Annotated in this window: 54 protein-coding genes and 1 tRNA gene (2 of these 55 only partly in view); 34 read left to right on the top strand and 21 right to left on the bottom strand. The window is 69.5% G+C overall.

Going from position 1 to position 54,920, the window contains the following annotated elements; translation table 11 throughout:
- Window positions 1–636, top strand: partial view of an alkaline phosphatase family protein gene (locus ASC91_RS03255; RefSeq protein ID WP_056192028.1) — the final stretch only. Its footprint begins 828 nt before the window's first position; the window shows 636 of its 1,464 coding nt (coding positions 829–1,464); the start codon falls outside the window, past its left edge; it ends in the stop codon at window positions 634–636.
- 24 nt (window positions 637–660) lie between these two features.
- Here the strand turns inward: ASC91_RS03255 and ASC91_RS03250 are convergent, their stop codons facing one another.
- Window positions 661–1,764 (bottom strand): DUF2332 domain-containing protein, encoded by a 1,104-nt coding sequence (locus ASC91_RS03250; protein ID WP_082532371.1) that lies wholly within the window; start codon window positions 1,762–1,764, stop codon window positions 661–663.
- A 56-nt stretch (window positions 1,765–1,820) separates the two neighbouring features.
- Between ASC91_RS03250 and ASC91_RS03245 the strand changes: the two genes are divergently transcribed.
- Together ASC91_RS03245 and ASC91_RS03240 are read left to right on the top strand one after the other, a co-directional pair.
- Entirely contained in the window at window positions 1,821–2,474 is a 654-nt protein-coding gene (locus ASC91_RS03245; RefSeq protein WP_056192022.1) for a Crp/Fnr family transcriptional regulator, read from the top strand.
- 132 nt (window positions 2,475–2,606) lie between these two features.
- The gene (locus tag ASC91_RS03240) at window positions 2,607–4,163 is read left to right on the top strand and encodes a tryptophan halogenase family protein (protein WP_056192019.1); all 1,557 of its coding nucleotides are present in this window, start codon (window positions 2,607–2,609) and stop codon (window positions 4,161–4,163) included.
- A gap of 6 nt (window positions 4,164–4,169) precedes the next feature.
- Here the strand turns inward: ASC91_RS03240 and ASC91_RS03235 are convergent, their stop codons facing one another.
- Complete coding sequence (locus tag ASC91_RS03235) at window positions 4,170–4,661, bottom strand: glutathione peroxidase (RefSeq protein WP_056192017.1); 492 nt, start codon at window positions 4,659–4,661, stop codon at window positions 4,170–4,172.
- 159 nt (window positions 4,662–4,820) lie between these two features.
- Here ASC91_RS03235 and ASC91_RS03230 point away from each other — a divergent pair, with 159 nt between their 5' ends.
- A complete protein-coding gene (locus ASC91_RS03230) occupies window positions 4,821–5,783 on the top strand; it encodes a hypothetical protein (protein WP_056192014.1) in 963 nt (320 codons plus the stop codon).
- Window positions 5,784–5,828: 45 nt separating this feature from the next.
- Here ASC91_RS03230 and lplT read toward each other — a convergent pair whose 3' ends face one another.
- Window positions 5,829–7,118 (bottom strand): lysophospholipid transporter LplT, encoded by a 1,290-nt coding sequence (gene lplT / locus ASC91_RS03225; RefSeq protein ID WP_056192011.1) that lies wholly within the window; start codon window positions 7,116–7,118, stop codon window positions 5,829–5,831.
- 121 nt (window positions 7,119–7,239) lie between these two features.
- On the opposite strand from lplT, the gene alr reads away from it, so the two are divergent.
- The gene (gene alr, locus ASC91_RS03220) at window positions 7,240–8,340 is read left to right on the top strand and encodes an alanine racemase (RefSeq protein ID WP_056192008.1); all 1,101 of its coding nucleotides are present in this window, start codon (window positions 7,240–7,242) and stop codon (window positions 8,338–8,340) included.
- Entirely contained in the window at window positions 8,333–8,740 is a 408-nt protein-coding gene (arfB, locus tag ASC91_RS03215; protein ID WP_056192004.1) for an alternative ribosome rescue aminoacyl-tRNA hydrolase ArfB, read from the top strand. The genes alr and arfB overlap by 8 nt, the downstream gene beginning before the upstream one ends.
- Here arfB and ASC91_RS03210 read toward each other — a convergent pair.
- Complete coding sequence (locus tag ASC91_RS03210) at window positions 8,734–10,905, bottom strand: prolyl oligopeptidase family protein (protein ID WP_082532369.1); 2,172 nt, start codon at window positions 10,903–10,905, stop codon at window positions 8,734–8,736. The genes arfB and ASC91_RS03210 overlap by 7 nt on opposite strands.
- Before the next feature lie 65 nt (window positions 10,906–10,970).
- Entirely contained in the window at window positions 10,971–12,176 is a 1,206-nt protein-coding gene (tet, locus tag ASC91_RS03205; RefSeq protein ID WP_056192001.1) for a Tet(A)/Tet(B)/Tet(C) family tetracycline efflux MFS transporter, read from the bottom strand.
- A 30-nt stretch (window positions 12,177–12,206) separates the two neighbouring features.
- On the opposite strand from tet, the gene tetR reads away from it, so the two are divergent.
- Window positions 12,207–12,845: a tetracycline resistance transcriptional repressor TetR gene (gene tetR / locus ASC91_RS03200; protein WP_056191998.1), complete on the top strand. Its 639-nt coding sequence runs from the start codon at window positions 12,207–12,209 to the stop codon at window positions 12,843–12,845.
- Here tetR and ASC91_RS03195 read toward each other — a convergent pair.
- Window positions 12,842–13,210, bottom strand: coding sequence for a helix-turn-helix domain-containing protein (locus tag ASC91_RS03195; RefSeq protein ID WP_056191996.1), 369 nt, complete (start codon window positions 13,208–13,210; stop codon window positions 12,842–12,844). The two genes, tetR and ASC91_RS03195, sit on opposite strands and share 4 nt — an antisense overlap.
- Before the next feature lie 91 nt (window positions 13,211–13,301).
- Between ASC91_RS03195 and ASC91_RS03190 the strand changes: the two genes are divergently transcribed.
- Both ASC91_RS03190 and ASC91_RS03185 read left to right on the top strand, forming a co-directional pair.
- The gene (locus ASC91_RS03190) at window positions 13,302–13,619 is read left to right on the top strand and encodes a multidrug efflux SMR transporter (protein ID WP_056191993.1); all 318 of its coding nucleotides are present in this window, start codon (window positions 13,302–13,304) and stop codon (window positions 13,617–13,619) included.
- Window positions 13,620–13,621: 2 nt separating this feature from the next.
- A complete protein-coding gene (locus tag ASC91_RS03185) occupies window positions 13,622–14,254 on the top strand; it encodes an FMN-dependent NADH-azoreductase (protein WP_056191991.1) in 633 nt (210 codons plus the stop codon).
- Here ASC91_RS03185 and ASC91_RS03180 read toward each other — a convergent pair.
- Complete coding sequence (locus tag ASC91_RS03180; protein WP_056191988.1) at window positions 14,251–15,153, bottom strand: DMT family transporter; 903 nt, start codon at window positions 15,151–15,153, stop codon at window positions 14,251–14,253. The genes ASC91_RS03185 and ASC91_RS03180 overlap by 4 nt on opposite strands.
- Window positions 15,153–15,782, bottom strand: coding sequence for a LysE family transporter (locus ASC91_RS03175; protein ID WP_056192635.1), 630 nt, complete (start codon window positions 15,780–15,782; stop codon window positions 15,153–15,155). Before ASC91_RS03175 ends, ASC91_RS03180 begins: the two co-directional genes overlap by 1 nt.
- A gap of 115 nt (window positions 15,783–15,897) precedes the next feature.
- Between ASC91_RS03175 and ASC91_RS03170 the strand changes: the two genes are divergently transcribed.
- The 8 genes from ASC91_RS03170 to ASC91_RS03135 all read left to right on the top strand — a co-directional run bounded on the left by ASC91_RS03170 (window position 15,898) and on the right by ASC91_RS03135 (window position 21,578).
- Window positions 15,898–17,067, top strand: a complete 1,170-nt coding sequence (locus ASC91_RS03170) for an MFS transporter (RefSeq protein ID WP_056191985.1) — start codon at window positions 15,898–15,900, stop codon at window positions 17,065–17,067.
- Between the two features lie 269 nt (window positions 17,068–17,336).
- Window positions 17,337–18,701, top strand: coding sequence for a DNA repair protein RadA (gene radA / locus ASC91_RS03165; protein WP_056191984.1), 1,365 nt, complete (start codon window positions 17,337–17,339; stop codon window positions 18,699–18,701).
- An 81-nt stretch (window positions 18,702–18,782) separates the two neighbouring features.
- The gene (locus tag ASC91_RS03160; RefSeq protein ID WP_056191980.1) at window positions 18,783–19,214 is read left to right on the top strand and encodes a hypothetical protein; all 432 of its coding nucleotides are present in this window, start codon (window positions 18,783–18,785) and stop codon (window positions 19,212–19,214) included.
- 7 nt (window positions 19,215–19,221) lie between these two features.
- The gene (locus tag ASC91_RS03155) at window positions 19,222–19,638 is read left to right on the top strand and encodes a VOC family protein (protein WP_056191978.1); all 417 of its coding nucleotides are present in this window, start codon (window positions 19,222–19,224) and stop codon (window positions 19,636–19,638) included.
- A gap of 21 nt (window positions 19,639–19,659) precedes the next feature.
- Window positions 19,660–20,007: an antibiotic biosynthesis monooxygenase gene (locus tag ASC91_RS03150; RefSeq protein ID WP_082532416.1), complete on the top strand. Its 348-nt coding sequence runs from the start codon at window positions 19,660–19,662 to the stop codon at window positions 20,005–20,007.
- A complete protein-coding gene (locus ASC91_RS03145) occupies window positions 20,004–20,381 on the top strand; it encodes a hypothetical protein (protein WP_056191972.1) in 378 nt (125 codons plus the stop codon). Before ASC91_RS03150 ends, ASC91_RS03145 begins: the two co-directional genes overlap by 4 nt.
- Before the next feature lie 37 nt (window positions 20,382–20,418).
- Entirely contained in the window at window positions 20,419–21,351 is a 933-nt protein-coding gene (locus ASC91_RS03140) for a branched-chain amino acid transaminase (protein WP_056191971.1), read from the top strand.
- Window positions 21,352–21,362: 11 nt separating this feature from the next.
- Window positions 21,363–21,578 carry a zinc-finger domain-containing protein gene (locus ASC91_RS03135; protein ID WP_056191969.1) on the top strand — a complete coding sequence of 72 codons (216 nt, stop codon included), beginning with the start codon at window positions 21,363–21,365 and terminating at the stop codon, window positions 21,576–21,578.
- On the opposite strand, the gene ASC91_RS03130 is transcribed toward ASC91_RS03135, so the two are convergent.
- Complete coding sequence (locus ASC91_RS03130) at window positions 21,575–23,530, bottom strand: hypothetical protein (RefSeq protein WP_056191965.1); 1,956 nt, start codon at window positions 23,528–23,530, stop codon at window positions 21,575–21,577. The two genes, ASC91_RS03135 and ASC91_RS03130, sit on opposite strands and share 4 nt — an antisense overlap.
- A gap of 67 nt (window positions 23,531–23,597) precedes the next feature.
- On the opposite strand from ASC91_RS03130, the gene ASC91_RS03125 reads away from it, so the two are divergent.
- Genes ASC91_RS03125 through ASC91_RS03115 form a run of 3 tightly spaced genes read left to right on the top strand, consistent with a single transcriptional unit; the run spans window position 23,598 to window position 25,629 of the window.
- Window positions 23,598–24,041 (top strand): nuclear transport factor 2 family protein, encoded by a 444-nt coding sequence (locus ASC91_RS03125; RefSeq protein WP_056191962.1) that lies wholly within the window; start codon window positions 23,598–23,600, stop codon window positions 24,039–24,041.
- Window positions 24,042–24,051: 10 nt separating this feature from the next.
- Window positions 24,052–25,101 carry a YheT family hydrolase gene (locus ASC91_RS03120; protein WP_157281059.1) on the top strand — a complete coding sequence of 350 codons (1,050 nt, stop codon included), beginning with the start codon at window positions 24,052–24,054 and terminating at the stop codon, window positions 25,099–25,101.
- Window positions 25,102–25,113: 12 nt separating this feature from the next.
- Complete coding sequence (locus ASC91_RS03115) at window positions 25,114–25,629, top strand: DUF2946 family protein (RefSeq protein ID WP_056191956.1); 516 nt, start codon at window positions 25,114–25,116, stop codon at window positions 25,627–25,629.
- Window positions 25,630–25,684: 55 nt separating this feature from the next.
- Here ASC91_RS03115 and ASC91_RS03110 read toward each other — a convergent pair whose 3' ends face one another.
- Window positions 25,685–26,224 (bottom strand): cytochrome c5 family protein, encoded by a 540-nt coding sequence (locus tag ASC91_RS03110; protein ID WP_056192630.1) that lies wholly within the window; start codon window positions 26,222–26,224, stop codon window positions 25,685–25,687.
- Window positions 26,225–26,364: 140 nt separating this feature from the next.
- On the opposite strand from ASC91_RS03110, the gene ASC91_RS03105 reads away from it, so the two are divergent.
- Window positions 26,365–26,440 (top strand) — tRNA-Arg (locus tag ASC91_RS03105).
- Between the two features lie 65 nt (window positions 26,441–26,505).
- On the opposite strand, the gene ASC91_RS03100 is transcribed toward ASC91_RS03105, so the two are convergent.
- Window positions 26,506–27,057, bottom strand: coding sequence for a pyridoxamine 5'-phosphate oxidase family protein (locus ASC91_RS03100; RefSeq protein WP_056191953.1), 552 nt, complete (start codon window positions 27,055–27,057; stop codon window positions 26,506–26,508).
- Between the two features lie 232 nt (window positions 27,058–27,289).
- Here ASC91_RS03100 and ASC91_RS03095 point away from each other — a divergent pair, with 232 nt between their 5' ends.
- Window positions 27,290–27,799 carry a DUF4142 domain-containing protein gene (locus ASC91_RS03095; protein ID WP_056191952.1) on the top strand — a complete coding sequence of 170 codons (510 nt, stop codon included), beginning with the start codon at window positions 27,290–27,292 and terminating at the stop codon, window positions 27,797–27,799.
- Window positions 27,800–28,075: 276 nt separating this feature from the next.
- Here ASC91_RS03095 and ASC91_RS03085 read toward each other — a convergent pair whose 3' ends face one another.
- A complete protein-coding gene (locus ASC91_RS03085) occupies window positions 28,076–28,966 on the bottom strand; it encodes a LysR family transcriptional regulator (protein ID WP_056191947.1) in 891 nt (296 codons plus the stop codon).
- A 91-nt stretch (window positions 28,967–29,057) separates the two neighbouring features.
- Here ASC91_RS03085 and ASC91_RS03080 point away from each other — a divergent pair, with 91 nt between their 5' ends.
- From ASC91_RS03080 to ASC91_RS03070, 3 genes are all read left to right on the top strand, one after another.
- The gene (locus ASC91_RS03080) at window positions 29,058–30,062 is read left to right on the top strand and encodes an NAD-dependent epimerase/dehydratase family protein (protein WP_056191945.1); all 1,005 of its coding nucleotides are present in this window, start codon (window positions 29,058–29,060) and stop codon (window positions 30,060–30,062) included.
- Window positions 30,063–30,095: 33 nt separating this feature from the next.
- A complete protein-coding gene (locus ASC91_RS03075) occupies window positions 30,096–30,833 on the top strand; it encodes a proteasome-type protease (RefSeq protein WP_056191944.1) in 738 nt (245 codons plus the stop codon).
- A gap of 193 nt (window positions 30,834–31,026) precedes the next feature.
- Window positions 31,027–32,121 (top strand): PEP-CTERM sorting domain-containing protein, encoded by a 1,095-nt coding sequence (locus tag ASC91_RS03070; protein WP_056191942.1) that lies wholly within the window; start codon window positions 31,027–31,029, stop codon window positions 32,119–32,121.
- Here the strand turns inward: ASC91_RS03070 and nadC are convergent.
- Window positions 32,118–32,993 (bottom strand): carboxylating nicotinate-nucleotide diphosphorylase, encoded by an 876-nt coding sequence (gene nadC, locus ASC91_RS03065; RefSeq protein WP_056191940.1) that lies wholly within the window; start codon window positions 32,991–32,993, stop codon window positions 32,118–32,120. The two genes, ASC91_RS03070 and nadC, sit on opposite strands and share 4 nt — an antisense overlap.
- Before the next feature lie 2 nt (window positions 32,994–32,995).
- Window positions 32,996–33,694, bottom strand: coding sequence for a fumarylacetoacetate hydrolase family protein (locus ASC91_RS03060; RefSeq protein ID WP_056191938.1), 699 nt, complete (start codon window positions 33,692–33,694; stop codon window positions 32,996–32,998).
- Between the two features lie 28 nt (window positions 33,695–33,722).
- On the opposite strand from ASC91_RS03060, the gene ASC91_RS03055 reads away from it, so the two are divergent.
- Complete coding sequence (locus tag ASC91_RS03055; protein WP_056191936.1) at window positions 33,723–34,598, top strand: septal ring lytic transglycosylase RlpA family protein; 876 nt, start codon at window positions 33,723–33,725, stop codon at window positions 34,596–34,598.
- Here the strand turns inward: ASC91_RS03055 and ASC91_RS03050 are convergent.
- Entirely contained in the window at window positions 34,595–35,335 is a 741-nt protein-coding gene (locus ASC91_RS03050) for an SDR family oxidoreductase (RefSeq protein WP_056191934.1), read from the bottom strand. The genes ASC91_RS03055 and ASC91_RS03050 overlap by 4 nt on opposite strands.
- Before the next feature lie 314 nt (window positions 35,336–35,649).
- Between ASC91_RS03050 and ASC91_RS03045 the strand changes: the two genes are divergently transcribed.
- From ASC91_RS03045 to ASC91_RS03025, 5 genes are all read left to right on the top strand, one after another.
- A complete protein-coding gene (locus ASC91_RS03045; RefSeq protein WP_056191933.1) occupies window positions 35,650–36,843 on the top strand; it encodes a GGDEF domain-containing protein in 1,194 nt (397 codons plus the stop codon).
- Window positions 36,840–38,000 (top strand): diguanylate cyclase, encoded by a 1,161-nt coding sequence (locus tag ASC91_RS03040; RefSeq protein WP_056191931.1) that lies wholly within the window; start codon window positions 36,840–36,842, stop codon window positions 37,998–38,000. The genes ASC91_RS03045 and ASC91_RS03040 overlap by 4 nt, the downstream gene beginning before the upstream one ends.
- Window positions 38,001–38,110: 110 nt before the next feature.
- Window positions 38,111–40,429, top strand: coding sequence for a TonB-dependent siderophore receptor (locus ASC91_RS03035; RefSeq protein WP_056191929.1), 2,319 nt, complete (start codon window positions 38,111–38,113; stop codon window positions 40,427–40,429).
- A gap of 8 nt (window positions 40,430–40,437) precedes the next feature.
- Window positions 40,438–41,001: a YfiR family protein gene (locus ASC91_RS03030; protein WP_056191926.1), complete on the top strand. Its 564-nt coding sequence runs from the start codon at window positions 40,438–40,440 to the stop codon at window positions 40,999–41,001.
- The gene (locus tag ASC91_RS03025) at window positions 40,998–43,727 is read left to right on the top strand and encodes a response regulator (RefSeq protein ID WP_056191924.1); all 2,730 of its coding nucleotides are present in this window, start codon (window positions 40,998–41,000) and stop codon (window positions 43,725–43,727) included. Before ASC91_RS03030 ends, ASC91_RS03025 begins: the two co-directional genes overlap by 4 nt.
- 20 nt (window positions 43,728–43,747) lie before the next feature.
- Here the strand turns inward: ASC91_RS03025 and ASC91_RS03020 are convergent, their stop codons facing one another.
- Window positions 43,748–44,770: an alpha/beta hydrolase-fold protein gene (locus tag ASC91_RS03020; protein WP_056191922.1), complete on the bottom strand. Its 1,023-nt coding sequence runs from the start codon at window positions 44,768–44,770 to the stop codon at window positions 43,748–43,750.
- Between the two features lie 91 nt (window positions 44,771–44,861).
- Here ASC91_RS03020 and ASC91_RS03015 point away from each other — a divergent pair, with 91 nt between their 5' ends.
- Complete coding sequence (locus tag ASC91_RS03015; protein WP_056191920.1) at window positions 44,862–45,464, top strand: DUF4337 domain-containing protein; 603 nt, start codon at window positions 44,862–44,864, stop codon at window positions 45,462–45,464.
- Window positions 45,465–45,683: 219 nt separating this feature from the next.
- On the opposite strand, the gene ASC91_RS03010 is transcribed toward ASC91_RS03015, so the two are convergent.
- The 3 genes from ASC91_RS03010 to ASC91_RS03000 all read right to left on the bottom strand — a co-directional run bounded on the left by ASC91_RS03010 (window position 45,684) and on the right by ASC91_RS03000 (window position 51,168).
- On the bottom strand, window positions 45,684–47,063 hold the full coding sequence (locus tag ASC91_RS03010; RefSeq protein WP_056191918.1) for a TAXI family TRAP transporter solute-binding subunit: 1,380 nt from the start codon (window positions 47,061–47,063) through the stop codon (window positions 45,684–45,686).
- Between the two features lie 296 nt (window positions 47,064–47,359).
- Window positions 47,360–48,934 carry an MFS transporter gene (locus ASC91_RS03005; RefSeq protein ID WP_056191916.1) on the bottom strand — a complete coding sequence of 525 codons (1,575 nt, stop codon included), beginning with the start codon at window positions 48,932–48,934 and terminating at the stop codon, window positions 47,360–47,362.
- Window positions 48,935–49,110: 176 nt separating this feature from the next.
- Window positions 49,111–51,168 (bottom strand): M13 family metallopeptidase, encoded by a 2,058-nt coding sequence (locus ASC91_RS03000; protein ID WP_056191914.1) that lies wholly within the window; start codon window positions 51,166–51,168, stop codon window positions 49,111–49,113.
- A 162-nt stretch (window positions 51,169–51,330) separates the two neighbouring features.
- Here ASC91_RS03000 and ASC91_RS02995 point away from each other — a divergent pair, with 162 nt between their 5' ends.
- Entirely contained in the window at window positions 51,331–52,263 is a 933-nt protein-coding gene (locus ASC91_RS02995; RefSeq protein ID WP_056191912.1) for an NAD(P)-dependent oxidoreductase, read from the top strand.
- Window position 52,264: 1 nt separating this feature from the next.
- On the opposite strand, the gene ASC91_RS02990 is transcribed toward ASC91_RS02995, so the two are convergent.
- The gene (locus ASC91_RS02990) at window positions 52,265–52,525 is read right to left on the bottom strand and encodes a hypothetical protein (RefSeq protein ID WP_157281053.1); all 261 of its coding nucleotides are present in this window, start codon (window positions 52,523–52,525) and stop codon (window positions 52,265–52,267) included.
- A 253-nt stretch (window positions 52,526–52,778) separates the two neighbouring features.
- Here ASC91_RS02990 and ASC91_RS02985 point away from each other — a divergent pair, with 253 nt between their 5' ends.
- Complete coding sequence (locus tag ASC91_RS02985) at window positions 52,779–54,299, top strand: TonB C-terminal domain-containing protein (protein WP_056191907.1); 1,521 nt, start codon at window positions 52,779–52,781, stop codon at window positions 54,297–54,299.
- Between the two features lie 34 nt (window positions 54,300–54,333).
- On the opposite strand, the gene ASC91_RS02980 is transcribed toward ASC91_RS02985, so the two are convergent.
- A protein-coding gene (locus tag ASC91_RS02980; protein ID WP_157281051.1) for a hypothetical protein crosses the window boundary here: on the bottom strand, window positions 54,334–54,920 show its 3' portion. 610 nt of this gene lie beyond the right edge of the window; only the last 587 of its 1,197 coding nucleotides appear in the window; its start codon lies off the right edge, out of view; the stop codon is at window positions 54,334–54,336.

The raw sequence follows: 54,920 nt of genomic DNA, 5'->3' as shown, positions 1-54,920 counted from the left end.
CCGCCGCCGGGCGCCACCCCGCCGGGCGCCACCCCGCCGGGCGCCACCCCGCCGGGCGACGCGCCGCTGAACCGGCCGACGCCCGACGTGGGCTTCGCCTTTGACCGCCTGGGCGTGCGCGTGCCCGCCCTGCTCGTCTCGCCGTGGGTGGCGCGCGGCAGCCTGGGCAGCCAGGTTTTCCCCGGCCAGTCCTTCGACCACAGCTCGGTGGTCAGATCGGTGTTCGACACCTTCGGCCTCGGCCCGGCGCTGACAGCCCGTGACGCGGCAGCACCGAGCTGGACCACCGGCCTGTTGCCCGCGGCCCGCCAGGGCGCCGATGCGGGGCCGCTGACGCTGGCGGACCCGGTGCGCGATGCCGCGCCGGCCGCCGCGCCGCCTCACCGCGATGAGGTGGACGGCTTCCTCGCCGGCCGCGCGCTGATCGCGCACGAGCTCGACCGCACGATGACGGCCGCATCGGGCGACCGGCCCGTCGGCAATCTGAAGCCGCTGACGCCGGCCCAGTTCCGCGCCAAGCGCAAGGCTGCGCTGAACGACCCGGAATTCCCCTCGCACGTCGCCCAGTATGTGCAAGAGGTGGGCGCTCGCGCGCAGGCCCACCGCGACCGCGTGAAGCGCAAGGCCAAGCGGTGACGACGGACCGCGGCTGAACCGGGCTCAGCGCCAGGCCACCCAACGCCCGTGCGGGTGGCTCCAGCCCAGCGCCCGCTCAGCGACCCGGCCGGCTTCGAGATGACGCAAGGTCCACAAGGTCATCGACGACGCGGCCTCGTCGGCAGGCAGGACCGGTTGGGGAGGCACCGCCTCCTGCGCACTCAACGCTGGCAGGTCGCCGCAGATCCAGGCCAGACCGTGGCTCAGCGCCAGCCGGTCGGCCGTCGCGCGCAGCCGGTCGAGGTCAGCGTCATTCAGGTAGTACAGCACCCAGCTCGTCAGCAGCACCGGTTGAACGCCCGCGGGCAGACCGGTCATCCACGGCTCGATCGCGGCGATGCAGTCGTCGGCCTGGCGCACCGTGTGCGGCAGAGACTGCATCTGATGCGCGGCGCGGGCCAGGCGTTTGCGGCGGGTGGCGTCGTGCGGCCACAAACAGGCCTGCAACCAGCGCAGGCGCTCCGGGTCGCCCGGATCGACGGGGGCGGGATCGAGGCCGTAGCGCAGCGTCAGTCGCCAGTCGGCGGCCGCGGGCGGCGGCGCAGCGCCCAGCCAGCGCGATTCGATCTCGGCGCGCCGGCCATCGCGGGCCGGACCGCGCTCATGCCAGCGACCATCGTCAGTGCGATAGCGCAGCGCGTATTGGTCGACACCGAGGTTGAGGCCGGCACTGCAACCCAGGTCCAACAGCGCGAGGTGGCGGGCGCCGGTGGCACGCGCCGCATCGCCTAAAGCCGGCCAAAGGGCCGCGCCGCGGGCGATCTCGTTGGTCTGCGTCGCGCCATGACGCAGGTGATGCAGCAGCGCCGGCCATTCGCGCTCGAGGCAGGCCGACAGCGCGGTGGCCAAGGCCGCGTCCGGCTCACGGCTGCCGCCGGCGCTGGGATAGTAGGCGGCCAGTTCGGGCGCCGCACCGGCCAGCACGCGTTCATGCAAGGCCGCCAGCAGCAGATTGGCCTTGCGCTGCTCGGGGGGCGCCTCGGCCAGCAGGGCCAGCGCCCGGTCGTCGTGGGCGGCCACGCCGCACAGCGCAACGTAGAGCGGTTCCTGGCTGCATTCCTCGCGCCCGAAACGGGCCAGCAGCATCGACAGGTCAGGTCTTTCCATGCGCCCAGCATAGGCAGGCCGCGCGTCGCCTTGTGTCGGCCAGCCGACAATGCGCCATGCCCCTCGACTCGGCCCTGCAGCGCGTCTTCGACGCCCATTTCCCGGGCGTCGCGCTGCCCGCCGATATCGCCGCGGGCATTGCCGGGCGCCGCCTGGCCAATGGGCGCAGCCTCTTCGTGCAGGGCCAGAAGACGGCGGCCTTCTACGCGGTCGCGGCCGGCGAGATCGAGACCCGTTTCACGGCCGCGGACGGCACGGTGTCGGTCATCGAGAACGTCGGCCCGCCGCGACTCTTCGGCCTCGCCGCCTTCGCCGCCGGCCAGCCTTCGGAATACGAGGCGATCGCGCGCGGCGCCACCGAGGTGCTGGTCTTCGGCCGCGAGGCCTATACGCGCCTGATGGACGAGGTGCCGGGCTTCGCGCGCGCCCTGCTGGCCGAGTTCGCCCGCCGCTATGACGGCACGCTGCGCCTGCTGCAGGCGGCGCGTCACCAGGGTGCAGCCGAACGCTTCGCATTGGCGCTGGCGCAGCTGGCCCGCGAGCGTGGCCGTGCGGCTGACGAGGGTTGGGTCGAAGTGCAGGCCACGCAGGCCGAGCTGGCGCGCCTGGCCCATCTGTCGCGGCAGACGGCCAACGAGCTGCTGGGCGAGGCGGAGGCCGCCGGCCAGGTCAGGCGGGGCCGAGGCCGCTGGCTGTGGCGGGCTCGGTAACGGCCGGAACGGGCGTGCAGGACGGCACGCTCGCTCGCCGCGTTACATGTCGGCGCGCCGGGCTTCGGCCGTAATGTGGCAACCACCGGCCCGGGCTTCCCGACCCGCCGGCGTTTTTCCGGAGCTACTGCCTTGTCCGACATCCAATCCATCGTCATCGTGGGCGGCGGCAGCGCCGGCTGGCTGGCGGCCTGCTTCCTGCAGCGCGCCCTCGGCGCGGTGCGCCAGACACCCCTGCCCATCACGCTGATCGAGTCACCGCGCATTGCCGGCATCGGCGTGGGCGAGGCCACGCTGCCGACGCTGCGCGGCATGATGCAGGCGCTGGGCCTGCCCGAGGCCGCCCTGTTCGGTGCGGCCGATGCGACGCTGAACAATGGCGTGCGCTTTCACGGCTGGCGCAGCGGCGGCAGCGCGGCCGACGACAGTTACGACCACCCCTTCGACGCGCCTCCACCCTTCGGCGGCTTCGCGACGACGGCCCACTGGCTGAACCTGATGCAGCGCGGCCTGACCCAGCAGCCCATGGCCCAGGCCTGCACGGTGCAGACGACGCTGTTCGACGGCCACCAGTCACCGAAGCTGATGGACTCGCCCGACTACCAGGCGCCGGTCAGCTATGGCTACCACCTGGACGCCGCCAAGCTGGCCATGCTGCTGCAGCAGACCGCGCTGCGGCGCGGCGTGCGCCATGTGCAGGGCGAGGTGGCTCAGGTGCAGCGCGGCGCAGCCGGCATCGAGGCGGTCGAACTGGCCGACGGCCGGCGCTTTGCCGCCAGCTTCTTCGTCGACTGCAGCGGGGCAGATTCACTGCTGCTGCAGCGGGCCCTGGGCGTGCCCTGGGTGTCCTATGCCGACTGGCTGCCCTGCGACCGCAGCATCGCCGTGCCGGTGGCCTATGCGCGGGACGACACCGCGCTGCGCAGCCACACCGCCATCACGGCCCAGGACGCCGGCTGGAGCTGGGAGATCGACCTGCAAAGCCGCCGCGGCACGGGCTATGTCTATGCGTCGCGCTTTTGCAGCGACGACGAGGCCCTGCAGCGGCTGCAACAGCTCAATGCCGGGCACCGCGCGCTGGCCGCGCCTCATTTCACGACGCTGCGGGCCGGCCATGCCGCGCGGATCTGGGAGCAGAACTGCCTGGCCCTGGGTGCGGCGGGCGGCTTCGTCGAGCCGCTGGAGTCCACCAGCCTCTACCTGGTCGAATGGGCGCTGCAGATGTTCGTCGACCATGTCGCGCCCTCGGGCAACAGCGCGGTTTGCCGCGACCGGCTGAACCGCCTGGCGGGCGACTTCCACCAGGAGCTGCGCGACTTCATCGTCGCCCACTACACACTCTCGCAACGGCGTGACACGCCGTTCTGGCGTACCTGCACCGACGCAGCGGCCCTGCCGCCGCGCCTCGTCGAGTTGCTGGCCCTGTGGGATGCCAAGGTGCCGACGGCCACTGATCTGGACAGCCGCCTGTCGCCCTTCGGCCCGTCCAACTGGTCCTATGTGCTGGCCGGCCTGCATCGCCTGCCCAGCCAGGGCATCGGCCTGGCCGCCCACATCTCCGCAGAGGTCAGCCAGCAGGCCCTGGCCCATGTGCGTGACGTCCGCCGCGCGGCATCGGAGCAGTCACCGACGATGCGGGACTATCTGCGCAGCCAGCAGGGGATGGCCCCGCAGGTAACAGCTCACTGAAGCGAGTCAGGTCGCGGCGAGTGCCGCTTCAATGTCGCCCCGCATCTTTTCAGGCGGGTCATTTGGCGCATAGCGCTTGATGACCTGGCCGTCGCGGCCGATCAGGAACTTGGTGAAGTTCCACTTGATGGCCTCGGTGCCCAGGAAGCCCGGCTTCTCGCTCTTCAGGAACTTCCACAGCGGGTGGGCCTCGCCGCCATTGACCTTGGTCTTGGTCATCATCGGGAAGCTGACGCCGTAGTTCAGCTCGCAAAAAGACGCGATCTGGTCATTGCTGCCTGGGTCCTGGCCGCCGAACTCGTTGCTCGGGAAGCCGATGACGACCAGCCCCCTGGGGCCGTAATCCTCCCAAAGCTGCTCCAGGCCCTTGAACTGCGGCGTGAAACCGCATTCGCTGGCCGTGTTGACGATGAGCAGGACCTTGCCGCGCTGCGAGGCCAGGTCGGCCGGCTCGCCGCGAATGGAAACGGCCTGGAAGTCGAAGACGCTCTCGCTCATGGGCTTCCTCCCTAGAAAGGCTGCCCATGCTACCCCCAGGCAGGCCCGAGGGTTTGTAGCATGGCGCCGCCCGCGCGGCTGGCCGTCCAATCGCGCGAACTTGGGCGCCCCGTCCTCCGGGACAGGCTCACGTCAGCAACTTCGGAAACCAACCCATTCATGGATCACCTGGCTTGCTACACCCCGGCCGACCTGGCCGGACGCACCCCGCCCGACTTCAGCACCTTCCGCTGGAAGCTGCTGGCCCAGGGAGACTCGTGGTTTTCGAATGCGCGCGCCAAGCTCAACGCCCACGCCAACCTGCTGCAGGAGCTGGTCTTCAAGTCCAACACGGCCGCGGTCAATTGCGCCGGCACCGGCAATGCGCTGTCGCACATGGTGGACCTCGAGTCCAGCCCGGACTTCGTGCGCCTGCTGACCGGCCCCGACGCGCCGACCTGGGACGGCATCCTGCTGTCCGTCGGTGGCAATGACCTGATCGCCGCGGCACGCACGCCGGCCCAGAACTGGAATGGCGAGCCCATCCCGCTGGAGCTGCGCCTGCTGCGCCACCAGACCGAATGGGGGCCGCCCTCGGCCGGCGTCGCGCGCTATTTCTCCGAGCCCGGCTGGGCGACTTATGCCGACTACCTGCGGGCCAACGTCAAGCATCTGCTGTCCTTGCGCGACCAGGGCCCGTCCACGGGCAAGCCGGTCTTCATGCATTGCTACGCCGTGCCCATGCCGCGCCCGGCGGCCGCCGAGGGCGGCGATGACCTGGGCGCGGGCGGCCCCTGGCTTTACCCGGCGCTGAAGGCCTATGGCGTGCCCGCCGCCGATTGGGCTGCCGTCAGCCGGCTGATGGTCTTCCATCTGGCCCAGCTGCTGAAGAGCATGGCCGCAGACAAGGAAGCCTTCCGCGGCCTCTTCATCTTTGATTCGACCGCCGTGCCGCTGGCACTGGCCGCGCCGGGCTCCACCGGCATCAGCGGCGACTGGCACAACGAGATCCACCTCAACCACAGCGGCTGCTTCAAGATCGCACGCGCCTGGAGCGAGCACATCGAGATGGTGCTGGAAGGCAAGCACCTGATCCCGGTGCCCACCGGCCGCAAGGGCCGCGGCAGCAGCGCCAGCAGCTGAACGTCCCGTCTTTCTGGCAGGTCTGCCAGGTCTGCCGGGGCCGGATTACCGGTCCTGCGGCAGGTGATCCGTGCGGGCCAAGTCGAGCAGATGCTCGACCTCTTCCTTGTGCACGACCAGGTTGCGCTGGTGCCAGCGCCGGATCCACCACATGGCACCGGCCACGACGACGCCGAAGATCGTGATCGCGCCGAAGGCCGACAGGCCGAAGCGGGTCATCGCCGTGTAGAAGGCCCCCAGGCCCAGGATGCAGGCTTGCTCGTTGAAGTTCTGCACCGCGATGCTGCGGCCGGCCCCCATCAGGTTGTGGCCGCGGTGCTGCAGCAGCGCGTTCATCGGCACGACGAGGTAGCCGCCGATGCCGCCCAGCAGGATCAGGAAGGGGGCGGCCACCCACACGTTGTGGATGAGGTTCATGAAGATGACCAGCAGCCCCATCGCGATGCCCAGCGGGATGACGGAGGTGGCGCGGTCCAGCCGGCAATACAGCGATGCGACGACGGCACCAACCGCCGTGCCAATGGCGACGACGCCCACCAGCGAGGACGCCTGCGTCGTGCCGTAGCCCAGGGCGGCCGCGGCCCAGGCCAGCACGATGTAGCGCAGATTGCCGCTGACACCCCAGAACAGCGTCGTCGTCGCCAGCGAGATCTGCCCGAGCTTGTCCTGCCAGAGCCTGCTGTTGCAGGACGAGAAGTCGCGCACCAGGCCCAGGAAGCTGTGCGCATAGGGCTGCAGCGGCGCCGAGGTGCGCGGGATGCGCAGATTGAACAGTGCCGCCAGCACATACAGGCCCACCAGGCTGGCGATTGCCGCCTCGGGTGGGGAGTCGATGCCGGTCTCCATCATCGGCATGTCGATCAGCAGCAGCAGGTGCGAGACGCGGTCACCGATCAACTGACCACCGAGCAGCACGCCCAGGATGATGGACGTGATGGTCAGGCCCTCGATCCAGCCATTGGCCTTGACGAGCTGGGACGGTGGCAGCAGTTCGGTCAGGATGCCGTACTTGGCCGGCGAATAGGCGGCCGCGCCCAGGCCGACGATGGCATACGCCGCCAGTGGGTGGGCGCCGAACAGCATCATCAGGCAGCCCACCACCTTGATGCTGTTCGAGAAGAACATCACCTTGCCCTTGGGCACGGCGTCGGCAAAGGCTCCGACGAAGGGCGCCAGCACGACGTAGAACAGGGCGAACATCGGCACCAGCGCGGCGCGCTGCCACTCGGCGGCGCCGGAGGAACGCAACAGCTCGACGGCCGCGACGAACAGTGCGTTATCAGCCAGCGAGCTGAAGAACTGCGCCGACATGATGGTGTAAAAGCCGCGTTTCATCGGTCGGAGCGCAATCCTGAACTGTCTTCTGCTTGTAGGCCGGTAAAACGGGAGCGGCGCGGGTTTATAGCACGCCCCTAGTTCGGCAGCGGCGCCCCAAACCCGGGCGCAAAATCCGGCCATGCCCCGCCCGATTGAAGCCCTGATTCATACCGAAGCGCTCGCTCACAACCTGGGTCGCGCGCGCGCTCAAGCCCCCAATGCCCGAGTCTGGGCCGTCGTCAAGGCCAATGCCTATGGTCACGGCATCGAGCGCGCTTATCCAGGCCTGCGTGCCGCAGACGGCTTCGCGCTGCTCGACCTGGCCGAGGCCGAGCGGCTGCGCGCGCTGGACTGGCGCGGCCCCATCCTGCTGCTGGAAGGCGTGTTCGAGCCGCGCGACCTGGAGCTGTGCTCGCGCCTGAAGCTGTGGCATGCCGTGCACTGCGAGCAGCAGATTGACTGGCTGGCCATGCACAAGACGCACGAGCCACACCGCGTCTTCCTCAAATTGAACTCCGGCATGAACCGTCTGGGCTTCACGCCAGCCGCGTTTCGCGCCGCCTACGCGCGGCTGGAGGCCCTGCCCCAGGTCGACGAGATCGGGTTGATGACTCATTTCTCGGATGCCGACGCCCTGCGCCAAGGCGTTGACGGCATCGCCCACCAGTTGGCCGCCTTCGACGCAGTCACCGAGGGCCTGGCCGGCGAGCGCACCGTTGCCAACAGCGCGGCCACGCTGCGCCACCCCGAGCGCACGGCCAATGACTGGGTGCGCGCCGGCATCATGAGCTATGGCGGCGTGCCCGATTTCCCCGAGCACGACGCCGCCCACTGGGACCTGCGGCCGGCGATGACGCTGCGCTCAAAGATCATCGGCGTGCAGCAGCTGCAGCCCGGCGACACCATCGGCTACGGCAGCGCCTTCACGGCCGAGCAGGTCACGCGCGCAGGCATCGTCGCCTGCGGCTATGCCGACGGCTATCCGCGCCACGCGCCCACCGGCACACCGGTGCTGGTGGATGGCAAGCGCACGCGCACGCTGGGCCGGGTGTCGATGGACATGCTGGCGGTGGACCTCAGCGATTTGCCGGCCAGCGGCTTTGGCAGCGAGGTGACGCTGTGGGGCGAAGGCCCGCATGGATCACGCCTGCCCATCGACGAGGTGGCTCAGGCGGCCGGCACCATCGGCTACGAGCTGATGTGCGCCGTCGCGCCGCGCGTGCCAATTCGAAATGCCTGACATCCACTGGACCCCGCGCCCGGACGAACTCGAGTTCGACGCCATCCGCGCCAGCGGCCCCGGCGGCCAGAACGTCAACAAGGTCAGCAACGCCGTCCATCTGCGCTTTGACATCCACACCTCCAGCCTGCCCGAGGCCGTCAAGGCGCGGCTGCTGAACTGGGCCGACCAGCGCATCACCTCGGAGGGCGTCGTCGTCATCAAGGCCCAGGACTCGCGCAGCCTGGAACGCAACCGGGCGGACGCCGTCGCGCGGTTGATCGAGCTGGTGCAGGCCGCCGCCCACGTGCCCAAGGCGCGCCGCGCGACCAAGCCGACCTATGGCTCCAAGCAGCGCCGGCTGGAAGGCAAGTCCAAGCGCAGCGACATCAAGGCCGGGCGGCGCAGCAAGGATTACTGAAGCGGGGACGTCATACCCAGCTGGTCGAACAGGAAGGCGTAGATGTCCGCCATCTGGTTCACGCGGATGGACAGCGAGCTGCCCATGCCATGGCCGGCGTGGGCGTTGATGCTCAGCAGCACCGGCCGGCCGGAGCCGGTTGCCGCCTGCAGGCGCGCAACCATCTTGCGCGAGTGCATCGGGTTGACGCGCCCGTCCGTCTCGCCGGTGGCCATGAAGATGGCCGGGTACTTCGCACCGCCATTCACGTGGTGATAGGGCGAGTAGGCGTACAGCGCCTGGAATTGCTCAGGGTTCTTCACCGTGCCGAATTCGGTGACGTTGAATGCGCCGTTCGGGTCCAACTCCACGCGCAGCATGTCGTAGATGCCCACCGTCGAGACGACGGCGCGGAACAGCTCCGGGTGCTGGGTGAAGACCGCCCCCATCAGCAGCCCGCCGTTGCTGCCGCCTATCGCCGCCATGCGTTCCTTTGAGGTGTAGCCCTTGTCGACCAGGTATTGGGCCGAGGCGGCGAAGTCGTCAAAAACGTTCTGCTTGTTCGTCAACGCGCCCTGGGTATGCCAGGTCTCGCCGAACTCACCGCCGCCGCGCAGGTTGGCGATGACGTAGACGCCGCCGGCGTCCAGCCACAGCCTTGTCGCCGCACCCAGGAAGCGCGGCACCAGGCTGACGTTGTAGCCACCATAGCCGTTGAGCAGCAGCGGCGCGCTGCCATCCAGCTTCAGCCCCTTCCTGCGCACGATGTTGAGGGGGATGCGGGTGCCGTCCTTGCTTGTCGCGAACTCACGCACGACCTCCACGTCGCCGAAGGACACCGGGCTGGTCTGGCGCAGCGCCGTGGGCTTGCTCCTGCCGCTGTCGGCGTCGACGCGCATGAACTGCGGCGGCTCGAGATAGGTCTTCACCGCGACGAGCAGGCTGCCGTCGTCCATCACGGTCATCTCGTCCACGGTCGCCACCTCGGGCAGCTGCAGCTGCCCGCGAGGCTTGCCGTCCAGGCCGTAGATGGCCACGCGCGACGGCCCGCCGACGATCTCACGCAGGTAGATGGCGTTCCTGGTGAGGGTGATGTTGCCCGCGCCGAACTCGCCGCCGGGCTCCAGCGCGGCATCGGACTCGGGCACGATGGTCTGCGCCTTGGCTAACGTCAGGTCGTCCAGCGCCAGCTTGAGCAGCTTGCCGCGCGGCGCGTCCTGGCGGGAGATGAGATAGAGCCCGTCCGGTCCTAGGGCTGCGGCGACGACCTTGTCCTCGAAGCGTGTGACCTGGCGGATGCCTCCATCCCTGGCGATCAGGTAGTGGGCGAACTCGCCGCCATCGCCATTGGCGACCGAGGCGATGACGCCAGGCGCGCCGGGCCGGGCGTCCAGTGCGATTTCGGCGACGCGCGGGAAGTCCTTGCCCAGCACATAGACGTCCTTGGCCGGATCGTCGCCGACGCGGTGGTAGTAGATCTGCTGGTAGAAGTGCTGGCGCTCGGCCGGTTCCTTGGCGCCGGGGTAGCGCGTGTACCAGAAGCCGGAGCCATCCTCGCGCCAGGCCAGGCTGCCGCCGCCGGTGGGGTACTGGACGTTGGGAATGACCTTGTCGACATCCTTGCCCGTGGCCACGTCGACGATGTGCAGCGAGCCGTCCTCGCTGCCGTTCTCCGACATCGACACCGCCACCAGCTTGCCCGTGGGCGACGGCACATACCAGTCGATGGCCGTCGTGCCTTTGGGGTTGAGCGTGTTCGGGTCCAGCACCACGCGGGCCTTGGCGGGGTCGGCGTCCTGGCCCAGCACGGCCAGCATGGGCTGCTGCCTGGGCGGCTGGTTGTATAGCGCGAACAGCTGGCCCGGCGTGGCGTGCAGGTCGTAATAGGCGCTGGAGCTGGCCGTGGCCTGCTTCATCAGCCAGTCGAACATCGGCTGGCGCGCCGGCAGCTTGCCGAAATAGGCGCGCGTGCGCTTGTCTTGCGCAGCGCTCCACTGCTTCACCTTGGGGTCGCTGGCTTTCTCCAGCCAGCGGTAGGGGTCCCTGACGCTGACGTCGCCGTAGCGGTCGGTGACCGGCGTCACCGGCGTCGGCGGCGCGCCCGGGTCGGCGGCATGGGCCAGCAGCGCGGCACCCGCGAGGGCAAAAGCGCCGCACAGGCGCGTCAGAGCGAATTGCCAGGCCATCTGTTCTCCCCGTGAAGAGCGCGCCAGCGTAACGCCCTTGCCGAGTGGTGGGGAACGGCTGGTTGTTACGCGGTGCGAGCGCGGCGACTGAACAGCATGGGCAGCGCGATCAGATACAGCACCGCGGCGATCACCCAGACGCAGCCCGGCCAGGCGCCCTGCGTCGCCGCAAAGCCGGCCGTGACCACCAGCGGCCCGCCGATGCCGATCAGGCTGGTCAGGCTGGCCAGCGTGCCCTGCAACCCGCCCTGGCGCTGCTCGTCCACCTGCCGCGCCAGCATGGCCTGCAGCGCCGGCAGGGCCAGCCCGCCGATGGCGAACAGCGGCAGCAGCGCAAACGGCATCCAGCCCGCCACCGCCACACCCATGCCGACAAAACCCAGGCCGTCCGCCGCCATGCCGGCCAGCAGCGCGCGCTTCTCGCCGAGCCTGGCCACCATCGGCCCGGTGACAAAGGCCTGCGAGATGGCATGCAGGCCGCCATAGCAGGCCAACGACAGGCCCGCCACCCAGGCAGTCCAGCCGTAGCGGTCCTGGCCGTACAGGATCCACAGCGCCGCCGGCACCTGCGACACCAGCGCGACGACGGCAAAGACCCCCACCAGCGGCAGCAAGGGCCGCTTGCCCTCCAGGCGATGCAGTGCCGAGAAGGCGTTGAACTTGCTGGCGTCCAGCCGGGCCGTGCGGTTCTGGTTGGATTCGGGCAGGGCGAACCAGGCCATCCCCAGGTTCAAGGCATTCATGACGGCCGCGGCGACGAAGGGCGCTCGCAGCGACCACTCGCCTAAAGCACCACCGATCAGCGGCCCGACGACAAAGCCCAGGCCCATGGCCGCGCCCATCTGGCCGTAGCGCCTGGCGCGGTCGGCCTCGGGCGTCACATCGGTGATGTAGGCCGTGCCCACGGCCATGCTGGCGCCGGTGATGCCGGACAGCACCCGCCCGACATAGAGCCAGGCCAGGTTGGGCGCCAACGCCATCAGCACATAGTCCGCCGCGGCGCCGCCCAGCGAGGCCAGCAACACCGGCCGGCGACCGAAACGGTCGCTCAGCGCACCCAGCACCGGGGAAAACAGGAACTGCATCGCCGCGTAGACGGCCAGCAGGGCGCCGTAGTGGTGGGTCGTGGCCTCGGCGCCGGCCAGCTCGCGCAGCAGGCCGGGCAGGATGGGGAACACCAGGCTCATGCCCACGGCGTCCAGCAGCAGCGTCATCAGGATGACGGTCAGGGCTCGATTCACGAATGCCTCTCTATCGTCGATAGAGAACATTTTGCACGAACTTCTCTATCATTGATAGGGATGAATGCCACCGAACGCTCCAGCCGACTGAATCGCGACGACGTGCTGCGCGCCGCGCTCGCGCTGCTCAACGAAGTCGGCATCGACGCCTTGAGCACCCGCAAGCTGGCCGAACGCCTGGGCGTGCAGTCGCCGACGCTGTACTGGCACTTCAAGAGCAAGGCGGCGCTGCTGGACGCAATGTCCGAGGCCGTCGTGCTGGAGAACCACCCCCAGGCCGAGCCAACGCTCGGCCAGCACTGGCAGGACTGGCTGATGGCCAACGGCCACAGCTTTCGCCGCGCGCTGCTGGCCTACCGCGACGGCGCGCGCCTGCATGCCGGCACACGGCCGAGCCCCTTGCACTTCGATTCCATCGAGGCCCGCCTGCGCCTGCTGTGCGATGCCGGCTTCGAGCCGGGGCAGGCCACCCGGCTGATGATGTCGGTGGGGCGCTTCGTCGTCGGCTGGGTGCTGGAGGAGCAGTCCGCGCAAGCGCCCGATGCGCCGCCCTCGTCGATGCTGAGCGGGCCCGACGCGGTGCAATACCCGCTGCTGGCCGCCGGCTGGGCGCAGACGCTGGGCGGCGACCCCGACAGCCTGTTCGACCGCGCCTTGCGCCTGCTGATCGACGGCGCACAGGCGCAGCTGAAGGGCTAGCGCCGGCGGTCGAACGCCATGCGCGCCGATGCTACGGCGGGGTAGTGCCGTTCGGCCCAGCGGTCCACCACCACCAGCGCCTCGCTCAGCGACCGGCCCAGTTCGGTCAACTGGTAGTCGACGTGCGGCGGCACGGTCTGATGGTCGGTGCGCTGCACCAGGCCGTGGCGCTCCAGTTCGCGCAACGTCTGCGTCATCATCTTCTGCGAGATGCCGCCCACCTGGCGCAGCAGCTCGTTGTTGCGCAGCGGCTGCCGGGCCAGCAGCGGCACGATCAGCAGCGCCCATTTGCTGCCCACCACCTCAAGTGCGGCACGCGAGGGGCAGTTGGCGCTGAGCACATTGCCGGTTGATGTGTCGGCCATCGTCTGGATTTCCCTGGTTACCAAAAGGTGCGTACTTCCGATTCTGTGCCTGGCCTCCCACAGTGAGCCCATTGCAACTTGGAGAGACCCCATGGCTTGGTTTCTGTTGGTGAGTGCCGGTCTGGTCGAGATCGCCATGGCCGCGGCGTTGAAGGCGTCCGACGGCTGGCGCCGGCCGCTGCCAGGCGCGGCCGGCGTGCTCGCCGCGCTGCTGTCCATCGTGCTGCTGACGCAGTCGCTCAAAAGCCTGCCGACCGGCACGGCCTATGCGGTCTGGACCGGCATCGGCGCCGTTGGCGTGGCGCTGCTGGGCGTCTGGGTGCACGGCGACAGCGCCTCGCCCGCACGGCTGGGCTGCATGGCCCTCATCGTGGCCGGCATCGCCGGCCTGCGCTGGCTGGAGGGCTGAAGATGAGCCGGCTGCTGCACATCCAGGGCTCGCCGAATCCGGCCTCCACATCGCGCGAGATCGCCGAGGCCTTCGTCGCCCGCTACCGCGCCGTCCGTGCCGACGCCCAGGTCGAGGTTGCCGACGTCTGGCAGCTCGCGCTGCCCGAATTCGACGCCGACATGATCGCGGCCAAGTTCGCCGTGCTGCGCAGCCAGCAGGCGACCCACGACCAGCGCCGCCACTGGGCGCGCGCCGTCGCGCTGGCCGAAGCCTTCAACCGGGCCGACCACTACGTCATCAACCTGCCGATGTGGAACCTGGGCCTGCCCTACCGCCTCAAGCACTACATCGACGTGGTCACGCTGCCGGGCCAGAACTGGGCCTGGCAGCGTGACACCGGCTACCGGCCGTTGCTGTCGGGCAAGCGCGCCGTGCTGGTCTACAGCAGCGCGAGCGACTATGGCAGCGAGGGCCACTCGGCCCAGGGTCACCTGGACACGCAAAAGGCCGCGATGCGCGCCTGGCTCGGCTTCCTGGGCATCAAGGTGGCGCAGGAGATCGTCATCGCACCCACGCTGACCGACCCCACCTCGCTGGCCGCGCTGAAGCAGGCACGGCGCGCCCAGGCCGAAGCGGCGGCCGAGCGCATTTAGCGCTGCGGCCGCGTCGCGACGAACAGGCTGGCCAGGCACAGCACCATGCCGCCCACCGCCAGCGGCGTCGCCTGCCAGCCCTCCAGCACGGCCGACACGATCAGCGCGATGACGGGCACCAGCACGCCGATGAGCGCCGCCTGCGCCGGGCCGCGGCGCTCGGCGAGCTTGTAGTACAGCGTGAAGGCGATGACCGAGCCAAAGGCGGCCAGGTAGACGAGGCTGCCGACATAGGTCCAGGCGCCGTCGAAGGGCAGGCCGTGGCCCAGCGCCAGCGACATCCCCAGCAGGAAGGCCGCGCCATAGCCCATGCTCCAGGCCAGCACCGGCACCAGCGGCAGGCCGCGGCGCGTCAACACCAAGGTGAAGAAGCCACCGATGACCGCCACCACGACGGCGAAGAAGCTCAGGCCCAGCCCCAGGGCCGCATTCGGCCGCGCGCCGGTAGACGCGAGTTCGGGCCAGAAGATCAGCGCCACGCCCAGCACGGCGCCGCTGGATGCAATGAGGAAGCGTCGGCTCACCGGCTGGCGCCACAGCAGCCAGGCCACCAGCGCGTTCATGAACACCATCAGGCAGAAAAGCACGGCGACGAGGCCGCTGGGCACCAGGCGCTCAGCTTCGTAGACCGCCCAATAGTTGCCGGCGTACTGGATGACGCCGGTGCCCAGCATGTAGCCGTGGGCATAGCGCGGCAGCTTCAGCGACACGCCCTGCCAGCGCGCCAGCCCGGCGAGCATCAGCGCCGACAGCGCGAAGCGCCAGCCCACCGACGTCAGCGCCGGCACTGTCGACGCGAGCTGGTACAGGATGACGTGCCAGGTGCTGGCCCAGATCGCGACCGGGGCCAGGAAGAGGAACCAGGTGGGCAGGCGGCCGGGCTTGTCTCCCGCCGCCATCAGGCCGCGCGCTTGAAGGTCGCCAGCAACGCACCGGCCGCGACGAACAGCGAGCCGAAGACGCGGTTCAGCACCTTGATGTGGTGCTCGCTCTTCAGCGCCGCCAGCACCCGCGCGGCCAGCACGGTGTAGCCGGCCATGACGACCAGGTCGGTGAAGGCCAGCGTGCAGCCGATGACGAGGTATTGCGGCGCCAACGCGGCATGCAGGTCGAGGAACTGCGGCACGACGGCCAGCAGGAAGACCGTGCCCTTGGGGTTGACGGCATTGATGCCCCAGCCGCGCAGCACCAGCTGGCGGCGCGTGGCCAGCACGGCGCCGTCATCCGCCGCCACCATGGGCTTGGCCGGTGCACGCCATTGCTGCACACCCAGCCAGACCAGGTAGGCCACGCCAGCCCATTTGACGAGGGCAAAACCCAGCGACGAGGCCGCGATCAGCGCGCCCAGGCCGGCGCCGACGAGGACGACCTGGGTCAGGATGCCCAGGATGAGGCCGAAGGTCATGAAATAGCCGCGCCTGAAGCCATGGCTCAGGCCCGCGCTCATCGCCGCGACAGCACCTGCGCCGGGGGACAGGCTGATCGCCCAGGATGCGGCAAAAAAGGCCAACCAGACCGAAAACTCCATGACCGGCTCCATCGAGAAACTGCAAGGCGCCGAGTGTCCCACGCCCCTGCTCAGTGGATGCCAGAGCTACTCGCTGCGCTCGGGCGGTCTGGCACCCAGGACATAACATGCCCCGATGCTCAGGGCCCTTTTCTCGCTGCCGCGCAGCGTCTGGCTGCTCGGCCTGATCAGCCTCGTCAACGACAGCGCCAGCGAGCTGATCTACCCCCTCGTGCCCTTGTATCTGAGCGGCGTGCTGATGGCCGGCCCGCGGGTGCTGGGCCTCATCGAGGGCCTGGCCGAGGCTCTGGCCAGCCTGCTCAAGCTCTGGGCCGGCGTCATGGTGGACCGCAGCGGGCGCAGCAAACCCTGGGTCATCGCCGGCTACGGCCTGGCCGGCATCGCACGGCCGCTGATCGCCTTCGTGACCGGCTGGCCCATGCTGCTGGCCCTGCGCCTGACCGACCGTATCGCCAAGGCCGTGCGTGCCGCGCCGCGTGACGCGCTGCTGGCTGCCAACATCGGGCCGGGCCAGCGCGGCCTGGCCTTCGGCCTGCACCGCGCCATGGACAACGCCGGCGCCGTCATCGGGCCGCTGCTGGCCTGGGCGCTGCTGGGTGCGGGCGTGCCGCTGGGCCAGGTTTTCCTGTGGGCCATCATTCCCGGCCTGCTCTGCCTGGGGCTGACGCTGGCGGTGCGGGAAGCCCCGCCACCGGCCACCGCGCCACCGCGCTTCAGCTGGACGCTGGCTGGCCTGCCCCAGCCGCTGCGGCGCTACCTCGTCGTCGTTGCGCTGTTCACGCTGGGCAACTCCAGCAACATGTTCCTGCTGCTGCGCGCCAAGGAGCTCGGCGTCGCCGAGGCGCAGGTGCCGTTGCTGTGGGCCGCGGTGTCGGGCGTCGCGGCGCTGTTCGCGGTGCCGCTGGGCGGGTTGTCGGACCGCGTCGGCCGCGTTCACCTGCTGGTGGCCGGCTATGTCGCCTATGCCGCCTTCTACATCGGCATGGCGGCGTGGGCCGCGCCGGGCTGGCGGCTGTACCTGCTGTTCGGCCTCTACGGCATCTTCATGGCCGCGACGGAGGGCGTCGAGCGCGCGTTGCTGGCCGACCTGGCGCCGGCCGAACAGCGCGGCACCGCCTTCGGCTGGCTCAACCTCGTCATGGGCGCCATGCTGCTGCCGGCCTCGCTGCTGTTCGGCTGGCTGTGGGAGGGCCTGTCGGCGACCGTCGCCTTCGGCTTCTCGGCTGGCTGCGCGCTGGCCGCCGCACTGCTGCTGACAGCCTGGGTGCGCCCCAGGGTCTGCTGACACGGCGGCAATGGGCCGCGAAGGCCGGCAGCCAGGGGCCAATCAAGGCGCAACGAGCCGCCCGCACTCATGTGCGGGCAAGCGGTGCAACGCCGAGTGGCCCCTGGCTGCCGGTCTTCCCGAAGGGTTGTGACCAGAAAGGCCGCGCGCGGCGTTGCAAATGCTCGCCGGGTGCCCAACCCGGCTCCGCTTTGCGCCTTGCTCGCGACCCTTCTGGTCACAACGCGGCCCATTGCCACCGTGTCAGCAGACCCTAAGACAATGCGCTGATGGCGACAAGCAAGAGCATCTACACCTGCACCGAATGCGGCGGCACCAACGCCAAATGGCTGGGCAAATGCCCGCACTGCGGCGCCTGGAACACGCTGACCGAGGGCATCGCCGAGCCCACCGGCGGCGTCAAGAACCGCTACCAGTCGCTGGCCAAGAGCCAGCCGGTGGCCACGCTCTCCGAGATCGAGGCCAGCGACTTCGAGCGCACGCCCACGGGCCAGGAAGAGCTGGACCGGGTGCTGGGCGGAGGCATCGTCGCCGGCGGCGTCGTGCTGATCGGCGGCGATCCGGGCATCGGCAAGTCGACGCTGCTGCTGCAGGCGGTTGAGTCGTTGTCGCAAACCGTGAAAGTCCTGTACGTGACCGGCGAGGAAAGCGGCGCCCAGGTCGCGATGCGCTCGCGGCGCCTGGGCCTGTCGGGCGCCAAGGTGCGCGTGCTGGCCGAGATCAGCCTGGAGCGCATCCTCGCCACCATCGACGTCGAGGAGCCCGACTTCTGCGTCATCGACTCCATCCAGACGCTGTACTCCGAGCAGCTCTCTTCAGCGCCCGGCTCCGTCGCCCAGGTGCGCGAATGCGCGGCCCAGCTCACACGCACGGCCAAGGCGCGCGGCTGTGCCATCGTGCTGGTGGGTCATGTGACCAAGGAAGGTGCGCTGGCCGGCCCGCGTGTGCTGGAGCACATCGTCGACACGGTGCTGTATTTCGAGGGCGACACGCACAGCAGCTTCCGCCTGGTGCGCGCCATCAAGAACCGCTTCGGCGCGGTCAACGAGATCGGCGTGTTCGCGATGACGGAGAAGGGGCTCAAGGGCGTCACCAACCCGAGCGCCATCTTCCTGTCCACCCACGCCGAGCCCGTGCCGGGCAGCTGCGTGCTGGTGACGCTGGAAGGCACGCGGCCGCTGCTGGTCGAGCTGCAGGCACTGGTGGACAGCGGCGGTGTCAGCCCGCGGCGGTTGTCGGTGGGCCTGGACCGTGACCGCCTCGCGATGCTGCTGGCCGTGCTGCACCGGCATGCGGGCGTGGCCACCGGCGACCAGGACGTGTTCGTCAACGCCGTCGGCGGCGTGCGCATCAGCGAGCCGGCGGCCGACCTGGCCGTGCTGCTGGCCATCCAGAGTTCGCTGCGCGGCAAGGCCCTGCCGCGTGGCTTCATCGCCTTTGGCGAGGTCGGCCTGGCCGGCGAGGTTCGCCCCGCGCCGCGCGGCCAGGAGCGCCTCAAGGAGGCCGCCAAGCTGGGCTTCAGCGTCGCCGTCGTGCCCAAGGCGAATGCGCCCAAGAAGGCCATCGAGGGGCTGACCATCCATGCCGTCGAGCGGGTGGAGCAAGCCATCGAGGTCTTGCGCGGGCTCATTTGAAACTGAGACAACAGGTTTCCATGGTGCACGCCACGCCAAAGTCTGCTTAGGATCGGGGCCTCGCACCGGAGGACCCCGTTCATGTCAGATCCCGCCAATCTCAGGCAGCACGCCCGCACCGATTTCCTGGCCGCCCAGCACGATGCCGACTCCCTGCCCGGTTGGGTCTTCAAGCCGGTGCAGTTCAGCCAGGGGCCGGCCGGCCTGGTGCTGAACATGAGCGACGGCGGCCTGCAGGTGCTGACCAGCGCGGCCGAGCCGCTGACCGAGGACAAATACGAGGTCGTGCTGCTGCTGGGCCGCGCCGACGTGGACAGCGACGATGAGCAGGTGTCCTGGTTCAACGGCGTCGTCGAGCGCAAATGGTCGCGGCCCGTGCCACGCATGGGCATCCTGCACGGCATGTGCTTCACCGCGCGCAACTCGACGGCCGAACAGTTCCTGAACGGCCACAAGGACGCGCTCGAATCGGGGCAATGGGTGCGCTGCGTGCTGCTCAAAGTAACCAAGTAGGACGGATATGGAGCACTGCGGCCGCCTGCTCGACCACGTGCATCTGCGCGTGAGCGACCTGGCGGCCAGCCGGCGCTTCTACCGTGCGGCGCTGGACGCCATCGGGCGGCTCGAGGCCTTCGGCGAAGCAGAGGGCTGCTTCTACGCCGACGAGTTCTACGTCGACAAGGCCGATGGCCGCGTGTCACATGTGCATCTGGCCTTCCAGGCCCACAGCGAGGATGAGGTCCGGCGCTTCCATGCGATGACGCTGTCCGCCGGCGGCCGCGATCACGGCACCCCGGGGCCGCGCCATTACCACCCGGGCTATTACGCCGCCTTCGTGCTGGACCCCGACGGCAACAACATCGAGGCTGTCTACCATGGGCCGACGCAACGCTCGGCCGACAGCGTCGAGGTGACCCGCCTGCCGCTAGCGGCCTGACGGCGTGGCAGGATGTGCGCCATGAGCGCACTGCCCGAGCCCCCCTACTACGCCGTCATCTTCACCAGCCAGCGCACGCCCGTTGACGGCGGCTATGGCGACATGGCTGACCGCATGGTGGCCCTGGCTTCCGAGCAGCCGGGTTATCTGGGCGTGGAGAGCACCCGCGGCGAGGATGGCCTGGGCATCACGGTCTCCTACTGGCGCAGCCCCGAGGACATTGCCGCCTGGCGCCGCAACGCCGAGCACAAGATCGCCCGCGACACCGGCCGCAGCGATTGGTACCAGCACTACACGCTGCGCGTGGCCAAGGTCGAGCGCGCCTATGCCTGGCAACGCGACGATGGGCTGAAGGACCCGCAAGCATGAATCCGTGGATCGGTGTTGGCCTGGCGCTGGTGGCTCTCATTGGTGGCGGGGCGCTGCTCGGCTGGCAGGGCGTCATCTTCGCGACGACGGGCATCGTCTTCTGGCTGCTGTTGCAGATCTCGCGGCTGATGCGGGTCATGAAGGTGGCCGGCGCGGCCCCGCTGGGCTCGGTGGCCAATGCGGTCATGCTGAACAGCAAACTGCACGCCGGCATGAAGCTGGTGGACCTGATCGGCCTGGCCGGCAGCTTGGGGCAAAAGCAGGCGCCGGAGACCTTTGTCTGGCGCGACGCCGGCGGCGACGCCGTCGAAGTCAAGCTGGTGAAAGGCAAGCTCGTCGAGTGGCGGCTGATCCGCGCAGCCCAAGCTTCGTAAAATCGCCCGCTTTCACCCCGCACGCACTGGAGTAACGATGGTTCCCGCCCCCCTGCATGACCGCGACGGCAAGATCTGGATGGACGGCGAGCTCGTCGACTGGCGCGACGCCAAGATCCACGTGCTGACCCACACCCTGCATTACGGCTGCGGCGCCTTCGAGGGCGTGCGCGCCTATGACACGGTCAACGGCACCGCCATCTTCCGCCTGCAGGAGCACACCCAGCGCCTGTTCAACAGCGGCAAGATCCTGCGCATGAAGATCCCCTTCTCGGTGGAGCAGGTCAACGAGGCCCAGCGCGAGGTGGTCAAGGCCAACGGCCTGAAGAGCGCCTACATCCGCCCGCTGATCTGGATCGGCTCCGAGAAGCTGGGCGTCAGCCCCAAGGGCAACCAGGTGCACCTGATGGTGGCCGCCTGGAGCTGGGGCGCCTACCTCGGCGAGGAAGGCATGAAGCGCGGCATCCGCGTCAAGACCAGCTCCTACACACGCCACCACGTCAACATCACGATGACGCAGGCCAAGACGGTGTCCAACTACACCAACTCCATCCTGGCCAACATGGAAGCCACCGACGACGGCTACGACGAGGCCCTGCTGCTGGACGCCTCCGGCTTCGTGTCCGAAGGCGCCGGCGAGAACCTGTTCGTCATCAAGGGCGGCGTCGTCTACACGCCCGACCTGTCGGCCGGCGCGCTCAACGGCATCACCCGCAACACCATCTTCGCGATCTGCCAGGACCTGGGCCTCAAGCTGGTCGAGAAGCGCATCACCCGCGACGAGGTCTATATCTGCGACGAGGCCTTCTTCACCGGCACCGCCGCTGAAGTGACGCCCATCCGTGAGCTGGACCGTGTCGAGATTGGTTCGGGGTCGCGGGGTCCCATCACCGAAAAGATCCAGTCGGCCTTCTTCGACATCGTCAACGGCCGCAACCCCAAGTACGCCGAGTGGCTGACCGCGGTCTGAGAGCAAACAACATGAGCACCACCACCACGCCCGCCGCCACTGTCGAAGTGACCGCCAAGGACTGCAACGACAACGGCACGGTCTTCTGCCCCAACCCCAAGATGCCGCTGTGGAGCGCGCATCCCAAGGTCTTCATCGACCTGACCCATGGCGGCCAGGGCCAGTGCCCTTACTGCGGCACGGCCTACAAGCTCAAGGCCGGCGAGGTCCTCTCCAGCGGACACTAACGCGCCAACGCGGCCGCCCTGCGGCTGCCGCGCCGCTGGGTGTCCAGATCAGCCTCCAGCGCGCGCTCCGTCGCCGACAGCGGCTTCACGACCCCAAGAGCCAGCGCACCCTGGTCGAGGTTCTGACCCCAGGTCAGGCCGGCCCGCAGTGGCACTGGTGCGGCCAGGCCGTCGGTGAAACCGGCGGGCAGCCAGGGCATGGTTTGGGACAGCACCAGCGCCACGCGCGACTTGATGGCGGCATCACCCACGCGGCCGCGCTGGCCCCAGGTCACGACCTGGTCTGCGCTCGCTCCGCTCAGGAATTGCGGCGTCACCGCGACATCGCGCAGCACGCCGTGGCGCAGCTGCATCAGCGCCTCCTCGGCCAGCATCGCCGCATCCTCGCGCGGCACGCTCTGGCCGCTGGGCCAGGAATAGCTGTAGTCGTCGGTGACGCGGTCGCTGCTGAAGAAACGCACGATGTCGGCCGGCTGGTAGGCGCGCTGCACCGCCGTGGACGCCACGCCGAAAAACTGCACGCGGCCCAGGTCGACCATCTCCTGTGAATAGAACGGCAGTTGCGTGCGCAGCTGTTCGGACGCAGTGTTGGCGGGAATGGCCTCGTAGACGCGCAAGCCGCTGTTGAGCAGCAGGTGCACGCGGGGCGGCAGGAAGTCGTTGGCGTGCGTCAGCTCGTGGTACAGCAGGCGGCCGAGTGCCGGAATCAACGCGGCGCTGTCGCGTGAGCCGCGTGCCAGCACGGACGGGCGCCCACCGGCCGACTGATTGCCCTGCACATAGCGCCACAGCATCGCGTAGGCGAGGTCTAGCCCATAGTCACTGCGCGGGTCGGGCGCTTCGCTGACGCTGTCGCGCTCGGCAGGCGTCTGCCAGAGGTAGTCGGCATCGAGATAGATGGCGCCGGTGGCGCTCCAGTAGAAGGCCGGCCGCACCCGGCCGCCGATGACGATGGCCGTGGTGGCGTTGAGCAAGCGGCGGAAGTCGCCATTCACGTCCTGCTCGCGCAGGAAGGCCTCGAAACGCTGGCCCATCCAGTCGTTGGACACCAGCACGCGGGCCATCACCTGCTCCACGGTGGGCAGCTCGCCGCGCGTCTCGGTGCCGAGCAGCGGCAGGCGGCCCAGCGTGCAGAGCGTGGCATTGGTCAGGGCGGGCGTGTAGATGCAGTCGCGCAATTCGGCCGCGTGTGCGCCGCCTGCCACATAGGGGTAGGCGCGCGAGGACAGGTTGCCAGCGCCGAAAAGCGGCGACGCCACGGCGGGCGGTGAGGCCTGCACGAGCAGGCTGAAATCCTGGCTGAGGCTGCGCCCATCGGCCAGCGTGGCCTCGGCGCGCAGGCGCAGCAGGCTGTCTTCGGCCACCGCAGGCGCGGTAAAGATGACGCGCCATTGGCTTGCATCGCCCAGGTTCACGTCCGGGCCGTCGACGCGGCTCCAGCGCACGCGCGCCAGCGGGTAGTCGGCCACGGCCAGCCCCTCGACCCAGGCGCGCAACGACGTCTGGCCGCCCGCCCACACCGACGGTTCGCCGCGGATCACCATCGGCGTCGCGTCGGGTGCCGTGGCGTTGAGCTCGGCTTGGCCGCTGTAGCTCGCCCCCTTGGCGTCGGTGAAGTCCACACTGAACGTGAAACGGCCCGCCGCAGCCGGTGCGACGCTGAGGGCCTGCGAACGCGCCGAACCGAGGGCCTGCGCGGCGCCATCGGTCTGGCGCCACTGCACCGTGTCCAGCCGCGAGCCGGGGCAGGCAAGCACCGCCAGCTCCTGGTTGTGCCCCGCACCGGCTGCGGCGGGCAGAGCCAGGCGCGCGACGGAGCCGCTCAGGCATTGGGCCCCGAGGGGTGGCACGGTGACCGGCCCGGGCGCTGGCGCGGCATCACCGCCACCGCCACCGCAGGCCACCAGCAACAGACAAAGGAACAGGGACGCAACGGCTTTCAGCGAAAACATCGGTTGGGATCAGGCAGCGGTTGGGGCGGGGTCAATGTAGCGCCGTCCGACTTCCTACAATCGCGCCATGCCCCGCTCCGCCGCCCAGACCGCCGCCCTGCTTGCCTCGCCCGACGACACCGAGGCCCAGTTCTACGAGGCGCTGCAGCACGCCGACCTGGATCACCTGATGGCCCTGTGGGCCGATGACGAGGAAGTGGCCTGCGTCCACCCGGGCGGCCCGCGCATCGTCGGCCTGCCTGCCATTCGCGCCGCCTTCGAAGCGGTGTTCCAGCGCGGCGCGGTCAGCGTCCACCCCGAGCGCGTGCGCCGACTGCACAGCGGCGATTGCGCCATCCACCATGTGCTGGAGCGCGTGCAGTTGCATGGCGAGGCCCAGCAGGCTTGGGTCATCGCGACCAATGTCTATCTGAAGACGGCGCTCGGCTGGCGCCTGGTGCTGCACCACGCCAGCCCCGGCAATGCGGGCGATGTCCAGGAGCTCGTCGCCGACGCCGGCACGCTTCACTAGGAGTCGGCGCATGCAGTACCGCGCGCCCCGCTGGCTGCCCGGCGGCCACGCCCAGACCATCTGGCCCGCCCTCTTCAGCCGCCAACACGACGGCCCGCCGCCGAACTGGACGCGCGAGCGCTGGGACACACCGGACGGCGACTTCATTGATGTCGACTTCCTGGCTGGTGGTGAGCCGCCCGCACGCGAGTACGCGTCCGCCCCCCCGGGGGGGCCAAGTCGGTCTTGGGAGCGGCCCGGCGACCGACTTGGGCGCCCGCCGGAGACGCCGCTGCTGGTGTTGTTCCACGGCCTGGAGGGCGACCGCACCAGCCACTCCAGCGTCGCCTTCGCCAGCGTCGCCCGCGCACGCGGTTGGGCCATGGCCCTGCCCCACTTCCGCGGCTGCTCGGGTGAACTGAACCGCGGCCCGCGCGCCTACCACTCGGGCGACTTCGAGGAGGTCGGCTGGATATTGCAGCGCCTGCGCGAGCGCCATGGCAGCAAGCTCCTCGTCGCGGGCGTGTCCCTGGGCGGCAATGCACTGATGCGCTGGGCGGAGGAAGCCGGCCACAGCGCCGCCCAGGTCGCCCAGGCGGTCTGCTCGATCTGCTCGCCCATCGACCTCGCCGCCGCTGGCGCGGCCATCGACCGCGGCTTCAACAGGCAGGTCTATGCGCGCCGCTTCCTGCGCACCATGATTCCCAAGGCCCTGCGCAAGCTGCAGCAGCATCCGGGCCTGTTCGATGGCGAGCGGCTCAAGCGCGCGTCGACCATCTACGAGTTCGACAACCTGTTCACCGCGCCGCTGCACGGCTTCAGGAACACCGAGGACTACTGGACCCGCGCGGCCGCCAAACCGCACCTGCACCGCATCCGCATCCCGGCCCTGGTGCTGAACGCCCGCAACGACCCTTTCGTGCCCGGGGGCAGCCTGCCACACGCCGCCGAGGTGGGTGCCCATGTGACACTCTGGCAGCCCGGCCACGGCGGCCATGTCGGCTTCCCCGCCGGCCGCCTGCCGGGGCATCTGCTGACCATGCCGGAGCAGGTCTGCGACTGGCTCTGGAAGCAACGCTGAAGGAGGTCTTGCATGGACCCCATCGTCGAAGCGGCCCTCAAGAAGTGGCCCAACGTCCCGCACTGCTACGGCTGGCTGGCGCTGGACGCCCGTGGTGATTGGTATATGCGCGACGAACGCATCCAGCACGCCGGCCCCTTCCCCGAGGTCAAAGGCAGCCGCATCAACCACGACAAGCTGCGCGCCTTCATCGAGCGCAACTACGCGGCCGACGCGGCTGGCTGCTGGTTCTTCCAGAACGGGCCGCAGCGGGTCTATGTGGAGCTGGAGTCAACGCCGTGGATCTGGCGGCTGCAGCCCGATGGCCGGGTGCTGAGCCACACCGGCGCCGAGGCCATCGTGCAATCCAGCTGGCTGGACGAGGAAGGGCGCCTCTACCTGCTCACCGACCTCGGTCTGGGCCTGGTACACACGGCCGACATGGGTCCGGCGGCCGACGCCGTCGAGCAGGGCCGCTGGACGCCACAGGAGTTCCTGTCGGGCGAGCTGCCGGAGCGCTTCGGCTTCGTGCGCCGCCCTGGCGCCTGAGCCGGAAACGACGAGGGCTGCCGAAGCAGCCCTTGGCGGGATTCAAGCCGAAGCTTTACTGCGCGGCCGAAGCAGCCGGCGCGGCCATCTTGGGCTCGTCGAACTTGGCGCCACCCTGGTTGGCCATGTAGACGACGGCACGGGAGACTTCGAAGTCGCTGAAGTCGCCGCCGCCCTGCGGGCCCATATTGCCCTTGCCCTTGAGCGCCGAATGCACCAGCGTGTCGAAGCCACTCTTGATGCGCGGGCCCCAGGCCGACGCGTCGCCCAGCTTGGGTGCGCCGGCGGCGCCGGTGGCGTGGCAGGCCGAGCACTGGGCCTGGAAGACCTGCTCGCCCGTCTTCATGGTGGCGGCGTCGTTGACGTCCTTGACCTCGACGTGAGCGACCGGCGCAATGCGCGCGGCAATGGCCTGGGCCTCGAAGGCAGCCGTGCCGGCCGCCGGCTTGGTGTCGGTGGTGACGTAATTGGCCAGCAGGATGATGACGATGACCGGCACCACGAAGGCGAACAGCACGGCCCAGGCGAGTTGCTTGGGGGTCTTGATCGGCCCGGTGTGGGCGTCGTCGTGGTCGTGATCGTGGCTGGCGCTCATGAATTCCTCTTGTCGATCTTCGTCGGTCGGGTCTCGCTTCATGCCGGGCTGGGTGCGCGACACGAAAAACCGCCGAATTATAGGCAGGCCCCGACGCTGCCCCGGGGCCTTGGTACCCCGCTGCTAGAATGCACGGCTTCGCGCCCGTAGCTCAATGGATAGAGTACTGCCCTCCGAAGGCAGGGGTTGTTGGTTCGATCCCAACCGGGCGCACCAAAAGTCTCAAGCACCTTGCAGTAATGCCAGGTGCTTTTTTGTTGGGCGACGAATGGGGAGGTGCCTCAGAGCTTCAGATGCCCATGCACACCCTCGTCAACGCGCTGGGCCGTGATGGCGCCGAACAACAGCTTGAGGCCGGCGATGGCGCTGCCGTGGCGGTTGTCCCAGTATTCGCCGCTGAGCGCGTCGACGCGCAGTAAGCAGATGCGGGGATCGTCCTCGCCTTGCGTGAACCAGGCCCGCAGCTTGGGACTCCAGAGCCGGTGGATGGTGGCCTTGTCAGTGACCTGCTCGACGCTGCCGTCGAGCTTGAGGTGGCCGCCGTTGTCCCCCTCCTTGAAGAACAGCGTGACGCGCGGATCGCGGTCGAGTTCGATGTTCTTCAGGCTGTCGATCTCGCTGAAGAACCACAGGGCGCCGCTGTCGTCGACCTCGATGACGGTCATCGGTCGGGCATGCAGTTGCCGCGTGCCCATGCCGAGGGTGCAGAAGAAGCAGCTGTTGCCGGCCTTGACGAGATCGGTGATCTTCTTCGCGGCGGCCGGGCCACTGAGGTCTTCTTCGGTGCTCACGTCATTGTCCGATGGATAGCTGCGGCTGTCGTCGTCGTGCATGTCGGCTCCTTGGCATTGACTGATCCTGCAGCCTAGACAGCAGGAGGCTGGCGGGTTGTCGGCCGGCGCCACGCGCCGCTGTCGGAAGCTGCCGGCCGCCGGTTCTCCTACAGCAGCTTCGTCCTCGGCTGACGCTGTCGGCATGTACCGCCGCCTAGATTGGGCGTTAGTCCGGTGGTGCCGTTGCGCATGCCGGCTTCAGCCGTCCGCCTCAACCCGTCAAGGAGCCCCCATGCGCACCGCCCAGAAATTCATGAGCGTCACCCTGATGCTTGCCAGTGCCGCCTTTGCCGGCCAGGCCCACGCCCGCTCGGACAAGGCCTTCATGAAGGAGGCAGCTCACGCCGGCGCGGCCGAGATCGAGGCCAGCAAGCTCGCACAGTCCAAGGCCAAGAATGCCGATGTGAAGTCCTTCGCCGATTCGATGATCACCGACCACGCCAAGGTGGCCGATGAGCTCAAGGCCCTGGCTGCCAGCAAGAACGTCACGCTGCCCGACGGCCCTTCCGTCAAGCAGAAGGCCGAGATCAAGCTCATCGATGCCGGCGACAACGACAAGTTCGACGAACGCTACGCCAAGACCTTCGGCGTGAAGGCCCATCAGAACACGATCAAGCTCTTCCAGGACGCCGCCCAGAATGCCAAGGACCCCGAGATCAAGGCCTGGGCCGAAAGGACCCTGCCCGGCCTGAGGCACCACCTGGAGATGGCCCAGGCGCTCAGCGTTGCGCCCAAGAAGTAACGCGTCCATTTGCCGCTGCTGAGTGAGGTGCCCATGCCACTCCCTGCTTTGACATCCTGTCGATGCGCATTGACGCTCGCGGCCGTGGTCACCATGGCGCCGCTGGCGGCCTGCCGCTCCGAGCAGCAGCCGCTGCCGTCGGCCAACGCCACCACCTCGCAGGCTGCGCCGCCGCCGCTGCCGCCACCGTCTTCGCCCGCCTCCTCCTCGCCGCCATCCTTCCCGCCAGCCTCAGGACCGGCGTCCGCACCGGCATCGAATCCCGTGCGCTGAGCCTCAGATGGCGATGTGGCGCGTGAGCCCGTCCACCAGCGCCTCGAAGACGACTCGGCAGGGCGTGTTCTGGCGCAGGTCCTCGTGCATGGCGACCCAGGTCTCCAGCGGCCAGGCGAACTGGTCGGCCAGCACGCGCTCCAGCACGGGCGCACGCCGCGCCAGTGCGACCTGACACGTGCCGATGCCGGCGCCAGCGCGAACCAGTGCGAGCTGGGCGAGATCGGAATCGCTGCGCAGCGCAAAGCTGTCGCGGCTGATGCCGCCCAGGCGCTTGGACCCGGCGCGGATGAAGGGCGTCACGGTGTCGAAGCCGATCAGCGTGTGGCCCTGCAGTTCTGCCAGCGTCGCCGGCCGGCCGTGGCGGTCGAGGTAGTCGGTGCGCGCATGCAGGCCCAGCTCAATGCTGCCGATGCGGCGCGCGATCAGCTGGCCCTGTTCGGGCGGCGTCATGCGCACGGCGATGTCGGCTTCGCGGCGCAACAGGTCCTGCAGCTGGTTGCTCAGGGCCAGTTCCAGGACCAGCCCGGGATGAGCCTCGCGCAGCGCAGCAAACACGCCTGCCAGCACCTCGGCCCCGATGATCTCGCTGGCCGTCACCCGCACCGTGCCCCTCACTTCGCTACCGCGCGCCGTCGCCGCCCGTTGCAGCGCGGCCGCCGCGGCTTCCATCTGCTCGGCGTGGCCGCGCAGGGCCAGCGCCGCTTCGGTGGCCAGCAGGCCGGTGGGCGAGCGGGTGAAGAGGGGCTGGCCAAGCGCCTGCTCCAGCGCGGCGACATGGCGCCCGACGGTGGGCTGCGTCAACCCCAGCGCCCGCGCCGCGCCCGACAGCGAACCCTCGCGCAGCACGCCGAGAAAGGTGTGCAGCAGGTCCCAGGGCAGTGTCGAAGCCATGCATAAATGTATATCCATGACACTACCTTCAGCAATTCCCAATCAAGCCGTCACTTCCCAGAATCCGTTCCATCAACTTCTGGAGAACGACATGGAAACAAGCAGCAAGACGGTCCTGGTGCTCGGCGCGAGTGGCGGCATTGGCGGCGAGGTGGCACGCCAGTTGCGCGACACGGGCTGGGTGGTCAGGGGGCTCAAGCGTGACCTCCCGACGGCGCACGCGCAGAGTGACGGCATCCAATGGCTGCGCGGCGATGCGCTGAACGCGGCCGACGTGCTCGCTGCCGCCCAGGGCTGCGACGTCATCGTTCATGCCGTCAACCCGCCGGGCTACCGCGACTGGGACCGCCTCGTGCTGCCGATGCTGGAGCACAGCATCGCCGCCGCCCGCGCCCTGGGTGCGACGCTGCTGCTGCCTGGCACGGTCTACAACTACGGCCCCGATGCTTTCCCGCTGCTGCACGAGGACGCGCCGCAGCGGCCGGTGACCCGCAAGGGCGCCATCCGCGCCGAGATGGAGGCGCGGCTGCGAGCGGCCAGCGAGACGGGGCTGCGCGTCATCGTGCTGCGCGCCGGCGACTTCTTCGGTCCGCGGGTCGGCAACAACTGGTTCTCGCAAGGCCTGGTGAAGCCCGACAAGCCGGTGACGTCCATCAGCAACCCGGCCGCCGCCGGTGCTGGCCACCAATGGGCCTATCTGCCGGATGTCGCCCGCACGATGGTGGAGTTGCTGGAGCGGCGCGCGACACTGCCCGCCTTCGCCAACTTCCACATGAGCGGCCACTGGGACGCCAGCGGCCGCGAGCTGGCCGAGGCCATCCAGCGCGTCGTCGTCGCCCAGGGCGGCAAGCCGCCGCGTATCTCCGCCTTCCCCTGGTGGCTGCTGACTCTCGCTTCGCCCTTCGTCACGACCTTCAAGGAGATGCGCGAGATGCGCTATCTGTGGCGCCAGCCGGTGCGCATGGACAACAGCCGCCTCGTCGCCGCCCTGGGCCGCGAGCCCCACACGCCGCTGGATGAAGCCGTCGAGGCGTCGCTGCGCGGCCTGGGCTGCCTGCCTGCCCATTGCACCAGCAAGGGCACAGGCCAGCCGTAACATGCCCTCCAGCTCATTCGCCGGGACCTCACCATGACCTATTGCGTCGCCATGCGCCTGCGTGCGGGCCTGCTGTTCGCGTCCGACACCCGCACCAATGCGGGCGTGGATCACATCGCCAGCTTTCGCAAGATGTACCAGTTCCAGATCCCGCACCAGCGCGAGATCGTCATCCTGACCGCAGGCAACCTGGCGACGACGCAATCCGTCATCTCCGTGCTGAACCAGCGCCTGCATGGCGACGGCGAACACCTGCTCAACGTGCCCACCCTGTACGACGCCGCCGTGCTGCTGGGCCGCACGCTCAAGGAGATCGTCAACCGCGACAGCGACAACCAGCACAACGGCGTCGACTTCGGCGCCAACATGCTGCTGGGCGGCCAGATCAAAGGTGAAGGCCCGCGCCTCTTCCATGTCTACCCGCAGGGCAACTTCATCGAGGCCACCGAGGACACGCCCTACTTCCAGATCGGCGAGAGCAAATACGGCAAGCCCATCATCGACCGCGTCATCCGCTACGACACGACGGCGCTGGACGAAGCCGCCAAGTGCACCCTCGTCAGCTTCGACTCGACCATCCAGTCCAATCTGTCGGTCGGCCTGCCCATCGACATGATCATGCTGCGCGCCAACCAGTTCGAGCAGGCCATGAAGCCGCCCAACCGCATCGGCCGCGACGATCCTTATTTCCAGGCCCTGCGCACGGGCTGGAGCGCCGGGCTCAGGAAAGTCTTTGACGACCTGCCCAACGAGCCCTGGTTCGACGGCTGAGAACTCGTCGCGCCAGCCATCTCGGCGCGCGAAGGTTGACAACGGTGTCCCACTCATTCGCGGCTGTCGAGTCCTTTGACAGCGCGGCGACGGGGAAAAAGTCAAACGCAGCCAATTCAACAACTTAGGGGGCCTGGCCCGATAAATGCTCATTTCTCATCGCGAAGCCAACGCTTCGCGTGAGAGGTGACATATGAAGAAGACTTCCTGGGGCATCCAACCGCAGTGGCTTCTCGCCCTGCTCTTCCCTGCCGGCCTGGCCGCCGCAGCGCCGCTGCCGGTCTACTCGCCGACCTACCCCTCTCCCAACTCCGCCTGTGCCACCTATGGCAACGTCGTCTCCTGTTCGACGACGGTGCTGGACCACCTGGCCGCCAAGGGCTACGCGGGCTTCAACGGCCCCTACAGCTTTGCCGCCAGCCAGGGCGCACTGATCGACACCATCGTCGTCACCGCCAACAACGGCAACATCCTGAACAACGGCGACCAACTCATGCCGTCGGAGGATGGCTTCTCCACGAACAACGGCGGCACCAAGAAGTATTTCTTCACCGGCGACGGCAACGACCCGGCGAACAACGGCGGCCTGGCGGGCGATACGCCCTTCAGCTGGGACACCGGCCTGAGCACCCTCAACCAGAAGTTGACCTTCGGCGGGGCCTATCACGAGATGGCCATCGCCTTCGACTTCAACAACCCGCAGAACGACACCTCCAGCATTCCCATCTGGGCGTTGGTCACGGTGCGCGACACCGACGGTAACCTGGGCAACAAATACTTCGAGACCCAGGCGCTGGACCCCAACAACATCTTCAAGGATCCATCGCTGTATTCGTCGGACAAGACCTTCGACGGCAGCGCCATCACGACGCCCGGCGCCGCCGACTTCGCGCTGACCGTTGGCGCGATCTGCGTCGTCAACGCCACGGTCTCCTACCCCTCGCCGGATGGCAGCAACTGCCCGAACGGCGGCGACCTCGTCAAGACCAATCGCGCCTCCAACGAGGTCGAATTCATCAACTACCTGCCAACGCTGGATCTGCGGGGCCTGGAGAACCAGGGTTACGACACGATGTCGGTCCAGGTCTGGATGGGCTGCTTCAACACCGGGGTCAGGGGCTCGGGCCCGGCCTTGGAGAACGGCGGATCCGTCGGCCCCTGCGACACCGGTGGCTTTGGCGACATCTTCCTGCTGGCCGGCGCTGAATTGCCGGGCCGCCTGCCCGAGCCCGGCACCCTGGGCCTCACCGGCCTGGCCCTGCTTGGCCTGCTGAAGCGTCGTCGCTAGACCGGACCGAGCACCCGCATCGAGTAGTCGACCGCCCTGACATCCTTGGTTAGGCGGCCGATGGAGATGCGGTCCACGCCGGTCGCGGCAATCCAGCGCAGCTGATCCAATGCGACACCGCCCGAGACCTCCAGCAGCGCTTGAGCCGAATACGCGGCATTCACCGCCACGGCCTCGCGCATCTGCGCTTCGCTGAAGTTGTCCAGCAGCACGCTGACGGCGCCGGCGTCCAGTGCCTCGCGCAGCTGCGCGATCGTCTCGACTTCGATCTGGATGTCCACACCCGCATTCAGCCCCTGCGCTGCACGCAAGGCAGCGCCCACGCCACCCGCTGCGGCGATGTGGTTTTCCTTGATAAGGATGCCGGCATAAAGCGCCAGCCGCTGGTTCTGCCCGCCGCCGACGCGCACCGCGTACTTCTGCGCCAGGCGCAGGCCGGGGATGGTCTTGCGTGTGTCCAGGATGGCGCAGCCCTGGGCGTTGGGACTGGCGCCGGCTACCGCGTCGACATGGGCACGCGTGATCGTCGCCGTGCCCGACAGCAGCTGCAGGAAATTCAGCGCCGGCCGCTCGGCACTGAGCAGCGCACGGCCATCGGCCTCGATGCGGCAGGCGATGCTGTCCGCCACCATCACGGCGCCTTCCTCGTACAGCCATTCAATGCGCGCCGTTGCATCCAGTGCGGCAAACACACCGTCGAACCAGTCGCGGCCACACAGCACCGCGGCCTCGCGCACGCGCACCTGGGCGGCCACGCGCTTGGCCAAGGGCACGAGCAGCGCCGTCCAGTCGCATTTGCCGATGTCCTCGGCCAAGGCCTCGTGGATATTGCGTGAGCGCGCCTGCGCCAAAGTCTCTTCGGCGGAGAACATCGTTACTCCGCCGGGCCGATGGTCAGCGTGATCTCGCCCAGGCCTTCGATGCGCCCGACGATGACGTCACCCGCCACCACGGCGCCCACGCCGGCCGGCGTGCCGGTGTAGATCAGGTCGCCCGGATGCAGGTGGTAGAGGTGGCTCAGGTTGGAGACGATCTCCGCCTGGTTCCAGATCATCTCGGCCAGGTCGCCGCGCTGCTTCTCGACGCTATTGACAGCCAGCGTGATGGCGCCCTTGTCGAGCGCGCCCAGCTCGCTCTTGCGCACGATGTCGCCGAGGATGGCCGACTGGTCGAAGCCCTTGGCGGTGTCCCAAGGCCTGCCCGCCGCCTTGGCCACCGCCTGCAGGTCGCGGCGCGTCATGTCCAGACCCGCGGCATAGCCCCAGATGGCGGCGACGGCCGCTTCGGGCGTGACCTTGAACACCGGCGCGCCGATGGCCAGCACCAGTTCCATCTCGTAGTGGTAGTTCCTGGTCTCGGTCGGATAGGGCACCGTCGAGCCCGAGGGCGTCAGTGCCGTGGCCGGCTTGGTGAAGTAGAACGGCGGCTCGCGCGTCGGGTCGGCACCCATCTCGCGGGCATGATCGGCATAGTTGCGGCCGACGCAGAAGATGCGGCTGACCGCGTAACGGGCATCCGTGCCGCGCACCGCGGCGCTGGGGATCTCGGCTGGAGGAAAGACGAAATTGCTCATGGCATGGCTTCGACATTGCAGGAACAGCGTGCAGCATACTGGCCTGCCCATCGCACTGCTGCTGCTCGCACTGATGACCGGCTGCGCGACCCGCTCGGCCGTGGCGCCGGTCGGCATCGAGCGTGACGGCCCGCTACCCAATCCGCCGTCCGACCTCGCCAAAGTACCCGACGCCGCGCCGCGCATCGAGCCCGTGCGCAGCGGCGGGCCCAACAAGCCCTATGAGGTGCAGGGCGAGCGCTACGAGCCCATCACCGGCGACAGCCCTTATGCCGACCGCGGCCTGGCCTCCTGGTACGGCCGCAAGTTCCACGGCCGGCCCACCGCCAGCGGCGAGGTCTACAACATGTATGCGATGACGGCGGCTCATCCGACGCTGCCCATCCCCAGCTATGCCCGCGTGCGCAACCCGGCCAACGGCCGCGAGGTCATCGTGCGCATCAACGACCGCGGCCCCTTCCACAAGGGCCGCATCGTCGACCTCAGCTACACGGCCGCCCTCAAGCTCGACCTGCTGCGTGGCGTGGCGCCGGTGGAGGTGCGGCGCATCACCTATGCCGAGATCCGCGCCGGCACCTTCCAGAAGCCGGCGGGCGAGCCAGTCTTTGTGCCCGACACGCCGCCCGGCGCGCCGCAGCGCGAGACAACCAGCACCGTGGCGGGCACCGGCCCGAGCGCCTGGTTGCAGTTCGGCGCCTTCGCCAAGCTGGACGGCGCTGAAAGCCTACGCCAGCGCATTGCCGAGGCCGACCTGACGCTGCTGCCGCTGCTGACCATCGTCCGCGAGGGCGGCGTGCACCGGCTGCGCGCCGGGCCCTTCCCGAGCGCCGACGAGGCGCGTGCCACCGCCGTTCGGCTGCGCGACGAGAGTGGCGTTGAATCGACGCTGGTCGAGAAGCGCTAGCGGCCTCCAGCCACATCCAGCAAGGTGCCGACCGTGTAGCTGGCCGCGTCGCTCAGCAGCCAGACGATGGCCTCGGCGATCTCCTCGGGCCGGCCCAGGCGCTGGATCGGAATGGTCGACACAGCGCTACTCGCGTCCATGCCGCTGGCCGCATGGATGTCGGTCTCGATGATGCCGGGCCGCACGCCATTGACGCGGATGCCCTCGCTGATCAGTTCGCGCCCCAGGCCTTTGGTCAGGGTGTCGATGGCGCCCTTGGTTGCGGCGTAGTCCACATAGATGCCCGCCGAACCGAACTCGGCCGCGCGCGAGCTGAGGTTGACGATCGCCCCGCCTGCGCCGCCCTGCCGGGTGCTCATGCGCCGCGCGGCCTGCTGGCAGCACAGCAGCGTGCCGATCACGTTGACGTCGAAGAGGCGGCGCCAGCGCTCGGTCGTCATCGCCTCCAGCCGCGCCGCCGGCGCCACGATGCCGGCGTTGTTGACCAGGCCTGCCAGCCGGCCACCAGCCGTGTCCAGTTGCTCGAACATGGCCGCCACCTGAACTTCGTCGGCCACGTCGGCCTGCAGGGTCAGCGCGCGCCGGCCGAGTCCGTGCAATCTGGCCGCGAGCTTGTCCGCAGCGAGGCTATCCTGGGCATAGTTGATGGCCACGTCCCAGCCGGCCTCGGCGCAACGCAGCGCCGTCGCGCTTCCAATGCCACGCGAGCCTCCGGTGATCAGTACCCAAGCCGACATGGCCGGCATTGTGGCGTTGTCGGAGAAGATGCGCGTCCGGGGACTGTGAACGCTACGGCAATAGGCTGAGTTGTGACCAGAAAGGCTGCGAGCAAGGCGCAAACCGGAGCGGGGTGGGGTACCCGGCGAGGATTTGCAACGCGGCGCGCGGCCTTTCTGGTCACAACCCTGCGGGAAGGCTCGCCGCCAGGGGCCACTCGGCGTTGCACCACTTGCCCGCACATGAGTGCGGGCGGCGTGCTGCGCCTTGCTTGGCCCCTGGCGGCGAGCCTTCTCAGCCCATTGCCGTAGCGTTCACAGGCCCACCTCGCTGCATGGAATTCCTCGACGTCCCGACGGTCCTCAAGGTCAGCGCCCTCTTCAATCTGATGGCGGCCCTGGCCTGGCTGACGCTCGCGCAGACCTTTCGCATCGCGCCGCGCGCCGGCCGGCTGATGGCGGCGGCTCATCTGGTGCGCATCGCCTCCCAGGGCTGCGGCGACTGCATGGCCGGCTGGCCCGGCCTGCTGCGCCAGGCGATTCCCGAGTTCGGCCTGCTGGCCTGCGCCGTGCTGCTGCTGATGGCGCTGCGCCGCATGCTGCGCAGCCGCCAGCGCCCGCGCGACATCAGCTGGATAGGCGGCCTCGGTGCCATCGGCATCGCACTGGGCCTGGCCAGCGGCTCGGGCCTGGCGCCGCAGGTGGCCAGCACTTTCAGCGTGGCGCTGCTGGCCCTGCTGTCCGTGCGCGAGGTCGTGCGTGGCATCGGCAACCAGCTGTCGCGCGTCGTCACCGCCTGCACCACCCTGCCCTTCGCCGCAATGGCAGCCGTGACGCTGACGCACGCCGCGGAGCTGCTGCTCGTGCCGGGCTGGGATGACCACATCCTCAATGGCGAACTGCCGTCGCCGGCGCGCGCGGCGCTGTGGTTCGTCGTCACCGCCGCCATCACCCTCAGCCTGATCGCGCTGATGATCTGGCGCCTCATCACGCGCATTCAGCACCTGACCTACCGCGACCCGCTGACCGGCGCCCTCAATCGCCGCGCCTTCGAGCAGGCGCTCGGCGAGGCCCAGGCCCAGCTGCAACGCGGCCGCGGCTTCGCGCTGGCCATGATCGACATCGACCACTTCAAGCGCGTCAACGACCAGCACGGCCATCAGGCCGGCGACGCGGCCCTGCAGCATTGCGTGCGCGTGTGGCAGGCCTGCCTGCGCGAGGTGGACTGCCTCGGGCGCCTGGGCGGCGAGGAGTTCTGCGCGCTGCTGCCGCTGACCGGCCCGGCCGATCTCGCCACCGCCGCCAGCGTGGCCGAGCGCCTGCGCCACAGCCTGGCCGCCCAGCCGCTGCGCTGGAAAGACGTGGAGCTGCCGTTGTCGGCCAGCTTCGGCGTGGCCCTGCCGGTGGCCGACGACCCGCGGGGCGAAGTCGGCATGGCGCGCGCCGACGGCGAGCTCTACCGCGCCAAGGCCGAGGGCCGCAACCGCGTCTGCGTGGCAACGCACCTCGGCGGGATCGCCACGGCATGATCACGCCAGCGCAGACCCAGACGCTGCTGGCCAGCATCATCTTCGTCGCGGCGGCGGCGACCCTGGTGTGGATGGCACTGGCCCTGGTCGCGCGCATCGCGCCGCGGGCCTCTCTGGCGATGGCCGGAGCGAACGCAGCCGCCGCCGGTTCGCTGACCCTGCATGTGCTGCGAGGTGTGCTGCCCGACGCCCTGACCTACTGGCCCGGCGACGTGCTCGCCATCGCCTCCTTCGCGCTGCTCGGCGCGGCGGTGCCGGGCATCACGACGCGGGCGCTGAACTGGAAGCCCGGCGCCGCCGCCGTGGCTGCCACGGCGCTGCTGCTGCTGGCGCTGCCCTATGAAGGCGACCTGCGATGGCAGGCCCGCATCGTCAACGGTGCCGGCGCCGCGCTGACGCTGGTGGCCGGCGTTGTCGCCTGGCGCAGCCTGGCGCGCTCGGCCGGCGGCCGGCGCACGCCCGCGCCGCTGGCCCTGCCCCTGTTCCTCATCGCGGCGCTGATGGCGGCGCGCGGCCTGGAGACCTTCGTCAACCCCGGTCGCACACCCGACCTGCGCATGCCCACCGGGTTCAACATCGCCTTTCTGTGGACAGCCCTGGTGCTGGCCTTGCTGCAGAACGCGACGCTGGCCTTCCTGGTGCTGATGCGGTTGATCACGCGCATCGAGCGCCTGCTGGAGCGCGACCCGCTGACCGACACGCTGAACCGCGGCGCCTTCGACCGGGCCCTGGAGCGCGCCCACGCCTGGCTGGCGCGCGGCCGCGGCTATGCCCTGGTCATGATCGACATGGACCGCTTCAAGCAGCTCAACGACACACTGGGCCACGCCGCCGGCGACGCGGCCTTGCGCTTGATGGTCAAGGAGCTGCAGCCCTGCGTGCGCGAGGTGGACCGCTTCGGCCGCCTGGGTGGCGAGGAATTCTGCGTGCTGCTGCCCGACACCGACATCGCCGGCGCGGCGCTGGTGGCCGAGCGCATGCGCTGGCTGGTCAATATGGCGCCACTGCGGTGGCTGGAGCAGGACTGGTCGCTCAGCGCCAGCTTCGGCATCGCCGAAGCCGAACGCGCCGATGCCAGTGGCGGCGCGGTGCTGGCGCGCGCCGATGCGGCGCTTTACCGGGCCAAGGGCCAGGGCCGCAACGTCGTGCAGGCCTGAACGGCAGGCCGCCCCTTGCGGCGGCGCACAGGCATAAACTCGATGCAAACAAGCCCAATGGAATCGAGTGATCGATGACAGCAGCCGGGGGCAGGAGACAGGGAACCGCCATGCGCTTGCGGGTCGCGGGCGTAGCGCAGCTGTTGGTGCTGGCCGCCGGCCTGGCGGCTGCCGCCGGGGTCGCGGCGAGTTCCTCCAGCGTCGCCGACCTCGACATCGGCGAACTCGTGCAGGTGCGGCTGTCGCCCTTCGACGTCGCCGCCAACCTCGACCGCGGCTATCGCGCCGCCCACGCCGTGTCCGCCTCGCGCTTCGACGCGCCGATCCACGACCTGCCGTTCGCCATCCAGGCCTTCAACGAGCAATTCATCCGCGACCAGAAGCCGCAAGGCCTGTTCGACGTGGCCCGCTATTCGCCAGGCGTGACCTACCGGAGCAACGACTTCAATGAGGGCAATGCCAACCTGGCGATCCGCGGCTTTGCGGTGAGCCAGGTGCCTGGCGCCTACCAGGTGCTGCGCGACGGCTTCGTCGGCCCCTCGATCTTCGACCTCACCAGCGCCTCGCGCATCGAGATCGTCAAGGGCCCATCCTCCTTCCTGTACGGCCAGGTGGCGCCCGGTGGCATCGTCAACGTGATCACGAAGAGCCCGCGGCCCCAGCCCTTCGCCGAGGTCGAGGTGGGCGCCGGCAGCTACGGCCGCTACCGGCTCGACGCCGACATGGGCACGCCGCTGCGGCCCGACCTGCTGCTGCGCGTCGCCGCCTCGTTCGACCAGGACATCCACTACTGGCGGCCCTACGACGCGCATGCCACCACCCTGGCACCTTCGCTGCGCTGGACACCGGACCGCCGCGTCAGCGTGACCCTCAAGGCCGAGCAGTACAGCAAGCGCGAAGCCCCGCAGCTGATGCAAAAGCCCGGCTACGGCAGGCAGGCCGGCCTCGTGCCGACCGCGGCCGACCCGAACCGCGCCGGCGTCGACGTGCCCGGGTTGCCGGACGACTGGAACAGCATGTCCGACGTCGACTACCGCCGCAGCGACAGCACGGGCGCCAGCGGCTGGGTCGATGTCGAGGCGAGCGACCACTGGCATCTGCGCGCCGGCTACTCGCGCCTGCGCTTCGCCATCGACGCGCTGTTCTCCGGCAACCTCGGCATGTCCGACAACCAGACGTTTCTGCAGGGCCGCCGCCTGCGTCGCCAGACCTACACCAACCAGGCCGAGACGCTGACCGCCGACGGCGTCGGCGTGTACCGCTTCGACCGTGCCAGCCTGCGGCTGCTGCTCGGCGCGCAGTCGCTCAGGCGGCGCTTCGACAACACGGCGGCGCAGGCGCCCAACGACCCGGCCCTGGGCAGCCGCCCCATCGCCTCGCCCCTGCCGCTGTGGGACCTGCGCGACCCATCGACCTGGAACCGCCAGGTGGACATCCCGCTGTCGGCGTTGACCGAGAATCGCACCGATCGCAGCCTGCATCAGACGGACCGCTCGGCCTATGCCGGCGCCACGCTCGGGCTGCTGGACGACGACCTGCTGCTGCTGGCCGGCCTGCGCTACACAGCCGCGCGTGCCCGGGTCGACGACCGGATCACCGCTGCATCCCAACCCTTCTCCACGCATGAGCTGACGCCGCAATACGGCGCCCTGCTGCGCCTGGCGCCCGAGTGGTCGCTGTTCGCCTCGTTCGCGCGCTCCTTCGTGCCCGTCGCGCAGGTGCTGAACCGGCCCGACGGCACGCGCACACCCGCCCTGCCCACGCGCGGCAGCGGCTGGGACCTGGGCGTCAAGGCGGAGCTGCTGAACGGCCGCGCCACGGCCACGCTGACCGCCTTCGACCTGCGCAACCGCAACGCCGTCAACGACCTTGCGCAGACCGACAGCTCGGGCAACGTCGTCATCTACAACGTCCAGAGCGGCCAGCAGCGCTCGCGCGGCATCGAGTTCGACGCCACCTTGCTGCCAGCAGCGGGCTGGCAGATCTACCTGGCCTACAGCCGCACCGCCGCCCGCATCCTGGAGTACAGCGGCAACGACGCGGCCCTGCTGTCGCGCGACCCGGCGACGCTGAATGCCGCCGAGCGCATCAACTACAAGAGCGCCCAACTGCTGCACGGCGCGCGGCTGCAGATGAGCGCGCCGCATCTGTTCAACCTCTGGGCGCGGCATGATTTCTCCGGCGGCCTCTACCTGGCCGGCGGGGCCCACGTCGTGCGGGACCAGACGCTGTTGCCCGAGGGCCCGGCGGCGGCGCGGCAGAGCTATGCGCTGATCGACGCCCTGGCGGGCTACGCGTGGCTGGACGGCGGGCGCCGCATGTCGATCGAGCTGTCCGGCAAGAACCTGCTCGACCAGCACTACCACCCCTCGCAGAGCACGCGTTCGCGGCCCCGGGAGTGGCTGCTGGCTTTGAAAGCGGCCTGGTGAGGGTCGCCGTGAGTTTCGGACGCTCCGTCGCGCTGGCGGCCCTGGCCTGCGTGCTGGGGCCGCTGGCCGGCGCGCAGGCGCCGCTGGTCGAGCGGCAGTCCCGCGTCGAGGCCGCGTTCATGCGCAACTTCGCCCGCTACGTCACCTGGCCGTCGCGGGCCTTTGCCGACGGCACCATGCCCTGGAACGTCTGCACCGTCGACGAGAACCACTTCGACGCCTCCCTGGAACAAACCTTCCAGGGCCGGCTCGAACAGGGCCGGCCGTTCACCGTGCGGCGCGCCGTGTCACCCGAGGCGCTCGCCAGCTGCCACATCGTCTTCGTCGGCGCCATCAGTTCGTCGGCGCGGCGTGCGGCACTGGCGCAGCTGAGCGGCCTGCCGGTCCTGACCGTGGGCAATGCGCCGGAATTCCTCAGCGAGGGCGGCGTCGTGCGCCTGCTGCCCGGCGAGCACATCGAGATGAGCATCAATCTCGACCAGGCACGCCGGGCCTCGCTGGGCATTCCGGCCAAGCTGCTCGAAGTGTCCAGCGAAGTGGTCGAGCACGGCAGCCTGCGGAGGCTGAGATGAACGCCGCGCGACCGCGCCGCATCCGCAGCGTGCTGATGCTGTCGCTGCTGGTAGCGGCGGTGCTGGTATTCGCCGCGGGCGCGGCCGGCCTGGTGCTGGTGCAGCGCCTGACCCTCGAACAGCGCGCCCGCGCCCAGGTCGAACCCATGGCGCAATTGATCGCCGTCGGTGCCGAGGCGGCGGTCGCCTTCGGTGACGCGCGGCGCGCGCAGGAGATCCTGGACTCGCTGCGCCCCAACCCGCTGGTGCTGTCCGCCGAGTTGCGCCTGGCCGACGGGCGGCTGCTCGCGCAGTTGCGCGCGCCGCAGGCCGTCGAGTGGCCGGCTGCAGCGCCGGGCGGCGGCAGCGAGCCGGGCTTCGCACTGGCTACCGGGCTCGGCGCGGCCCGCTGGGTGCAGGCGCTGGACGGCGATGCGCGCCTGGTCCTGGTCACCAGCCTGGCCGAACTGCAGCGGCAGAACCTGGCCGCCATGATCGCCTTCGGCGCTGCGCTGGTGCTGCTGGGGGCCGCAGTGATGCTGGGCCTGCTGTGGGCGCTGCAACGCTCCATCGGCCGGCCGCTGGCCACGCTGGCCGCGGTGGTCGACGAGGTGCGCGTCAGCGCCGACTACGACCGCCGCGTGCCGGTCGAAGGCGCCGACGAACTGGCCCGGCTGGGCGAGGGCTTCAACGCGCTGATGGGCGCGCTGCACGCGCGCGACGCAGAGCTGCGCCGCCAGCACACGGCCCTGGAGGACACCGTGGGCCAGCGCACCGCCGAGCTGAGCCAGGCGCGCGACGCCGCCGAAGCGGCCAGCATCGCCAAGAGCGCCTTCGTCGCCAACATGAGCCACGAGATCCGCACGCCGATGAACGCGATCATCGGCATGTCGGGCCTGGCGCTGGAAGGCGCGCTGCCGCCCCGCGAGCGCGTGCACATCCAGAAGGTCAACCGCGCGGCGCGCTCGCTGCTGACCATCCTCAACGACATCCTCGACTTCTCCAAGATCGAAGCCGGCAAGCTGGTCGTCGAGACCCTGCCCTTCGACCTGCCCGAGGTGCTGGACAACCTGGCCTCCATGATGGGCCCGCAGGCGCAGGACAAGGGGCTGGAGCTGCTGTTCTCGGTGCAGGGCGACCCACCGCGGCAGTTGCTGGGCGACCCCGTGCGCCTGGGCCAGGTGCTGCTCAACCTGACCGGCAACGCGGTCAAGTTCACCGATCACGGCCAGGTGCAGGTGAGCGTCGAGACGGTGAGCCGCGAGCGCGAGCGGGCGGTGCTGCGCTTCGTGGTCTGCGACACCGGCATGGGCATTTCCGACGAGCTCAGGCAGCGTCTGTTCGAGCCCTTCGAGCAGGCCGACGCCGCGACCAGCCGCCGCCACGGCGGCACCGGGCTGGGGCTGGCGATCAGCCGCCAGCTGGTGCGGCTGATGGGCGGTGAACTCGAGGTCGACAGCCCAGCCGGCGGGGGCAGCCGCTTCTCGTTCATGCTGAGCCTGGCGGCACTGCCCGAGGCGACAAACGCCCAGCCCGCCGCCGGCCTGCACGGGCGGCGGGCGCTGGTGGTCGTTGCGCATGCCGCGGCACGCCAACTGCATGCCGCGACGCTCACTCAGGCAGGGCTGCAGGTTGACTGCGTCGCCAGCGGCGCCGAGGCGCTGGCGCGGCTGTCAGAGGACGCGGCGCAAGGCTACGGCCTGGCCGTGCTGGAGCATCCGCTGGCCGGCCTGGACCCGGCGAACTTCGCGCGCCGCCTCGCCGCCCAGGCTACGGGCGGCTCGCCGGCCCTGGTGCTGCTGGCCGAGGCGGGCCGCCAGGACCCACCCACCGCGCTGGCGGCGGCCACCGTGATGGTGGCCAGGCCGGTGACGCCCTGGTCGCTGCTGGACGCCTGTGCCCAAGCGTCGGGCCTGGGCGGCGAGCACGCCGCTACCCCGCTGCCGCCTCGGCTCGACGTGCGCCTGGACGGCGCACGGGTGCTGCTCGTGGAGGACAACGAGATCAACCGCGACCTCGCCGCCGAATTGCTCGGCCGCATAGGCATCGCGGTGGACATGGCCTGCAATGGCCGCGAGGCCCTGGAGCGGCTGGCCACGCACGACTACGACGCCGTGCTGATGGACTGCCAGATGCCGGAGATGGACGGCTTCGAGGCCACGCAGCGGCTGCGCCAGCAGCCGCGCTGGCAGGACCTGCCCATCATCGCCATGACCGCCAACGCGATGCTGGGCGACCGCGAGAAGGCGCTCGCGGCCGGCATGAGCGACCACGTCGCCAAGCCGATCAACGTGGCGCACCTGTATGCCACCCTGGCACGCTGGGTGCGCCCCCGCGCGCCGCTGGTTGGTACGGTGGTCAGCGAGGGCACCGCGGCCGCCGCGGCCCTGCCCACACCGGGCATCGACATGGCCGGCGCCCTGGGCCGCCTCGGCGGCGACGCCGCCCTGCTGCGACGTGCCCTCGGCGGCTTTGCCGAGAAATACCGCAGCTTTGAACAGGACTTCGATGCCGCGCGCAACGCCGGCGACGCGGCGGCCGGGCGCCGCCTGGCGCACGACCTTCAATCCCTGGCCGGCACCTTTGGCATGGACGGGCTGCGCGAAGCCGCGCTGCGGCTGGAGCGGGCGTGCATCGCCGGCATCCATGGCGCCGCCGTCGATGCCGCGCTGGACGAAGTGATCGCCGCACTCGCGCCCGCGATCTCCGCCAGCGGCTCACTCTGCGCCGCGCCGCCGCTGGCCTGAACGCCGCGATCAGCGAATCTTCAGGGACCGGCGCGACGGAAGTAGGCGTCGACGCCCTCCAGCATCTCCGCCGTCACGTGGCTCCAGTAGTGGAAGGTATGGGCGCCGGCGTCCTCGCGATAGTCGGGCGCCTGGCCCTGGGCGCGCAGCGCCGCCTGAAGTGCGCGATTCGTCGTGACCAATTCGTCCTCGCTGCCGCAGCGCAGCACCAGTGGCACCGGCAGCCGCCCGGCGCGCTGGACCTCGGCGATCAGCTCGTCCGGATACCAGCCGCTCAGCGCGAACGCATAGCCCCAGCGCTGCGGCGCCGCCAGCGGCAGCTTGACCGAGCCATAGCCACCCAGGGACATACCGGCGATGGCCGACTGCGCGCGTGTGGGTGAGAGGCCGTACTGTTCCTTCAGCCAGGCCGGCAACTCGTCGACGATGAAGCGTTCGGCCGGGCCGTCGTAGCGCCGGCCGTTGCTGCTGGGCATGACGATGACGAAGGGCCGTGCGCGGCCGCTGGCGATGAGGCGGTCGGCATAGCGCTCGATGTGGCCGGTGCGAAACCACTGGTCGGCGTCCATGCCGCCGCCATGCAGCAGCGTCAGCACCGGCAGGGCCTGGCCGCGCTCGAAGCCCGGCGGCAGATAGACGTTGACTTTGTCGGTCCGGCCGAAGGCGGCGGAAGCCACCTCGTACGTCTCGACACGGCCTCGACCGGTGGCCGGTGGCGTCCATGCACCTTCGCCAACGAAGACGAAGGAATGCTGGCCGCCCTGGCCATCGGCATCGTGGTCTGGCGTGGCCGGGTCATGCACCCAGCGGCCGTCGACGACGAACTTGTAGAGCCACTGCCCCGGCGCCAGGTCCAGGCGCACGCGCCAGATGCCGTCGGCGCCGCGCGCCATGGCCTGCTTGTGCTTGTCCCAGCCCGTCATTTCGCCGGCGAGGAGGACCCGGCTCGCCTGCGGCGCCTCCAGCGCGAAAGTGACGGGCTCAGCGCGCACCGTGGCGGTGACGGCAAACAGCAATGTCAGCAGCAGTGTCTTGGCTTTCATTCGGCTTGCGCAGGAACTGAAGGCCGCGAGATTGCCACAGACAAGGCCCGTGCTGCGCGCATAGTTCCGCTGCCAACTACACACCCCTTCCATGGACCTCGATCCCAAAGACCTCATCGACCAGGCCGCCGAAGCCGCGCAGGAGGCGCGCACCGCGCGCCTGAACGCCGCTGTCGCCATCACGGTGGCGATCCTGGCCACCTTCATGGGCATCTGCAAGGTCAAGGACGACAACATCGTGCAAGGCATGCAGCAGGCCCAGGCCGACAAGCTCGATTACTGGGCCTACTTCCAGGCGCGCACGATTCGCGCCGACGTGGCCGAGCAGGCGGCCACCCAGCTCGAGCTGGCCAAGGCCGGAGCACCCAACGCGCAAGCCGCGGACTACGACAAGGCCATCGCCGGCTACCGCGCCAAGGCGGCCGACCAGCTCAAGAAGCGCGACGAACTCAAGGCCCAGGCCGAGGCAGCCCAGACCGCTTACGAGACGCTGAACCGCCGCGACGACCAGTTCGACCTGTCCGACGCCCTGCTCGCCATCGCCATCGCCCTTCTGGCCGTGACGGCGCTGACCCGGCTCTGGCCGCTGTACTTCGTGGCCCTGCTGCCAACCTTCTTCGGCGTGCTGATGGGCGTGGCCGGCCTGATGGACCTGCCCATCCATCCCAACATGCTGTTCCGGTTGCTGTCGTAGCGTTGCTGCTTGAGCAGCGAGAGCGAGGCGGTCTTTGCGGGACGCCGGGCGCCGCGCAGTTTTGGGCTTGGGCTGCTTCAGCCGGCGGATACCGGACTTTCGGAAACCCAAGGCAGCTGCCACCGTTCAACAGTGCCTTTCTCACAGCCGGTCCGCTCATCCCGGGGTCGGACTGGATGGCAGAACGGACAGGCAGCACGCCGCCCCGCCGCTTGTTGATCAGTCGGTCGGTGCGGCTGTTGGCCGGGACCGCTGCGCCAGCAGGCGCTTGCGCACCGCATAGATGTTGTTGCGCAGCGCGTAAAGCTCTTCGGCATAGGACAGCGGCACCGCAATGCGGTGTGTGACGCGGTCCAGCTCATCCAGCTCGTCGAGTAAAGCGCCGCGCTCGCCTGCGCCGCTTTCAAGCTTTGCTTCCACCTCGCGCAGCCGCGCATACCAGCGGAACACGCGCGAGCGCACGCGGAACGTGTAGAGCGGCGGCACCACGCGCGACAGCGGCAGCATCAGCACCAGCAGGCCGCCGACCACCAGCCACATGCGTTCCAGCAGATTGCCGGCCCAGAAGGGCAGGTAGCGCGCCCACGCCGGCGTCGTGCCGTTGATCGCGCGATCGCCCTCGGCGCTGACCGGCAGCTCGCTGGTGCGGGTGTTGGGGAAGTCGCGCGCGCCATTGAACCAGCCGGCGTCGCTGTGCTGACCCAGGGCCGCCTGCGCGAACAGCTGGCGCAGCGCAGGGTGCGTTTGCTCGCGCGCCAGCAGTGCGGTGGTGGTGGCTAGCAGCGGCACGTCGTGCGGCGGCAAATCGGCTGCCAGGCCCACCACACCACGCGGCAGCCTCACGGTGGACAGGAAGGGCAGGTGGCGCGAATAGGCCTCGTTCTGCTCGAAGGCCATCAGCGCAATGGCCGGGTCGCGCAGCAGCTCGCGGATCAGGCCGGCCTGCGGCGCCGAGATCAGCACCGTGGCGTCCAGCCGGCCCTGGCGCAGCGCCTCACCCGCGGCGTCGGGCGCCAGATTGGACAGCCGCAGATCGGTCGGCTTCAGTTGGTTCAGCGCCAGCAGCTTCTCAACAATCTGCGGTACACCGCTGCCGTCCTGATCCACATTGACTCGCAGGCCGCGCAGCTGGTCCAGGCGCTGCAGTTCGCCCCCGGGCTGGCGGCGCGCGATGCCGAGATCGCGGCGGTAGAAGATCCAGATCGGCTCGTAGAACAGACTGCCCAGCGAGACGATGCCGGCCTCGGTATCGGTCACCGGATCGGCCATGCCGCCGCGTACGAAGCCCACATCGACCGTGCCCGCGCGCAGATGGGCCAGATCGTCCTGCGCGCCTTCGCTGGCGATCAGCTCCACCTGGATGCGCTCGCGTGCCAGCGCTTTCGCATAGCCCTCGCCGAAGCTGGCGTAGGCACTTCCGGCCGGGCCGGTCGCCAGCCTTACCTGGCGCGGCGGCTGCGGATCCAGCCACCAGTAGGCAGCTACCAGCAGGCCTCCGCCGAGCAGCAGCAGCGGCCCCATCGAGACCATCAAGTCGCGCAGCGTCTGCAGCAGCAGGCGCAGGCTGCGGGTGGCATGCCATTGCTGAATCGGGGTCATGGCTTGCCGTCCTGAGCGGGCAAAGGCTGGGCCTGCGTGTTGCAGAGTCGCTCGCATTCCTGAGCACCCGCACGAGTGGAGGCCGCAAGGGTGAGGATGATCGTGATGCCGAGGCGTCGCACGGGCTGGGCCTTTGCCGATGGGGGACCGGCCGATCGTATGGGAGGCGCGCTGGCCGGACTGTTACGCCCGCTTTCGCTGCCAAGCGGGCGACGGCACTAGGCTGGAAGCGTCCTTCCAAATCGCTGTCGGTCCTGGCACAGGCGTCCCAAGTCGGCCCGTGCGCATCGCGTGTCTTAACGCTCAACCTTGCGCATCAACACCGCGGCCACCGCGGCGCCCAGTACGCACAGCGCGGCGCTCACACCCATCACCCACCGGTATCCGCTGATGAAAGCCTCGTGGATGGCGCTCTGGGCCGCGGCTCGGGTGGCTGCGTCGATGTCCCGCGGCAGCTCGATGGCCGCGAGCCGGCTCTGTTGCTCCAGCACCAGCGACGCCACAGCAGCAGGCACGCCGTGGTGGTCGAGCAGGCCTCGAAGCGCAGCGCCGAATGCCCAGGCCATCAGTGCCCCCAGCGCGGCGATGGCCAGCACGCCGGCCGCACGGGACACCGCGTTGTTGATGCCCGACGCAACACCGGCCGCGTCGGCGCCCGCCGCATTCATGACGGCCGTGGTCAATGGCGCGACCGTCACGCTCATGCCCACGCCGAGCACCACGATGCCCGGCAGGAACCCGGTCCAGTAATTGGCTTCGATGGAAGGCAGCGCCAGCGCAGCGAAACCAGCGCCCGCGATCACGGGGCCGATGGCCAGCGGTGTGCGCGGCCCGACCCGATCGGCCAGGCCGCCGGCCCAGCGCGACAGCACAAACATGATCAGGATGAAGGGCAGCAGCGCCGCTCCGGCGGCGGCGACCGACAGGCCATGGACCTGGATCAGCGCCAGCGGCACGAAGAAGAGGCCACCGCCGAGGGCTGCGTAGACCAGCAAGGTCAGCACATTGGCGCCGGCAAAAACGGGGTCGCGAAAGAATTGCAGCGGCAGCATGGGCCGCGGTGTACGTTGCTCCACCCACGCGAAGGCCACGATCGCGACGACGCCGATCACGAGGGCGGCGATCACGGCGGGCGAATCCCACTGGCGGGCTGGCCCTTCGATGAAGGCGAACACGATGCCACCCAGGCCCACCGTGACGAGCGCCGCCCCCGGCCAGTCCAGCCGCCCCGTGGCTTGCGGGTCGCGGGATTCCGGCACTCGCAGCATCGCCATCGCCGCAACCAGCGCGGCCAGCGGCGCATTCACCATGAAGGCCCAAGTCCAGGAGTAATGGTCGATCAGCCAGCCGCCGATCACCGGCCCGACGGCCGCCGTGATGCCACTGAAGCCGGCCCACGTGCCGATGGCCCGGCCCCGTTCATGCTCGGGAAAGGCCGCACTGATCAGCGCCAGGCTCCCCGGCACCAGCAAGGCTGCACCCACGCCCTGCAATGCGCGCGCCGCGATCAATGCGTTCACGCCGCTTGAGAGCGCGCACAACACCGAGGCCACGCCGAAGATCGCCACACCCATCAGGAAGATGCGGCGGCGGCCGTAGCGGTCGCCCAGCGCGCCGCCAAGCAGGAGCAGCGCGGCCAGCAACAGCGCATACGACTCCACGACCCATTGCACCTGATGCAGCGTGGCATGCAACTCGTTCTGGATTGCCGGCAGCGCCACGTTGACGACCGTGCCGTCGATGAAGGCCATGCCGGACGCGAGGATTGCGGTCGCCAGCACCCACCGCTGCCTGGCCGGCGAGCAGGGCGATGCCGGAGGGCCGTGGCGGATGGCGGCCTGGTCGCAGGGTGGATGCAGCGCAGCGGTCATGGAACTCCGGCGGGCAATCGAGGTGCCACCCGGCTTTCACCAAGGCACCCGCGCCAGGCACGCCGGGAAATGGGCGCATCCTGCGTGCGCAATGCTACCTTCACGGTCAGTGGCCGCTGCCGACAACGCCGCTGCTCATCGCGGCGGCAATGAGCAGCGCCCTCAGCCCGTGTAGATCACCACACCTTGCAATGCTGCCCCGCCGGCTTCACCAGCTTGGCGCCCGGCTTGCACGCAAAGGCCTTCTCGAACTCCGGCATGTTGACGACGACGCCGTTGATGCGCCAGCGCGCCGGCGAGTGCGGGTCGACCTTGGCCTGCACGCGCAGGGCTTCGGGGCGGGCATCGGCGCAGTCCCACTGCGCGAAGCCGACGAAGAAGCGCTGCTCGGGCGTCAGGCCGTCGCGGTTCTCCAGCGTCTTGCCGGTCATGTGCACCTTCCAGGCCTCCCAGGCCAGCACCAGGCCGCCGAGGTCGGCAAGGTCTTCGCCCAGCGTCAGCTTGGAGTTGATCTTGATGTCATCGACGACGGTGTAGGTGGCGTACTGGTCGGCCACGCAGGCGGCGCGCTTCTCGAATTCCTTGCCGTCCTTCTTGGTCCACCAGTTCTTCAGGTTGCCCTGGGCGTCGAACTGGCGGCCTTCGTCGTCGAAGCCGTGGGTCAGCTCGTGGCCGATGGTGCCGCCGGTGTTGCCGTAGTTGGGTGCCTCGTCGAGAGCTGCGTCGTACAGCGGCGCCTGCAGCACGCCGGCGGGGAAGTTGATGTCGTTCATCTGCGCGTCGTAATACGCGTTCACCGTCTGCGGCGTCATGCCCCACTCGCCGCGGTCCAGCGGCTGGCCGATCTTGGCCAGGCGGCGCTTGGCTTCGAAGGCATTGCCGCGCATGACGTTGCCCAGGAAATCGCCAGGCTGCACGGCAAAGGCCGAGTAGTCGCGCCAGCGCTCCGGGTAGCCCACCTTGTTGACGATGGCCTTGAGCTTGGCGTGGGCGCGGGCCTTGGTCTCGGCGCTCATCCAGGCCAGGCTGTCGATGGACCGGCCCATGGCCACCTCGATCTCGTCGGTCATCTGCACCGCCGCGGCCTTCAGGTCGGGCGTGAAGTTGCGCGCGATGAATTCCTGGCCCAGCGCCTCGCCGAGCTGCACGTCGACGAGCTGCACGCAGCGCTTCCAGCGGGGTTTCAGCTGGGGCGTACCGTGCAGGGTCTGGCCGTAGAAGTCGAAGTTGGCCTGCACGAAACCGTTGTCCAGCGCGGGGCTGAGGCTGCTGGCCAGCTGCCAGCGCAGATAGGTCTTGAGGTCGGCCAGGCTCATGGTGTTGAGCCGTGCGCCGAGTGCCTTGAAGAAGGTCGGCTCGGTGACGTTGTAGCGCGCGTGCCAGGGCGCGGTGCCCAGGGCGGCCTGGTAGCTGGCCCAGTCGAAGCCGGGCATCAGCGCCTTCAGGCCGCGCGCATCGACGACGTGGAAGGTCTTGTAGGGATCTCGCTTGTCGACCTTGCTCAGAGACGCCTTGGCCAGCACCGTCTCGGTGGCCAGCACGCTGCGCGCCCCCGCCTTGGCGGCCTCGGGCGTGTCGCCCAGCAGCTCGAAGATGCGGGCCACATGGGCCTCGTAGGCGGTACGGATCTTCAGCGTCTTGTCGTCACGCTTGAGGTAGTAGTCGCGGTCGGGCAGGCCCAGGCCGCCGGCCGAGGCGAACGCGATCTGGCGCGTCGCGTCGGCGAAGTCCTGGCCTGCGCTGAAGCCGAAGAAGAGGCGGTCATTGCCGGCCGCCAGCTGCAACTCGGCCAGCAGGGCCGGCAGGGCCTTCTTGTCCTTCAGCGCGGCAATGCGGTCCAGCGTCGGCTGCAGGCCCTTGAGCCCGGCGGCCTGCACGGCGCTCTCGTCCATGCAGGCGGCGAAGTAGTCGCCCAGCTTGGCCTGGGCCGCGGTGCGCTCGGCGCCCGGCTGGCCCAGCTTGTTCAGCACGCCCCACAGGTAGCGCTGGTTCTCGTTGGCCATCTTGGCGTAGACCGACCAGCGCGACTGGTCGGCCGGAATGGGGTTGGTCTTGGTCCAGGCGCCGCAGGCGTAGCGGTAGAGGTCGTCGCAGGGGTCGACGCTGCGGTCCATGGCCGTCACGTCCAGGCTGGGCGTGTAGGGCAGGGCATCCAGCGGTCCTTCTGCAGCATTGGGGCCGGCCGCGTGGGCCAATGTCGCCGCCAGCAAGGCGGGGAGCAGCAGTCGTTTCATGGTGGGCGAGGAATTTGAAGTGAGGCGATTGTGGGCGCTGGGCGCGCCAGCAGCCATTCGTCAGACCTGTGGGAGCGGCCAGCCCGTCGCGGAATTCGGCGGGGGAGGAGAAGCAGATAGGTTCGGCCATGATGGGCGCTTTCTGATTGCTGCAATTTGCCCATGGAAACCTTGCTGCTGCTCGTCCCGATCGCTGCCGAACACAAGGTCCTGCTGCTGGAACGCTTTCGCGTCATCGACGCCCCCGACGCCACCCGCCGGGCCGCGGCAATAGCGGCCCGCGCCGCCGAGATCGACCTCGTGCTGACGAATGGCGGCACCGGCTTCTCCGCCGACGAGATCGCCGCGCTGCCCAACCTCAAGCTGCTGGCCGCCCAGGGCGCCGGCTACGAGAACCTCGACGTGGCGGCCGCCAAGGCGCGCGGCGTGCTCGTCTGCAACGGCGCCGGCACCAATGACGACTGCGTGGCCGACCACGCCCTGGCCTTGCTGCTGGCCAGCGTGCGGGCACTGCCCCAGCTGGGCGTGGCGCTGCGCGCCGGTGTCTGGCGGGACGCGCTGCCCCTCTTCCCCAACTTCAAGGGTAGGCGCCTGGGGGTCATCGGCCTGGGCGGCATCGGCCGCAAGATCGCCACGCGTGCCGCCGCTTTCGGCATGGTCATTGGCTACAACAACCGCCGCCCGCGGGAGGATGCTGGCGATGCGGTCTATTTCGACAGCGTGATGGCCCTGGCTGCCTGGGCCGACGACCTCGTCGTCGCGACACCCGGTGGTGCAGGCACGCACCACATCATCAACGCCGAGGTGCTGGCTGCCGTGGGCGCCGGCGGCCATGTCGTCAACATCTCGCGAGGCAGCTGCGTGGACACCGCGGCGCTGGCCGCGGCCCTGCGGGCTGGGCAGATCGCCGGTGCGGCATTGGATGTCTATGAAAGCGAGCCCCGCCCGCCGCAGGAGCTGCTGGGCCTGGACAACGTCATCCTGACGCCCCATGTGGCCGGCTGGTCGCCCCAGTCCATCCGCGCCACGGTGGAGAACTTCATCGCCAACGTCGACGCCTGGCGGCGCGGCGAGGCGTTGCTGACGCCGATCTGATTCAGCGCCGCTCGCGCCGCGCCTCCATGACTTCGCTCTCTTCGCGCGCGGCGTACTGGCGGCGGCTGCCCTCCTGAAGCGCCACCTCTGCCGCCAGTCGGCCCATCTGGGTGCTGGCCATCTCCTGCATCATCAGCACGTCGGCGTCTTCGGGCATGCGCGTCAACTGCGGCTCTTCGCGCTCCGCCCGCGCCGGACGTCGGCGCGCGAACAGCGCATCCAGGGTCAGCAGGCGGCGGGGATCGGGCAGGGAGGCCATCATGGAATCTCCGAAAAATGTCAGGCTTGTGGAACAGACGTTATTGCGACGCCGATAGCGACACGCCCCCGCATCAACCCTTCCCTAATTCCGCGGTTGGCGCGCGTCGTGCCGGTCCAGCACGCCCCCCGCATCCGCGGGGCCGGGCGCCCCTGATGGCAACCCGGTGCTGATCGGCCCGCACGTCTGACGACAATGGGCGCATGCGCTGCCAGGATCATCCCGAGCTGAATCGCCCCCGCCTGGTGGGGCCGGCTTGAGCCGCTGGTCTTCAGGCCCCAGCCTCGCGCAGGCGCTCGCCGCTGAAACCGCCCCCTCCTGGCCGCGGAGATCGCGCCACGGCCCGGCGCGGGCCCTGCTGATCTCTCTGGTGGCCCATGGGCTGCTGCTGAGCCTGACCTTTGGCGGTGAAGGCCTGGGCCTGCCCGGCCTGAGCTTGCCCTGGCAGGCCCGCCGCGCCGAGGTGCCCGACCTGCGCGTCGTGCTGGTCACCCCGCCGCCAGCGCCTGCCGCTGAGCCATCGCCCCTGCCCGCCGAACCGCTTGCGCCGTCCGAAACCTCGGCTGTGCCGGCGCCACGCGCCCCGGCGGCCGATGAGGCACCGCCACCCCTCCCCGCCCCGGCCGTCATCGCCGTGGAGCGGCCCAGCGAAACGACCTGGACGGTGCCGCCTCAACCCCCGGCCTCCGCCCCCGTCATCGCGGCCCTCTCGGCCGCCTCCAGCGCCCTGACCACGCTGACGCGCGACGACAGCACACGCGCCGCACTGGATCGCGAGGCCCGCGAGCGCGCCGCCGAAATGGCCCAGCTCGACCGCGCCAGGCGCGACACCCAACAGCAAGCCCAGCAGCAGACGGAAAAACTGGCCGAAGCGGAACGACTGGAGGCTGCGAAACAGGAGGCGACCCGACAGGAGGCCGCTCGCAAGGAGGCTGCACGTCAAGAGGCAGCGGCCCGTGCCGAGGCGGCGCGGCTGGAAGCCGAACGCCAGGAAGCCCAGCGCCAGGCCGCCGCGAAGCAGGAAGCGGCACGGCTGGAGGCCGAACGCCGACTCGCGGCGCAACAGGACGCGGCTCGGCAGGAGACCGCCCGCGCCGAGGCCGCGCGCGCGGAAGCAACCCGGCAAGAGGCCGCGCGCCAGGAAACGGCTCGCCAGGAGGCAGCACGCACCGAAGCCGCCCGTCAGGCCGCCGAGTCCGCCAGGCAGGAGGCCGCACGACAGGAAGCCGGGCGCCAAGAGGCGGCTCGCCAGGAAGCCGCCCGCGCCGCGGCCGCCAAGCTGGCCGAGGCCAAGGCCGCCGAGGAGCAGCGCGAAGCCCGGCTGCGCGCCATCGGCCAGCAGCTCAACGAGGAAGCCGCCAAGCGTGATGCCCAACGGGATGCTGCACGCCAGGCCCCCTCCAACCTGCCCTCGTCCTGGAGCAGCGCCCGCCGCGGCCGCCTCTTCGGCCGCACCGATGCCAACGCCGAGATGGTGCTCTACGCCGAGGCCTGGGCGCGCAAGATCCAGTTCAACCAGACCTTCGACCTCGTCCGCGACGCGATCAAGCAACCCTACACCGACCCGCTCGTGACGGTTGCCATTCGCGCCGACGGCACGGTGGAGTCGGTCAGCTTCTACCGCTCCAGCGGCGTGCCGGCGCTGGACGAGGCCATCCGCCGCGTCATTGAGAGCCAGGCCAACTACCCGGCCTTCACGCCGGCGCTGGCGCGCGAGTACGACGTCATCGAGATCCGCCGTACCTGGCATTTCGATTCGGCGATCCGGCTGTACTGATCGCCCGCCAGGAGCAGCCGTCTGCCGGCGTCACTCAGCGCCAGAGCGCCGGTTGCGGCGACCAGCCCTCGGCTGATGACGCTTCCACCAGCGCCGCCGCGCAGGCGCCCAGGTCCAGCCCGAGCGCGTCACGCGCCGCGCTGCCACCTGCGTCGGTCGCGTGAGCGGCCGCGCGCACGAAAGCAGCAAAGCCGTCCCAGTCCCGCGACATCTGCTCCACCAGGATGCGCGCCAGCTCATAGGACAGCAGCGTGTCGTCGTCGGCGCGCAGGAAGGATTCGCCCGACCACAGCCGCTGCACCTTGGCCGCATTCCAGTGGTCGCGCAGTAGGGCGTGCAATTCCGGCGCCGTGTGCAGCGAGGGCTGCGCACCGGCCACACGGCGTTCGCTGTTGACGGCGATGCCCTCGTCCAGCCAGCGCGGCAGCCTCAGGTGAGCCAACGCGCTGTGCGTCAGCTCGTGCGCAATGACGGGCTCGATAGCGCCGAGATGGGCACGCACCACGACGAAGTGCGGACAGCCGGCATCTATGAACATGCCCCCTGAAACGGCAAACTCGCCGTCCGGGTAGTAAAGCGAAACATAGCGGTAGTAGTCGTCCTCGCTGTTGAGCACCAGAA

Origin of the sequence: Pelomonas sp. Root1237 (assembly GCF_001425055.1) — a bacterium.
GTDB lineage: Bacteria > Pseudomonadota > Gammaproteobacteria > Burkholderiales > Burkholderiaceae_C > Pelomonas.
This window is presented reverse-complemented; position numbering and strand designations above follow the sequence as displayed.

Bases quoted from the DNA above. Each gene is read 5' to 3' on its own strand.
- ASC91_RS03250 (WP_082532371.1), bottom strand. From the start codon at position 1,764: ATGGAAAGACCTGACCTGTCGATGCTGCTGGCCCGTTTCGGGCGCGAG.
- ASC91_RS03245 (WP_056192022.1), top strand. From the start codon at position 1,821: ATGCCCCTCGACTCGGCCCTGCAGCGCGTCTTCGACGCCCATTTCCCG.
- ASC91_RS03235 (WP_056192017.1), bottom strand. From the start codon at position 4,661: ATGAGCGAGAGCGTCTTCGACTTCCAGGCCGTTTCCATTCGCGGCGAG.
- ASC91_RS03230 (WP_056192014.1), top strand. From the start codon at position 4,821: ATGGATCACCTGGCTTGCTACACCCCGGCCGACCTGGCCGGACGCACC.
- lplT (WP_056192011.1), bottom strand. From the start codon at position 7,118: ATGAAACGCGGCTTTTACACCATCATGTCGGCGCAGTTCTTCAGCTCG.
- alr (WP_056192008.1), top strand. From the start codon at position 7,240: ATGCCCCGCCCGATTGAAGCCCTGATTCATACCGAAGCGCTCGCTCAC.
- arfB (WP_056192004.1), top strand. From the start codon at position 8,333: ATGCCTGACATCCACTGGACCCCGCGCCCGGACGAACTCGAGTTCGAC.
- ASC91_RS03210 (WP_082532369.1), bottom strand. From the start codon at position 10,905: ATGGCCTGGCAATTCGCTCTGACGCGCCTGTGCGGCGCTTTTGCCCTC.
- tet (WP_056192001.1), bottom strand. From the start codon at position 12,176: ATGTTCTCTATCGACGATAGAGAGGCATTCGTGAATCGAGCCCTGACC.
- tetR (WP_056191998.1), top strand. From the start codon at position 12,207: ATGAATGCCACCGAACGCTCCAGCCGACTGAATCGCGACGACGTGCTG.
- ASC91_RS03195 (WP_056191996.1), bottom strand. From the start codon at position 13,210: ATGGCCGACACATCAACCGGCAATGTGCTCAGCGCCAACTGCCCCTCG.
- ASC91_RS03190 (WP_056191993.1), top strand. From the start codon at position 13,302: ATGGCTTGGTTTCTGTTGGTGAGTGCCGGTCTGGTCGAGATCGCCATG.
- ASC91_RS03185 (WP_056191991.1), top strand. From the start codon at position 13,622: ATGAGCCGGCTGCTGCACATCCAGGGCTCGCCGAATCCGGCCTCCACA.
- ASC91_RS03180 (WP_056191988.1), bottom strand. From the start codon at position 15,153: ATGGCGGCGGGAGACAAGCCCGGCCGCCTGCCCACCTGGTTCCTCTTC.
- ASC91_RS03175 (WP_056192635.1), bottom strand. From the start codon at position 15,782: ATGGAGTTTTCGGTCTGGTTGGCCTTTTTTGCCGCATCCTGGGCGATC.
- ASC91_RS03170 (WP_056191985.1), top strand. From the start codon at position 15,898: ATGCTCAGGGCCCTTTTCTCGCTGCCGCGCAGCGTCTGGCTGCTCGGC.
- radA (WP_056191984.1), top strand. From the start codon at position 17,337: ATGGCGACAAGCAAGAGCATCTACACCTGCACCGAATGCGGCGGCACC.
- ASC91_RS03160 (WP_056191980.1), top strand. From the start codon at position 18,783: ATGTCAGATCCCGCCAATCTCAGGCAGCACGCCCGCACCGATTTCCTG.
- ASC91_RS03155 (WP_056191978.1), top strand. From the start codon at position 19,222: ATGGAGCACTGCGGCCGCCTGCTCGACCACGTGCATCTGCGCGTGAGC.
- ASC91_RS03150 (WP_082532416.1), top strand. From the start codon at position 19,660: ATGAGCGCACTGCCCGAGCCCCCCTACTACGCCGTCATCTTCACCAGC.
- ASC91_RS03145 (WP_056191972.1), top strand. From the start codon at position 20,004: ATGAATCCGTGGATCGGTGTTGGCCTGGCGCTGGTGGCTCTCATTGGT.
- ASC91_RS03140 (WP_056191971.1), top strand. From the start codon at position 20,419: ATGGTTCCCGCCCCCCTGCATGACCGCGACGGCAAGATCTGGATGGAC.
- ASC91_RS03135 (WP_056191969.1), top strand. From the start codon at position 21,363: ATGAGCACCACCACCACGCCCGCCGCCACTGTCGAAGTGACCGCCAAG.
- ASC91_RS03130 (WP_056191965.1), bottom strand. From the start codon at position 23,530: ATGTTTTCGCTGAAAGCCGTTGCGTCCCTGTTCCTTTGTCTGTTGCTG.
- ASC91_RS03125 (WP_056191962.1), top strand. From the start codon at position 23,598: ATGCCCCGCTCCGCCGCCCAGACCGCCGCCCTGCTTGCCTCGCCCGAC.
- ASC91_RS03120 (WP_157281059.1), top strand. From the start codon at position 24,052: ATGCAGTACCGCGCGCCCCGCTGGCTGCCCGGCGGCCACGCCCAGACC.
- ASC91_RS03115 (WP_056191956.1), top strand. From the start codon at position 25,114: ATGGACCCCATCGTCGAAGCGGCCCTCAAGAAGTGGCCCAACGTCCCG.
- ASC91_RS03110 (WP_056192630.1), bottom strand. From the start codon at position 26,224: ATGAGCGCCAGCCACGATCACGACCACGACGACGCCCACACCGGGCCG.
- ASC91_RS03100 (WP_056191953.1), bottom strand. From the start codon at position 27,057: ATGCACGACGACGACAGCCGCAGCTATCCATCGGACAATGACGTGAGC.
- ASC91_RS03095 (WP_056191952.1), top strand. From the start codon at position 27,290: ATGCGCACCGCCCAGAAATTCATGAGCGTCACCCTGATGCTTGCCAGT.
- ASC91_RS03085 (WP_056191947.1), bottom strand. From the start codon at position 28,966: ATGGCTTCGACACTGCCCTGGGACCTGCTGCACACCTTTCTCGGCGTG.
- ASC91_RS03080 (WP_056191945.1), top strand. From the start codon at position 29,058: ATGGAAACAAGCAGCAAGACGGTCCTGGTGCTCGGCGCGAGTGGCGGC.
- ASC91_RS03075 (WP_056191944.1), top strand. From the start codon at position 30,096: ATGACCTATTGCGTCGCCATGCGCCTGCGTGCGGGCCTGCTGTTCGCG.
- ASC91_RS03070 (WP_056191942.1), top strand. From the start codon at position 31,027: ATGAAGAAGACTTCCTGGGGCATCCAACCGCAGTGGCTTCTCGCCCTG.
- nadC (WP_056191940.1), bottom strand. From the start codon at position 32,993: ATGTTCTCCGCCGAAGAGACTTTGGCGCAGGCGCGCTCACGCAATATC.
- ASC91_RS03060 (WP_056191938.1), bottom strand. From the start codon at position 33,694: ATGAGCAATTTCGTCTTTCCTCCAGCCGAGATCCCCAGCGCCGCGGTG.
- ASC91_RS03050 (WP_056191934.1), bottom strand. From the start codon at position 35,335: ATGTCGGCTTGGGTACTGATCACCGGAGGCTCGCGTGGCATTGGAAGC.
- ASC91_RS03045 (WP_056191933.1), top strand. From the start codon at position 35,650: ATGGAATTCCTCGACGTCCCGACGGTCCTCAAGGTCAGCGCCCTCTTC.
- ASC91_RS03040 (WP_056191931.1), top strand. From the start codon at position 36,840: ATGATCACGCCAGCGCAGACCCAGACGCTGCTGGCCAGCATCATCTTC.
- ASC91_RS03035 (WP_056191929.1), top strand. From the start codon at position 38,111: ATGCGCTTGCGGGTCGCGGGCGTAGCGCAGCTGTTGGTGCTGGCCGCC.
- ASC91_RS03025 (WP_056191924.1), top strand. From the start codon at position 40,998: ATGAACGCCGCGCGACCGCGCCGCATCCGCAGCGTGCTGATGCTGTCG.
- ASC91_RS03020 (WP_056191922.1), bottom strand. From the start codon at position 44,770: ATGAAAGCCAAGACACTGCTGCTGACATTGCTGTTTGCCGTCACCGCC.
- ASC91_RS03015 (WP_056191920.1), top strand. From the start codon at position 44,862: ATGGACCTCGATCCCAAAGACCTCATCGACCAGGCCGCCGAAGCCGCG.
- ASC91_RS03010 (WP_056191918.1), bottom strand. From the start codon at position 47,063: ATGACCCCGATTCAGCAATGGCATGCCACCCGCAGCCTGCGCCTGCTG.
- ASC91_RS03005 (WP_056191916.1), bottom strand. From the start codon at position 48,934: ATGACCGCTGCGCTGCATCCACCCTGCGACCAGGCCGCCATCCGCCAC.
- ASC91_RS03000 (WP_056191914.1), bottom strand. From the start codon at position 51,168: ATGAAACGACTGCTGCTCCCCGCCTTGCTGGCGGCGACATTGGCCCAC.
- ASC91_RS02995 (WP_056191912.1), top strand. From the start codon at position 51,331: ATGGAAACCTTGCTGCTGCTCGTCCCGATCGCTGCCGAACACAAGGTC.
- ASC91_RS02990 (WP_157281053.1), bottom strand. From the start codon at position 52,525: ATGATGGCCTCCCTGCCCGATCCCCGCCGCCTGCTGACCCTGGATGCG.